This is a genomic window from Candidatus Nitrosocosmicus oleophilus, from assembly GCF_000802205.1.
Taxonomy (GTDB): Archaea; Thermoproteota; Nitrososphaeria; order Nitrososphaerales; family Nitrososphaeraceae; genus Nitrosocosmicus; species Nitrosocosmicus oleophilus.
Map to the genome: position 1 here is coordinate 2,883,572 of NZ_CP012850.1, position 57,671 is coordinate 2,941,242.

47 protein-coding genes, 1 tRNA gene and 1 pseudogene (2 of these 49 running past the window's edge) are annotated in these 57,671 nt (G+C 33.7%); 20 read left to right on the forward strand and 29 right to left on the reverse strand.

Going from position 1 to position 57,671, the window contains the following annotated elements:
- From NMY3_RS13955 to NMY3_RS13970, 4 genes and pseudogenes are all read left to right on the forward strand, one after another.
- Positions 1–757, forward strand: the 3' portion of a protein-coding gene (locus NMY3_RS13955; protein ID WP_196816427.1) for an ion transporter. The gene continues 143 nt to the left of window position 1, outside the view; the window shows 757 of its 900 coding nt (coding positions 144–900); its start codon lies beyond the left edge, outside the window; the stop codon is at positions 755–757.
- An 11-nt stretch (positions 758–768) separates the two neighbouring features.
- Positions 769–843 (forward strand) — tRNA-Ala (locus NMY3_RS13960).
- A 76-nt stretch (positions 844–919) separates the two neighbouring features.
- Positions 920–1,093, forward strand: a pseudogene (locus tag NMY3_RS13965) (SDR family NAD(P)-dependent oxidoreductase); the annotation flags it as partial.
- Positions 1,090–1,317: a hypothetical protein gene (locus NMY3_RS13970; RefSeq protein WP_231100102.1), complete on the forward strand. Its 228-nt coding sequence runs from the start codon at positions 1,090–1,092 to the stop codon at positions 1,315–1,317. The pseudogene NMY3_RS13965 and the gene NMY3_RS13970, both read left to right, overlap by 4 nt.
- A gap of 326 nt (positions 1,318–1,643) precedes the next feature.
- Here the strand turns inward: NMY3_RS13970 and NMY3_RS13975 are convergent, their stop codons facing one another.
- Positions 1,644–2,276 carry an isochorismatase family cysteine hydrolase gene (locus NMY3_RS13975; protein ID WP_196816430.1) on the reverse strand — a complete coding sequence of 211 codons (633 nt, stop codon included), beginning with the start codon at positions 2,274–2,276 and terminating at the stop codon, positions 1,644–1,646.
- A 343-nt stretch (positions 2,277–2,619) separates the two neighbouring features.
- Positions 2,620–4,113 carry a nicotinate phosphoribosyltransferase gene (gene pncB, locus NMY3_RS13980; protein ID WP_196816431.1) on the reverse strand — a complete coding sequence of 498 codons (1,494 nt, stop codon included), beginning with the start codon at positions 4,111–4,113 and terminating at the stop codon, positions 2,620–2,622.
- A gap of 901 nt (positions 4,114–5,014) precedes the next feature.
- Here pncB and NMY3_RS13985 point away from each other — a divergent pair.
- Both NMY3_RS13985 and NMY3_RS13990 read left to right on the forward strand, forming a co-directional pair.
- On the forward strand, positions 5,015–6,292 hold the full coding sequence (locus NMY3_RS13985; RefSeq protein ID WP_196816432.1) for a hypothetical protein: 1,278 nt from the start codon (positions 5,015–5,017) through the stop codon (positions 6,290–6,292).
- A gap of 257 nt (positions 6,293–6,549) precedes the next feature.
- A complete protein-coding gene (locus tag NMY3_RS13990) occupies positions 6,550–7,443 on the forward strand; it encodes an IS5-like element ISThar1 family transposase (protein ID WP_076612400.1) in 894 nt (297 codons plus the stop codon).
- A gap of 294 nt (positions 7,444–7,737) precedes the next feature.
- Here NMY3_RS13990 and NMY3_RS13995 read toward each other — a convergent pair whose 3' ends face one another.
- Positions 7,738–8,133 carry a hypothetical protein gene (locus NMY3_RS13995; RefSeq protein WP_196816433.1) on the reverse strand — a complete coding sequence of 132 codons (396 nt, stop codon included), beginning with the start codon at positions 8,131–8,133 and terminating at the stop codon, positions 7,738–7,740.
- Positions 8,134–9,246: 1,113 nt separating this feature from the next.
- Here NMY3_RS13995 and NMY3_RS14000 point away from each other — a divergent pair.
- Positions 9,247–10,917 carry an alpha-keto acid decarboxylase family protein gene (locus tag NMY3_RS14000; protein WP_196816434.1) on the forward strand — a complete coding sequence of 557 codons (1,671 nt, stop codon included), beginning with the start codon at positions 9,247–9,249 and terminating at the stop codon, positions 10,915–10,917.
- 452 nt (positions 10,918–11,369) lie between these two features.
- Here NMY3_RS14000 and NMY3_RS14005 read toward each other — a convergent pair whose 3' ends face one another.
- The 4 genes from NMY3_RS14005 to NMY3_RS14020 form a co-directional block, all read right to left on the reverse strand.
- Complete coding sequence (locus tag NMY3_RS14005; RefSeq protein WP_196816435.1) at positions 11,370–12,233, reverse strand: hypothetical protein; 864 nt, start codon at positions 12,231–12,233, stop codon at positions 11,370–11,372.
- Between the two features lie 238 nt (positions 12,234–12,471).
- Positions 12,472–13,248 (reverse strand): methyltransferase domain-containing protein, encoded by a 777-nt coding sequence (locus NMY3_RS14010; protein WP_196816436.1) that lies wholly within the window; start codon positions 13,246–13,248, stop codon positions 12,472–12,474.
- 744 nt (positions 13,249–13,992) lie between these two features.
- Positions 13,993–14,799, reverse strand: a complete 807-nt coding sequence (locus NMY3_RS14015) for a hypothetical protein (RefSeq protein WP_196816437.1) — start codon at positions 14,797–14,799, stop codon at positions 13,993–13,995.
- A 242-nt stretch (positions 14,800–15,041) separates the two neighbouring features.
- The gene (locus tag NMY3_RS14020; RefSeq protein WP_196816438.1) at positions 15,042–15,692 is read right to left on the reverse strand and encodes a hypothetical protein; all 651 of its coding nucleotides are present in this window, start codon (positions 15,690–15,692) and stop codon (positions 15,042–15,044) included.
- A 723-nt stretch (positions 15,693–16,415) separates the two neighbouring features.
- On the opposite strand from NMY3_RS14020, the gene NMY3_RS14025 reads away from it, so the two are divergent.
- Positions 16,416–17,405, forward strand: coding sequence for a hypothetical protein (locus tag NMY3_RS14025; protein ID WP_196816439.1), 990 nt, complete (start codon positions 16,416–16,418; stop codon positions 17,403–17,405).
- Between the two features lie 170 nt (positions 17,406–17,575).
- On the opposite strand, the gene NMY3_RS14030 is transcribed toward NMY3_RS14025, so the two are convergent.
- The 3 genes from NMY3_RS14030 to NMY3_RS14040 form a co-directional block, all read right to left on the reverse strand.
- Complete coding sequence (locus NMY3_RS14030) at positions 17,576–19,357, reverse strand: phospholipase D-like domain-containing protein (protein WP_196816440.1); 1,782 nt, start codon at positions 19,355–19,357, stop codon at positions 17,576–17,578.
- A 463-nt stretch (positions 19,358–19,820) separates the two neighbouring features.
- Positions 19,821–22,235 (reverse strand): hypothetical protein, encoded by a 2,415-nt coding sequence (locus tag NMY3_RS14035; RefSeq protein ID WP_231100103.1) that lies wholly within the window; start codon positions 22,233–22,235, stop codon positions 19,821–19,823.
- 321 nt (positions 22,236–22,556) lie between these two features.
- Entirely contained in the window at positions 22,557–24,032 is a 1,476-nt protein-coding gene (locus tag NMY3_RS14040; RefSeq protein WP_196816442.1) for a S8 family peptidase, read from the reverse strand.
- Positions 24,033–25,104: 1,072 nt separating this feature from the next.
- On the opposite strand from NMY3_RS14040, the gene NMY3_RS14045 reads away from it, so the two are divergent.
- A complete protein-coding gene (locus NMY3_RS14045; RefSeq protein WP_196816443.1) occupies positions 25,105–25,974 on the forward strand; it encodes a ParB/RepB/Spo0J family partition protein in 870 nt (289 codons plus the stop codon).
- A 353-nt stretch (positions 25,975–26,327) separates the two neighbouring features.
- Here NMY3_RS14045 and NMY3_RS14050 read toward each other — a convergent pair whose 3' ends face one another.
- Positions 26,328–26,708, reverse strand: a complete 381-nt coding sequence (locus tag NMY3_RS14050; protein ID WP_196816444.1) for a hypothetical protein — start codon at positions 26,706–26,708, stop codon at positions 26,328–26,330.
- Between the two features lie 432 nt (positions 26,709–27,140).
- On the opposite strand from NMY3_RS14050, the gene NMY3_RS14055 reads away from it, so the two are divergent.
- Entirely contained in the window at positions 27,141–27,578 is a 438-nt protein-coding gene (locus NMY3_RS14055) for an Lrp/AsnC family transcriptional regulator (RefSeq protein ID WP_196816445.1), read from the forward strand.
- Here the strand turns inward: NMY3_RS14055 and NMY3_RS14060 are convergent.
- The 10 genes from NMY3_RS14060 to NMY3_RS14105 form a co-directional block, all read right to left on the reverse strand.
- Entirely contained in the window at positions 27,570–28,493 is a 924-nt protein-coding gene (locus NMY3_RS14060; protein ID WP_196816446.1) for a hypothetical protein, read from the reverse strand. The genes NMY3_RS14055 and NMY3_RS14060 overlap by 9 nt on opposite strands.
- Positions 28,494–28,530: 37 nt before the next feature.
- A complete protein-coding gene (locus tag NMY3_RS14065) occupies positions 28,531–29,409 on the reverse strand; it encodes a class II glutamine amidotransferase (protein ID WP_196816447.1) in 879 nt (292 codons plus the stop codon).
- Positions 29,410–29,427: 18 nt separating this feature from the next.
- A complete protein-coding gene (locus tag NMY3_RS14070) occupies positions 29,428–30,594 on the reverse strand; it encodes a hypothetical protein (protein ID WP_196816448.1) in 1,167 nt (388 codons plus the stop codon).
- Positions 30,591–32,072, reverse strand: coding sequence for an FMN-binding glutamate synthase family protein (locus NMY3_RS14075; protein ID WP_196816449.1), 1,482 nt, complete (start codon positions 32,070–32,072; stop codon positions 30,591–30,593). The genes NMY3_RS14070 and NMY3_RS14075 overlap by 4 nt, the downstream gene beginning before the upstream one ends.
- A 7-nt stretch (positions 32,073–32,079) precedes the next feature.
- Positions 32,080–33,588 carry a type I glutamate--ammonia ligase gene (gene glnA / locus NMY3_RS14080; protein ID WP_196816450.1) on the reverse strand — a complete coding sequence of 503 codons (1,509 nt, stop codon included), beginning with the start codon at positions 33,586–33,588 and terminating at the stop codon, positions 32,080–32,082.
- Between the two features lie 402 nt (positions 33,589–33,990).
- A complete protein-coding gene (locus NMY3_RS14085) occupies positions 33,991–35,871 on the reverse strand; it encodes an electron transfer flavoprotein (RefSeq protein ID WP_196816451.1) in 1,881 nt (626 codons plus the stop codon).
- Positions 35,858–37,180, reverse strand: a complete 1,323-nt coding sequence (locus NMY3_RS14090) for an electron transfer flavoprotein subunit alpha/FixB family protein (RefSeq protein ID WP_231100104.1) — start codon at positions 37,178–37,180, stop codon at positions 35,858–35,860. Before NMY3_RS14090 ends, NMY3_RS14085 begins: the two co-directional genes overlap by 14 nt.
- A gap of 24 nt (positions 37,181–37,204) precedes the next feature.
- Complete coding sequence (locus NMY3_RS14095; RefSeq protein ID WP_231100105.1) at positions 37,205–38,068, reverse strand: electron transfer flavoprotein subunit beta/FixA family protein; 864 nt, start codon at positions 38,066–38,068, stop codon at positions 37,205–37,207.
- A 480-nt stretch (positions 38,069–38,548) separates the two neighbouring features.
- Positions 38,549–38,926 carry a hypothetical protein gene (locus NMY3_RS14100; RefSeq protein ID WP_196816452.1) on the reverse strand — a complete coding sequence of 126 codons (378 nt, stop codon included), beginning with the start codon at positions 38,924–38,926 and terminating at the stop codon, positions 38,549–38,551.
- 521 nt (positions 38,927–39,447) lie between these two features.
- Complete coding sequence (locus NMY3_RS14105) at positions 39,448–39,972, reverse strand: ferritin (protein ID WP_196816453.1); 525 nt, start codon at positions 39,970–39,972, stop codon at positions 39,448–39,450.
- A gap of 461 nt (positions 39,973–40,433) precedes the next feature.
- On the opposite strand from NMY3_RS14105, the gene NMY3_RS14110 reads away from it, so the two are divergent.
- Both NMY3_RS14110 and NMY3_RS14115 read left to right on the forward strand, forming a co-directional pair.
- Positions 40,434–41,252 carry a PPK2 family polyphosphate kinase gene (locus tag NMY3_RS14110; RefSeq protein ID WP_196816454.1) on the forward strand — a complete coding sequence of 273 codons (819 nt, stop codon included), beginning with the start codon at positions 40,434–40,436 and terminating at the stop codon, positions 41,250–41,252.
- 240 nt (positions 41,253–41,492) lie between these two features.
- Positions 41,493–41,801, forward strand: a complete 309-nt coding sequence (locus NMY3_RS14115; RefSeq protein ID WP_196816455.1) for a hypothetical protein — start codon at positions 41,493–41,495, stop codon at positions 41,799–41,801.
- A gap of 36 nt (positions 41,802–41,837) precedes the next feature.
- On the opposite strand, the gene NMY3_RS14120 is transcribed toward NMY3_RS14115, so the two are convergent.
- Positions 41,838–43,040, reverse strand: a complete 1,203-nt coding sequence (locus NMY3_RS14120; protein WP_196816456.1) for a hypothetical protein — start codon at positions 43,038–43,040, stop codon at positions 41,838–41,840.
- A gap of 584 nt (positions 43,041–43,624) precedes the next feature.
- On the opposite strand from NMY3_RS14120, the gene NMY3_RS14125 reads away from it, so the two are divergent.
- From NMY3_RS14125 to NMY3_RS14150, 6 genes are all read left to right on the forward strand, one after another.
- Positions 43,625–44,440, forward strand: coding sequence for a tyrosinase family protein (locus NMY3_RS14125; RefSeq protein ID WP_196816457.1), 816 nt, complete (start codon positions 43,625–43,627; stop codon positions 44,438–44,440).
- A gap of 5 nt (positions 44,441–44,445) precedes the next feature.
- Positions 44,446–44,982 carry a hypothetical protein gene (locus tag NMY3_RS14130; RefSeq protein ID WP_196816458.1) on the forward strand — a complete coding sequence of 179 codons (537 nt, stop codon included), beginning with the start codon at positions 44,446–44,448 and terminating at the stop codon, positions 44,980–44,982.
- A 24-nt stretch (positions 44,983–45,006) separates the two neighbouring features.
- The gene (locus NMY3_RS14135; protein ID WP_196816459.1) at positions 45,007–45,399 is read left to right on the forward strand and encodes a DUF6438 domain-containing protein; all 393 of its coding nucleotides are present in this window, start codon (positions 45,007–45,009) and stop codon (positions 45,397–45,399) included.
- A 201-nt stretch (positions 45,400–45,600) separates the two neighbouring features.
- Positions 45,601–46,815: a patatin-like phospholipase family protein gene (locus NMY3_RS14140; RefSeq protein WP_196816460.1), complete on the forward strand. Its 1,215-nt coding sequence runs from the start codon at positions 45,601–45,603 to the stop codon at positions 46,813–46,815.
- A 1,827-nt stretch (positions 46,816–48,642) separates the two neighbouring features.
- Positions 48,643–48,969, forward strand: coding sequence for a hypothetical protein (locus tag NMY3_RS14145; protein ID WP_196816461.1), 327 nt, complete (start codon positions 48,643–48,645; stop codon positions 48,967–48,969).
- 59 nt (positions 48,970–49,028) lie between these two features.
- Entirely contained in the window at positions 49,029–49,583 is a 555-nt protein-coding gene (locus NMY3_RS14150) for a hypothetical protein (protein WP_196816462.1), read from the forward strand.
- 301 nt (positions 49,584–49,884) lie between these two features.
- Here the strand turns inward: NMY3_RS14150 and NMY3_RS14155 are convergent, their stop codons facing one another.
- Positions 49,885–51,147: a clostripain-related cysteine peptidase gene (locus tag NMY3_RS14155; RefSeq protein WP_196816463.1), complete on the reverse strand. Its 1,263-nt coding sequence runs from the start codon at positions 51,145–51,147 to the stop codon at positions 49,885–49,887.
- A gap of 144 nt (positions 51,148–51,291) precedes the next feature.
- A complete protein-coding gene (locus tag NMY3_RS14160) occupies positions 51,292–52,008 on the reverse strand; it encodes a hypothetical protein (protein ID WP_196816464.1) in 717 nt (238 codons plus the stop codon).
- Positions 52,009–52,431: 423 nt separating this feature from the next.
- On the opposite strand from NMY3_RS14160, the gene NMY3_RS14165 reads away from it, so the two are divergent.
- Positions 52,432–53,472, forward strand: coding sequence for a hypothetical protein (locus NMY3_RS14165; RefSeq protein ID WP_196816465.1), 1,041 nt, complete (start codon positions 52,432–52,434; stop codon positions 53,470–53,472).
- Positions 53,473–53,802: 330 nt separating this feature from the next.
- Here NMY3_RS14165 and NMY3_RS14170 read toward each other — a convergent pair whose 3' ends face one another.
- The 4 genes from NMY3_RS14170 to NMY3_RS14185 all read right to left on the reverse strand — a co-directional run bounded on the left by NMY3_RS14170 (position 53,803) and on the right by NMY3_RS14185 (position 56,825).
- Complete coding sequence (locus NMY3_RS14170) at positions 53,803–54,777, reverse strand: M43 family zinc metalloprotease (protein WP_196816466.1); 975 nt, start codon at positions 54,775–54,777, stop codon at positions 53,803–53,805.
- A 37-nt stretch (positions 54,778–54,814) separates the two neighbouring features.
- On the reverse strand, positions 54,815–55,300 hold the full coding sequence (locus tag NMY3_RS14175) for a hypothetical protein (RefSeq protein WP_196816467.1): 486 nt from the start codon (positions 55,298–55,300) through the stop codon (positions 54,815–54,817).
- A gap of 360 nt (positions 55,301–55,660) precedes the next feature.
- Entirely contained in the window at positions 55,661–55,825 is a 165-nt protein-coding gene (locus NMY3_RS14180) for a hypothetical protein (protein WP_196816468.1), read from the reverse strand.
- Positions 55,826–56,135: 310 nt separating this feature from the next.
- Positions 56,136–56,825, reverse strand: a complete 690-nt coding sequence (locus NMY3_RS14185; protein WP_196816469.1) for a phosphoribosyltransferase — start codon at positions 56,823–56,825, stop codon at positions 56,136–56,138.
- Between the two features lie 294 nt (positions 56,826–57,119).
- Between NMY3_RS14185 and NMY3_RS14190 the strand changes: the two genes are divergently transcribed.
- Complete coding sequence (locus tag NMY3_RS14190; protein ID WP_196816470.1) at positions 57,120–57,446, forward strand: cupin domain-containing protein; 327 nt, start codon at positions 57,120–57,122, stop codon at positions 57,444–57,446.
- Between the two features lie 213 nt (positions 57,447–57,659).
- Here the strand turns inward: NMY3_RS14190 and NMY3_RS14195 are convergent, their stop codons facing one another.
- Positions 57,660–57,671 carry the 3' portion of a metallophosphoesterase family protein gene (locus NMY3_RS14195; protein WP_196816471.1) on the reverse strand. The gene runs 873 nt beyond the window's last position, so only the last 12 of its 885 coding nucleotides appear in the window; its start codon lies beyond the right edge, outside the window; it ends in the stop codon at positions 57,660–57,662.

Genomic DNA, 57,671 nt, shown 5'->3' on the forward strand with positions numbered 1-57,671 from the left:
TTTGTCAATTGACTTTGCCATGAGAGTAAAAAAGTCAAAACAAAGATACAAATATTTTTTATCTCATCTGTATGAAATTCCTGCCCTAATACCGTTGTACGCCCTAACCCTGCTGCAAGATAGCACTGTATACGGCGCCGGCTTAAAAAGTTTAAGGCTTATTCCGATTTTTAGGTTCTTGCACGTTTTATCCAGATCCTTAATAGTGATGGATGAAATCAAAAATAGACTACTTTATGTTGTTTTTCTATCTGTAATTACAGTTACTGCGGGTGCATTTACCATGTACGTTGTGGAACATAATGTTCCTGGTTCAAGGATAGCAAACCTTGGGGATGCTTTTTGGTGGGCAGTGGTTACAGTTACTACGGTTGGATATGGGGACATATACCCAGTTACACTTGAAGGAAGAGTAATTGCCTCAATAATAATGGTCGTGGGTATTGCAATTTTAGGTATATTAATTTCAACTATTGGGGCACAATTTTTAGAGTCAAAACTGAAATATCAACGTAAAAGAGAAGAAAATAATATCAAAGTAATGATTAAGGATAAGATTGATAGGCTTGAAGGCCTGCAAAGTGAGGAGATTGTGACACTTTTAAATCTCATCTCAAATCTTCATGTTGAACTCAAGAATGGCAATAGCAGCAGTCAATTGCAGGGATCCCCATGTTTAAAATGCAATAATATAAATCCTCAAGCGGCAATCTACTGTAATAGGTGCGGAAGTAGAATAACCACTGGCAACCTATAAAAGGTATTAAAGGGCTGGTGGTTCAGCTTGGTACGAACGTTCGATTCGCAATCGAGAGATCGCGGGTTCAAATCCCGCCCAGTCCACTTTTGTTGTAGTTATGCGCAAGTCTTCAATTTTTATTTTGATTTATTCCAATCTTAGGCATATTTTACTCTCTTTTATAGAAACTTTGGAACCATGATGCAACAAAGAAGTGGCATAATAATCAATATCAGTTCAATGCCGAGATTAGCAGGAATTCCCTCTCAATCAGTTTATTCTGCTACAGAATTTGTAGTACAGGGAAGGGTAAAGCCTCATCATACATATTGGAGCCTTTTGGAATCAAAGTGATATTGATTGAACCTGGAGTAACAAATACAAAATTCGTACAAGATATAGTCGTTTCTACTAATAAGTATGAAGAAGACAAAAATGGGGATCGAATTAACCAGATTGATGAAAACAATAAGGATGTCCAATTATCTTTTTACAATGATACAATGAAAAAATTCTTGGCGTTTTACTTTAAAGCAATGAGTATAGTGTTTCATCCACGGGTGTTGCAGATGAAATAATCCATAGCATTGAATTGGTCTATAATGAATTAAATGCTGCTAATTGTCGTGTCCTAAGACTCATAGTTGGAAATGATTCAAAAAATATTCATAGCTTAAAAAATATCTGATAAATAGTGAATTTTATACAATGTTAAAAATTGATTAATTAAAATAGATGAAAGCAGTCTTAGATTGGATAATGTATTTCAAAAATTTCATGATGTAAAATTAATACTTACATATTTTTTAATGGACGTCTTTATGTAGTAGCAGAGGTTTGAATAATTGTAACCTGATCGTAATTGAAAACTTGGTATAGGTATTCTCTTTTATACTGGTTTTAGTCATTGTGTATTAACAAGAAGAAAATCAATAATTTTGTCTATTTTCTGTATATCTGCACCATAAATTTTTCTAAGGTATTCAAGGCCAGACAGGTGTTCCTCTTCTGAAAATGCTTGCATCCCATCCTCTGCTATTACTATTTTCAATCCTCTTGTAAAAGCATCGTATGATGTATGTTTTGCGCAAATATGTGTATGTATTCCAGTAATAATTATTGTGTCGACGCCTTTTCCATCATACGCACTGGTTAAAGCTCTGTCTAAGTTAGTTCTATCAAACGCGCTATAGGTTCTTTTCGTGATAACGCTATCATTCTTAAGAGGTTTCAACTCCTCAATAATTTGCTGTCCAACGGTACCTTTCATTGCATGAGGTCCCCATAAGTCTAATTCATATCTATCAGTGGGAAGATGTTCATCTACACAATAAAAGATAGGAATTTGAGCATTCCTAGCGAAATCCAATAAAGTGCTGATATTTGGAATAATCTCTAACGCCCGCTCGCATTTTAAGCTACATTTAATAAAATCATTCAACATGTCCAATACTAAAATTGCATATCTTGCCAGGTTTTTCTCACACCAAGATAATACTTTAGTACTTGATATTTTCCTTTCTAATATTGATAACATATGGTATCTTGATGCTTATAATTAGGCTTGATTCCAAAAGATCTTATGATAACTTACCAATATGATTATTGCATGAATGAATTAGATAAATCTGAGATAGTAACATTCTATAGATTTATCTATTTAAAAAATTAACAGTAGAGGAAGGTATGATCTTTATTTTAACATCTAGAAGACTTTTTGTTAAACCCTTTTCAGATAGCGGCCCAAACTTTCCCTTATCTGACCAGCAGATGCAAAATATAGATTAAAGAATTATAAATGAATAAAGAACCAGATGGGAGATACAAAACATAGTTATAATAAGAACAATATGCAATTGTTGATGATTCTTATATTAACTTTATACTCCTAATTCATCGGTCAGCTTTAACAATTTTTTACTGTAACTTACAGGAAAACTTTGAACTTGATCCAAATTCGTTAGAAACGGAATCATTTGAACTTGTTGAATATGATATAGTTGTGTTGCATCTAGTGAAGGTAACGACTTTACTATAGAGCCATTTTCAATAATCTTTTCCAAAAGCGGCAGAGAGCCTTCAATGAGCTCGTCGGCAAGTGAAATTATATCCTGAATCAATATCCTTTTATCATCAAGTATTCGGTGAATTTGTTTGGGACCTGGATATGTATGTTTACCAGGACTTGTTTTTACTTTATAGATAATTGATTTTTGTGTACTTGCTTTTCCGACAGTTTTCTCACTATCATTGGAAAGTTTAGTTTCTTTATTACTCTGATTTAATTTGTCCTGCCTTTGTACGATTGTAGCTACCATTTTATATACACCATTAAGTACCGGATCGTCCCGTGATGTACTAAGCTCCGTACCAACAGCGAAACTATCTATCGGAGCCTTATTTTTGAGTAATTCTTTTATAATATTTTCATCTAGGTCACCACTTACCATTATTTTTGTACTATAATAATCACGATCACGGTCCCCAGCTTCATCAAACATTTCTCTTATCTTTTTACTTAAATACAACAAGTCTCCACTATCCAGCCTGACTCCTTTTGGTAATATTCCTTCTTGAATTATCATTTTTATAGCGTTTAATGTATCATAAGTATCCACTAGAAGATAACCATCAGGAAATAATTTTTGGAACTCTTTAAACGCAATTATTTCACTTTCAAAGCTCATAATAAATGAATGTGCCATAGTTCCATAAACAGGGATACCGAATTGCATGCCGGCCAAAGTATTTGATGTACCTGCACATCCCCCTACATATGAAGCCCTAGCCGCTAAAAGAGCAGCTTCTGGTCCATGTGCCCTTCTTGAACCAAATTCAATTATCGGTTTGTTATTAGCAATATTACAAATTCTAGAAGCTTTTGTAGCGATGAGAGTTTGAAAATTGATTATTGATAAAAGGTAAGTTTCTAATAATTGAGCTTCAATGATTGGAGCTTCGATTCTAAGTATTGGTTCAGTAGGAAATAAAACAGTCCCTTCTGGCACTGCCCATAGGTCGCCAGTAAACCTCATTTTAAGCAGATAATCATAGAAATCTTGTTTTATTCCTCTAAATGCATCTAGTGACCTTAAATAATCTATTTCATGTTTGTTAAACTTGAAATTCAAAATATATTCCACTGATTGTTGCAATCCTGCTGTTACTAAATATGACCTGTTTTTAGGTAGCCTCCTCACAAATAATTCGAATATACCCTTTGTTTCCCAATCTTTGTGATATTGACTGAAATAATACCCAGCAGCCATAGTTATCTCATAAAAGTCCGTCAAAAGTGCTGTATTTCCCTCAAAATTACTACCAGAAGTATATTTCAATTTAGTATATTTTAACAGGGTAGATAATAAGCCCATACGTCAAATTACCGCATTTTGTATTGATTATTTTGTGGGAGAATGTAAAAATAGTATTTTATATCTCTAACTTATACATCTTTGCGTTTCTTTCTGAAATGTGAACCAACAAATTTATTATTTTCAGATAAAAATTAGGAGATTTTGTTTGTTCAAGTAGCTCCTATAATTATTAACATTACTCATCGATTTCTCCTGACAAGAAATTTGTCGGCAGTCACTTATTTGACAGTATAATCTTTGATTCTTTCGTTATGTCCCTGGTTTATCCTACGTATATTCCTTGAAATAATGGGTCGATTAACATGGAGCTTTGAAGTAATCGAGATCTTTGGTAACTTTTAACCATAAAATGTTTAACTTTTCTTACCTAGCACCACATAGTTGTTGTTGGTATTTATCAAAAGTTGCACCTTTTCTTGCGATTTGTGTATACTTGGTTTTTAGAAACTAACAATAACTTTGGGCGATCTCCTGATTTGCTACATTAGATTCAATCCCTAAATATATCAGAAAAAGTTATCCTAAAGTTCAGATTCCATCAGGTCATTATCTTACTATTCAAGTCTACTCATTATATAAAATATAATTCCTCCCATTCCATTGCCTTGAGTTTGAGTAATCCCTCTTTCATACACTGTACATCTGCAAAATATATTTTAATAAAAATATTATTTGAAAATTTTTAAATAGGGACATATATTATCTATTAATAATTAGAATAATATACAGTAAAAGTTTAGTCTACAATATTTTTCTATATCAATAACATAAAAATATTAATAATAATTCCTTTAAACTAACAAACTCTACACTAATTCATATTGTCCAATATTCCGTTGAACTCGAATGTAAAACACTTTAATCCATATTCTATCTATTGAGCATTCGGAGGAAGAAAATGCAATCAAATACAATTTTTTGTAAGAATCCAACTGAGAAACTTGTATTAATAGTAACACTATCAGCATTGGGATTGCTCCTCCAATCCTTTGCAGGCAGTTGGGATGCAACATCACATTTAATAAAAACACCTGAAACTTTTTTTACACCTCCACACCTTATGCTATATACTGGTATCGGATTTACACTAATTGCGTTTTTAGGAGCAATAAATTTTGAAAAGAGCCGAGTTGTGGTTGCAAGACCTGGATTTAAAGATAAAGCAGTAGTTGAGGAAAATCCTAATAAGAAAATAGAGATTATGAAGATTCAAAACATTAAAGTATCATTGAGACTCTTAATTGCTGGTACAATTGTTCTATTAAGCGGAGCTCCTCTAGATTTTTTTTGGCACAGGCTATTTGGAAATGATGGGTTACTTAGTCCCCCTCATCTAGTTGTAATTACTGGTATGCTAATAATTAACATTGGAGCCATTATTGCTTGTTACTGGCTTTATCAAAATAATAGAAATTCAAGAGGTTTAAAAGGTATATTGATCTCTTTATTTGGCACATTATGGTATATATCAACATGGTATGTGTATTTCTTTGCGCTTCCATTTTCTAAAGGGCATTCATTAAATTTTAACCCAGATCCTATGGTAGCAGCAATAATTGGCACGATTTGTATACCACTTATCACCTCTATTATATTTGTTCAAGTATGCAAGGTCTTTAATAAAACAGGCACAGCAAGTACCGTTGCATTAATTGTCATTGGAATAACCGTTTTGGGCAGTATACTTCCTGCTAGTAGCTTTCCTGAATCCATGGTTCTCATCCCAGTTTATGTGTCGATAGCTATAATCCCTATTCTAATAGCGGATTATATAGCTAATTATTCTGTTGGTCATAGAAATTTAATAGAAGAAAAAAATAGTAACAAGAAAATTAACTTTAAAAACTTACATTTGTTTTTGCTTATAGGAGCAGGAATAATTGTAGGACTTACCTACTATACTTTTAATTTTCCTATGCTTACTATAGTTTTCATAAAACTTTTCGGATTGCCCGTAACGATTGATAATCTTGCAAATAATTTTATTGATAGTCTAACTTTTGTAGGTCAATATAATAGTAATATGAATTTAATTTTGATATTTACTATGGTTGGCGGGATCATGGGAGCATTGGGCACTGTTATTGTTTTGAAGGCCAATTCTATTTACAATAGTAGTAAAGACATCTCAAAGTTCATTAAAATAGCTAAACCTTCATGGCATTTACCAAAATGAGTGGACAATAACTACATGAAACGAGGTCACAATATTTTGATACTTCATAATTAGGAACAAATGCTATTCGAATCGATATCAATGCCAACTAATTTATAACTGGGTGAAACTCATCCGTTACCAAATATCTAAGATTTTCAATCAACCTTAATCATTTAAAATTGTTTTTGATATCTAACTAAGTTGATGATTGTAATTAACTTTTGCTTTGTCGCCTAACTCAACATATTTAGCTGGAATGAACAGATTGATTATTTGTGATAGACTGGCCCTCTTACAATCGCTCATTAGTTCAACGCGGTGAGATCCTCTTCTCGTATGATTTCCTTGATGGTTGGGGTTCAGAGATAGAGAATATGAATATAAACAAAAAGGGTAAACCATTTGTATTTCCAGATTCTTTCATCTTGGCCATTGGTTACATTCGCTATTTATTTCACCTACCATACAGACAAACCCAAGGTATAATTAAGGCCACAGGAAAAAGGTTACCTGCTAATCCACCAAGTTATGGTCACATCTGTAAACGAATCAACAAGCTAAACATCGATATTAAAAGAGACAAGATGGATGACGATGATGACCTAATAATATCAGTAGACAGTACAGGTATCAAGATTACTAACAGAGGTCAGTGGATGGATGAGAAATGGAATACACAAAATAGAAAAGGATATCTCAAGATCCACGTTGCTGTAGACATAAAGACCAGGAAAATCATTGCTTTGGAAGTGACAGATGAGAAGGTACATGATGGGAAAATGCTAAAGAAACTAGTCAATCATGTTTTGGATTCGAGAGAACCAAACACTGTAAAGATAAAATCGGTACTAGCTGATGGAGCCTATGATTCAAATCCAAACTTTGTGTATCTTGAGGACAAAAAGATCAATCCAGGTATAAAGGTAAGAAGGAACTCTATTGTTTCTCCTAAAAACAATAGGTTAAGGAACAACGAAGTAAAGTTACAAGCAAAGGATCTGTTGAAATGGAAGACAAAAAGAAAATACGGACAGAGATGGATATCTGAAACTGTGTTCTCAGCTATAAAGAGAATGTTTGGTGAATACACATCAGCAAACAGGTTTCAAAACATGGTAAAGGAGATCATGATAAAAGTATCATTGTATAACATTTTTAGAAGAATATAACATGATGATCATGATGATAACCGGAGAATAAGGAATTATGCAACAAAGCAATTAACTTTCATTAATGGAAGTAATACAAGATAGGTGATTTATTGAATCGTCATCCGATTTTTTTGGTTTTATGACCAAGTAGTCCTACAGTATAAGCAAATTATATTTTCGTTACATCTAGAGAGCTATCAGCAGATCGTTATACAGTGGTACTTAATATATTGATATCAAACATGATCTTTTAAAGTAGAAATGATTGGCATAAAATTATTGTTAGGTACGTAGTATCGCAAAAAGGAAAGACTATTGATCAGGTTTCATATTTTCGATGAAGGTGGCAAATTTAGGAAGACCCTCTGGAAGGGTTCCTGAAGCATCAGTCCATTTTACAGAATGTGACATGTTAGTTAGAATGATTAAGAGACCATAACTAAAAAAATCTGCACTTCCTTCCTTTGGAGGATAGTTTTGGTCAGAATCCAGTACTTCGTCAGCTAAAATTTCATTCGCTAACTCCTTTTCTTCATTAACGGTAAGTTTTGAAACTCTAAAGGTATTATTTATTTGATCGATAAATGTTAATTCTTTTGTAAAAGAATCATAAAATATCTTTTGTTTTATTCCCACTAAGCCACCTTCCTTGACATATACAACTGCAAAGCCAGATGAAAATTTATCATATGAATCATTTTCATTCATGAATTCTTGACCAAATCATGTTATAAAAGGATATTGTTAAGGTTATGCAATTTTTCCAAATTTCGAAATATTTTTGCAAATAATTTCCTTCGGTTTGGATGTCGCTTTTTGAGAATAAGAAGTATAGGCAATCTGTTATGTAGCTTTTTGCTACGTTTTTCTATTACCAATCGTGTTTATTAGATTATCAGTTTATCAGCTAAATGTTGCCTTCCTTGTCTTTTCATATTTTGGTTATTCTGATAGGAAAAATTCTAATGCAAATGTGTTCTTTTCTTTAGACAGGTGAAAATGGGAATTCGCTTACTTTCAAGTGATATTGAAACCTTCAATTATATCACATTCACAATATCTCTAAAAACTTGATCTCACCATATGACTGCTTTTGCAGTGTGTATTTCTGAACACATTACCAAATCGATGTATGTTTTCATTTGACAATGAAAACATGTCCTTCAAATGTTGTCCTAAAGAAAATCCCGAATAATAAAATACAAATATGGAACATAGAGTAATTACAAATTTGGAATATGCTCTTTTTCAGTTAATCACAAATGGGTGGGTTAAAGTGTCTTCAAATCGTAAAGTTATCTCTGAATGAGGTCTAAGCCTGTAAAAGTAATTCTTTAGTTATCCATAATATGTGTGTTCATATTAATCAGAAACAACCCAATAGAATGCCGATTAAACGTACTAGCTGTGTCTAATAAAGTAACAGTAAGGAATTGCCCTTGTATTTTGTTCATAGTCTATTAAATTTTTGATTTAAACGATATAAACATAATTTCATTTTTATGAACAAAAAGAACTATGAATTAGACGGATTTTTATGTCGAGTAAATGACAGATTTTGATTGGTGGGTTTTTAGCCTCATTGAATCTATGGAATTTAAGAATATCTGTACGGCTTATGATAAAAGGAAATATGTTATTCTCAAATCATACCATATTTTTTTATTGAAATTGTGAAATGAGAGACTTATGGAGAGTGGATTTATTAGCCTCATTGAATCTATGGAATTTAAGAATATCTGTACGGCTTATGATAAAAGGAAATATGTTATTCTCAAATCATACCATATTTTTTTATTGAAATTGTGAAATGAGAGACTTATGGAGAGTGGATTTATTAGCATAGGGCAATACCTCATTGAAAGACTCTATGAACTTGGAATAAGACATATTTTTGGAGTTCCAGGGGATTTTGTACTTGGATTCTATGATCTACTAGTCAATAGCAAAATCAAAGTAATCAACATGTGTGATGAACAGCGAGCGGGGTTTGCTGCTGATGCTTATGCCCGAGTTAATGGAGTGGGAGCTGTTTGCGTTACTTACTGCGTCGGAGGATTGAAGATTGCCAATCCAACTGCGGGAGCCTTTGCAGAAAAATCTCCCCTGATAGTAATAAGTGGATCACCGGGGATAAGAGAAAGGAGAAAAGATCCATTGCTCCATCACAAGGTAAGGGACTTTGACACTCAACTTAGAGTATTTAATCATGTAACTATTTCTTCTACCGTACTGGACGACCCACAAACGGCTGCCAAGGAAATTGATAGAGTTCTAGATTCTTCTCTGCAACATAAACGTCCTGTATATATTGAAATACCTAGAGACATGGTTTCTCAACCACTATACTTAGATAAAAGTCGTATCAATGGTAAGGAGTCTTTTTCTGACCCTGAAAAGGAGAAAGACAATTCAACAGTATTAAATGAAGCGCTTATGGAAGTAATCTCTATCATAAAATCATCTAAAAAGCTAGCTATACTGGCAGGAGTTGAATTACATCGGTATGGATTGCAGGATAAATTGGTGTCCATTGTTGAAAAATTCCAAATACCTGTAGCATCAACTCTTTCAAGCAAGTCTGTAATAAGCGAAATCCATCCATTATATTTGGGATTATATGAGGGCGCTATGGGCCATGATAACGTTAGAGATTATGTGGAATCAAGTGATTGCTTGATCCTTTTGGGTGCCTTTGTGACTGATCTGGATCTTGGTGGACTTCCTTCAAAAATAGATCCGGCAAATAGTATATCTATTACAAGTGAAAAAGTTTCAATAAAATACCATAATTTTGAAGGGATTAGACTTGAGGATTTTATTAGAGGAATGGCTGATTCTAATGAGATTGGTGGGCCTAGAAGAGTCACTAATCTACCATATACTCAAAAATCAATTCAGTTTTCTGCAATTAAAGGAAAAAAAATAACGATCAACAGATTATTTCAATGCCTTGATTCTTTTTTAAAAAATAATATGATAGTCTTAGCAGACGTAGGGGATGCCTTATTTGGAAGTACAGATCTAGTGATTCATAACAAAACAGAGTTTTTATCTTCAGCATATTATGCTTCTATGGGCTTTGCTGTACCTGCAAGCATTGGAGCTCAGTTTGCCAATCCAAAATTACGACCACTGGTAATAGTAGGTGATGGTGCATTTCAAATGACGGGCATGGAAATATCAACATCTTATAGGTTTAATCTAAACCCTATAGTACTTGTACTAGATAATCAAGGCTATGGTACAGAACGTTCTATTTTAGATGGTCATTTTAATGATATTCCAATGTGGGATTATAGCAAAATTCTTAAGTTGATCGGAGGTGGTATAGGATACCTTATAGAAACTGAAGAGCAATTTGAGGATTCGTTACTTCAGGCTGAAAGAAATAAAGAAAGCTTTTCCATATTAGATATTCGACTGGATCGATATGACAAATCTACTGCCTTACAAAGACTTACAGACAGTTTAAGGAAGAGTGCCATATGAGTATTGAGAAAAGAGTGGAATAATCTTATTATAAAAATCAAATTCAGTTAACATATTGCACTCTAATCATATATTCATATCATATTATAGTAGATCAAAGTGCAAGTCAAATAGAATCAATGATAATTTTTTCATCAAACGTGAATTTGCGAATGTCATATCCAATCCAAATACCTGCGATTACGAATGAATATTTGAAACAATAAAATTTGTCGGAAATTCCAGGAGGTACATCTCGAGTGGTTATAGAGGAATTGTTTAATAACATGTTCAAAAAAGATACTTGTTGTTAACAAATATCACATTCTTATTTCTTTTATATCTGTGGTTTATATTCCCATAAAGAATATGATATGTTAAATAAGCACCGTGAATAATAAATATATACAACCAAAAATTATGATTCACATATAAAATCACAGTTAGCTTTATACAAAAAATAATATAGATCTCTATTCTATTACCACACCAACCAAAGGAATATCTCTAAATTCGTTGAATAGACTGCTTTGTTTATCAAAGTTGATCACCAAAATCCTACCATCCAAAATAGATACAGATGCATTGGTGTCCTCAAATGTATTAGTTGTGGATGTACTATCGATACCTGCAGAGAGATTTTTCTCAATTACATCCATAGTTCCCCTAAATGTTATGTCGGAGTTTTGTTCTGTAACAGTAGTAACTCTAAAATTAGAAAGAGTGTACTCTGTTTTATTGTTTCCGACTGAGGGCTGATTAGTGGACAAAGCTGATTCTGATTTATTAGAGGATAAACTCAAAGGTTGTTTTGTGAAAGTGGTCTTAAAGTCAATTTGGCTGTCATTGTTAGTTTTTAGTGACCAATTTCCGAATAGACTATTAATGATTTTTCCGGTTTGTAGGTCATATTCTGTACTTACTATTGCACCTGACAAGTTCTTATTGACAAGAGGATTATTGGATGTTATAGAGAAAATAGAATTGTTATTACATGTATTTTTAGTAGTACTGCTAGTCTGGCCATTATCATTTGTTTGAGTCTGGATTGAAATACTATTACTGCAACTATTACCATTGGTTACATTACCATATAATTGGATCTCCTTAGCAATTGATGATTGTAAGTTTTTTTGGAACTGCTCAATCGCTTGATCTAAGGAAGTCGTAGTTGCATCTGCGGTGTTAGTTTGTTGCAGAAAGCCAAAGAAAAAAACTGAAAATATAAATAAAATAGTAGGGACCAGAGTCTTTGTTTTATTTTTATCAGGCGTTGTTGATATAATTCTACGAAGTCTTTTAGAGTTTGTATGAAACAAATCTTTGTCTTTATTCATATAATATACAAAGGGTTATTGAACACTAGCATTATTTAGGTTTGATAGGAACAAAATTAACAGATATAACAACAATATTCCATTAATGTGTCAACCAACGAGAGCAATGAAGTAAAAAGCAATGGATAAGATACATAAAATAATTATTTGAGCACCATTAATTTTGACCATGACGTCAACTCCTTGTTTAATTTTACCAATATTTGGGTATGCATAAAATTCTATACTATCTGCAAAGTCAATCTACTCTATTTATCACTAACATTTTGTTAACTCCATTGCGAAATTCATACTTTACTTTCTCAATTCTGAATGAAACTTTTCTTCTCATACGTTCATTTATACTTTCCATCAATGTATCAAGATATTCAGGAATTTTCGCATCTGGTTTTTGAACTGGAAAAATCCTAACTTCCTTTGAAGTAACTCGCAACATCTCTAAGATAGAATCATGATGAAAATCATAATCAAACATGTTATGATAGTAAAAAAGGAAATTAGAGCTTAGCACAAGATCAAAACTTTTGTCACTAAACGGTAATTTTGGAAGGACAGCTTTTACGTATCTTTTATGTTTTTTAGAAGGACTATTTACTTGTTCTTTTGTTGTGTAATCTGAAATGAATTGCTTTAACGAAGATGCTCTTGACTTTCGAAGATCTTCGATATTCGAATACATCTCCCAGTTATAAAACTCTGGAACTCTAGAGAGGCTATCAATCATATAATCCAGGTCATCTTTCCCTCTTTTTTCTAAGATAGGAAGATTGCCATCTTCATACATTAAATCGCATCCAACAGCTGTTTTTACCTTGTATTTGGCTGAAATCTCAGCAACAAATGATGATGCACCGGAAGGACAATCCAGTATTTCAAGATCTTTTAAACTGGATTCATCAAGATTAAACATCCACATGTATTCAGAAAAAGTTCTTCCTATGAACACAACTCTATCTAGGTTAAGAACACTACGCTCATTGGCAATATTATTGTTATTTGATGGTGGATATGACATGCTCTAAGAGTACAGTAGTGGTATTCGAAATAAATTAATTGTGATTTTTTTGACTGGAGCAGATCCGTTTAAGCCATACAAGCAAAATTTGATGGTCAAAAATTATTAGTATAGCGGAAAGCCCTCTACTGCAAAGGTATTCACATTATAATTAGTCTCTCCTTGATCATCAAAATCTGAATAAAAAATTTTTCAGATAGTATGATCCCTTCCAGTTCAGAATTGAAAGGGGGTCACATATCTCCCTAAGTATGATTAAATGTTCAATGGAGAATGATATGTAAGATAAGTAAAACTGCCTGCAAATACACAATATTAGAAACTGAAATAAATATTGTGACTATTGTAAATTACCTCTATTCTCTCTAAGAACACTGAAAATAATATAATATTCATTATATACAAAACATTACATTTCAAAGTTGGCTAGACATGAATCAAGACGATTGGTTTGGAATGTATTGGCAATTATCAGTATGAATGATTTGCAGAGTATTCCCTATCACTTAATTTATGTCCTCTTAATAGGATTATTGCAACTAATCCTTAGCATACCAATTTAATCTAGACTAATTAACTGGCATTGCATATTATATATAGCAACATAAAAACTAAACTAATCAAATTCATTAATATTATATATGTAGGAACACAACTCTTTAGAAACTAAACTAAAATTGAAATTTTTAGAGTATTTAGTTATCTCTGATACCAAAAAAAGTTAGATGTTATGATTCAATCCTTCTAACTATTATCACCTGCTAATACTTCATTATTTTGGGATGAGCCATCTGTGATTGTACCATTACTTTGGGATGAAACCTGATTGTCTGGAATAGAAGAATCTATCAAAGTATTGTTTTGAGGTGCATCCTGTGTTACGTTACCATTATTGATGTTGGTCAAATTACTATTATTAGCCGATGTAAGATTTGATGCTTGTTCTAATGCTCTAGGTATAGTAATGTTTTCTGCAGAGGAAATATTTTGAATTCTTTCAGTGATATTACTAGAGGACATACTTGCCATGGTGGATATTTTACCATTAAATACCATGTAGTGTAATGCAGCTCCAGGCGAAGGAGGTTCATCACAGTGAATTTCAAAGAATCCCTTAGCAAGATAATCTACCGAACATGTCACTTTATTGAACTGTATTGTATTTATCAAGACAAGGGACTTGTCTGGATCTACAGCGCTATCAAATACTATGAAGGTGTCAGCAGATCCATTAGGATCCCAACCCATTGACTTGCTCTCATTATTACTGACCAAAGTTTTGGCATCGATATCAGCTAAACCTGTATTCAGACTTTCCATATTCTGTGAGGGAACAAATCTTGGCGGAAAATCGTTACCCAATTGAGAAGATGTTTCATCTGCGTTAGATAGGTAGTCAACCTTAAGATACTCATCATTAGAATTACCTGAACCTGTACTCCCTCCCGTTGTTGCCGCACCAGCAACAACTACATAATTACTGGTCATGGATGCTATTATTAAGGTCGTAACAAAAAGAAATGCTATAGTCATAAAATTCTGTGATTTCATTAAAGTAGACTTTTAATAATAATATAAAAAGCTTTTCAGATCAGCGAATTTTATCAATAATATTATGACCTTAAGCATTATTTCACCGACATTCTTTTTAAAGTTAACATAGGCATTACTCCCAATGGATACGATATTTAGTATCTAAAACTGGGCTTTAGAAATGAGATTGATGCATAAAATTGCTATTCCTTGATTAAGATTAAAAAAAAGGTAAAGTGTTTGAACAGTCCTTTATACAATTAATAATTGCATTTGGACGGTTGCTGGGATTTCCAATTCCATGAATTGTGATCAGCGTATGGGTTGTTGTAGCTTGTACCATAATTCCACCAGCCATCATCATAGCTCTGTGCACAGCTGTCAAAGTATTTGTAATATCCTTCAGGTACATAGAAGGAAGCCGTTCCATGTGCCCCATTGGAACCAACGCTCCAATCCTTAAAGCCAAAACATTCCTGTCCCCAAGATGAAGAAGACCCTTTCCATTTCATTCCACACAAGTCAGTCCAACCATAATCATTATTTTTCGAATAGATCCATATCGTATATGTTCCTGGGTACACATAGAAATATGATGCTGCTGCTGTTGCAGTCTGATTGGGTGCACCCGATTGTTGAGATTGATCCATTGCCATTTGTCCTTGTCCAAGCATTCCTAAAGATGATGGTCTTTGTTGAGATTGATCCATTGCCATTTGTCCTTGTCCAAGCATTCCTAAAGATGGTCTTTGTTGAGATTGATCCATTGCCATTTGTCCTTGTCCAAGCATTCCTAAAGATGATGGTCTTTGTTGAGATTGATCCATTGTCATGCCCTGCATTAATTGATTGGCCTCCCTATCTGATTGTGCGAATATGCTAATACTATTTAATGATGCTGTTAGTGCCATCGATAGCACCAAAAAACATACAAAAAATAATTTACTAAAGATTTTCATTACCTCGAAATGGAAATTAATAGTATAAAAATATATTTGAAAATGGAATTATTTTGTCTAGATTGTAAGTCATTCTCAAGATCAGATTTATGAACTATTTTTAGCTTTGATTTGTTTTCAATCGACTTTTTAGGTAGTTATTCGCAAAGTTTTTTTGAATACATTATCAATCGTTTGTTTTGTTTTTAAATCCAAATTATTGTTTTTACTCCAGTAGGAATAATGGCTAACTTTTCGACATCGAAAAACTCTCTCTATTGTAGTATTTAATATCTTTAATCTCCAAACCCATAAATGTTAATCTTACTCTTGTAAGAATTAGGGTTTGTAATAAGATTTGATATTACTCCCCTAGCAAACCATTAATATTCAGAGAGAAATCAGAATATAGGAAAAATATTCATTTCAGATTTGGCAAAGGTACAAGTTAACATTCTGGTCTCTCCTAGAGACAATACAAGATATTCACAAGTCTGCAGATTTATAAATCTAAGCTGCGACTTTTAATCCCCTTTTGAGAAAAACATTAATGAGAGAACAACGTAGCTTACAAAGGCGGAATTGATAATTTGGATGATTAGATTCCTTATACTATAAACTACTAATACATGGGATTTTATGCTTTTGGTAATTATTGGCAAAACTTATTATATTGGGAACCCCTGTATTATATCATTGAAATTAGATCTATTTATTAACAAAGAGACTTATCAACCCGATGAGAAGGTAAGTGGTCATATAGAATATACTGATCCCCTGATAGGAGGGGTAAAAGGCATGAAGATCAAAATCAACGGATACCAGACAACAACCATAACCGAGACCCGTAGGGTGCAAGTTCCGGTAATACGTCCTACGCCAGGTGTAGATAGAGATGGTGATGGAAGGCCTGATAGTATTCCAGGTGTAGATAGAGATGGTGATGGAAGGCCTGATAGTATTCCAGGTGTAGATAGAGATGGTGATGGAAGGCCTGATAGTATTCCAGGTGTAGATAGAGATGGTGATGGAAGGCCTGATCGACCAACTGCAGAACAGACTGAAACCATAAACCATAGTGATTCAGAAACGCTATATTCGCGTGAAATTCCATTAGATTCTAAATCGCCGAGCTATTTCGAATTTAAGCTTCCTACCAACCTGATGGAAAGTTATACCGGACAACATGCAAAAATAAGTTATTCAATTCTAGCAGAAGCTGAGACCTTCGGATTAAACAAAACAGATAGCAAAAATTTCAATATTGTAGTGAAGGAACAAAATATCGGAGATCCTGTTAGGACTTTCATCAATGGAAAAAAAGGAGTGGTTGAATCAGTAGTGGAGATTCCCAAGAGTCGTTATTCTCGAGGCGAAACAATTGCAGGCACTATCAAAATCAGAAATCTAGATAGAGGCAGTATCCAAAAAGGAGAAATTGTGATTAGAGGTCTAGAGTATGCTGCAGCAGATAATATTTCTAGGACATCTGTTATAGAGGAATATAAAACTAATATAATTTGGGATTCTGACAATACGGGTTCATTTAACTTTAGCATACCAAGTACTGCCCATAGGAGTTATGAAGGAAAATATTCCAAATACTATTGGGAAATAGAACAATCTCTTGAAACAGGATTTTCATCATCTGACATAAAAGCAAAGAATTTTTTTGTTATTACCTAAAACAATCTTTTATTATTTTATGGTTTTGCTGGTATGTATATTAGATAATTTACTTTATTCTGCCAGATGTAATCCCAATTTTCTCATCATATTTGGATTAAAATAAGGTAGAGAATAGCTGATTACTAATATAAATGAAGAATACATAGATGCCAGCAATTCTATTTAACTTAAACCCACGATAGTTGAGCTAATTTCATGGATGCCCGTTGTAATGGTGAAATGTAAATCTTTGAACTTCCCCATGGGAAAGGCTGGGAGTAATCAGAAACTACTACTTTCATCACCTTTTCTAGATAGTTTTTTATATCATTATCCTCTAGAGCATCCAAATCATCACTATCCTTCCAAGGTCCTTTATACATAACTGCGTTTAGCTCCCACATATTATGTGCTCTTCCTGCTGGATTATAACTTCCGCCAAACTTTACATATTTGGTCCAGTTTTTTTTCCTGTTTTTTAATACTATTAGCAATTGCTTAGCATGTAACATCTCATGAATTTTTCCTCCTGATTCAGCATAGAATTGCAACGTTTCTACTAAAGGATTATTTCTTAAATAATATGCATAGTATTTGGAAACTTCTTCGATGATTCTATTCTCTTGCTTTTTTGGAAATATAATATGTATCTTTTTCTCCTTCGCAATTTCCTTGTCAATCAATTCCTTGAATTCTTTTTTTGAGTATTTGTCCATGTCTTTTTTAAATTCTATCTTTTTTTCTTTATATCGTCGAGAATACAAGAAAGTAGCAGATCTTACCAATGCTCGAGCTATTTTATCATCTGAAAAATAGGGCGCCATTATGAAGATTTCATCCATGTCTTTGCGTAACAATAAGTCTACATAATCACTTTGAGCATCTTGAACATAGCCAGGAACATTCATAGAAAGTCTTATAGTTATATTTCCCTCTTTTGGCAATTGTTTTATGAATAACTTTTTTATTTCCTTCTTTTCCATTTCATGGAATTGTTTAATATTATCAAATTCATTAGAACGGCTTTTTTGGTTTGACATTATCAACAAAGTCATCATGGTCAGTACTCTTACAAATGGTCCTTGCACTAGGTCCATCTCATCAAACAGTATATCTCTAAACTGTGATTCTATTCCGATACCTCCAAAAAAGGCGACTGATCCATCAAAAATCCATAATTTAATATGATTTGCGGCTAAAAAATCTGATGATAGTGGATTCCAGCTGTCGTTTACATATACGCTAATTCCGGCCTTTCTCATATCATCTATCATTTTCAAAGTGTTTACTTCAAAGTCCTTCAAACTTGTAGGTGGCTTTTGCATCAAAACAGAAACTAAGCCATCAATAAGTAAACTAATATGCATACTAGGATTTGATCTCTTTTTTTCTATGAGTTTTTTACATACTTCCATTCCATAATTATCGGCCTTAAATCCCAGTTCTATACTGAGTATGCTCTCTTTGCTCTTATTGTCTATCCAATCGTAAAAACCATTGGGTGCTCTATTCCAATTTTCTCCCAAAGGGCCACCATTCATAAATTCCTTTACATTATTATAATTTACAGTAGAGACCTTTGTCATTTGAGAGATATCAAATCGTGTGATTCGTTTACTCAAAGTAATCTTCCTGATAGTTTGTTCAATAAATGTACTGGACGGAACGGGTTTTGGATAACGAATAAACCTTAATAACACTTTAGTCGCTCTCATAATATCACCAATAAATGGAAAAACAGTTACGCGGTCATAAAAAAGATCATTTATTGTTTGAATAACATCATCATCATAAGTTTTTTTAATTTCAGTAGATCGATTAGCCAATTGCAAATTGATTTTGGTTAAATTACTACTTCTTCTTGATATTTCAGATTCAATTTTGGAGAAATCTCTTAGATTTTTTGACTTTTTTAATTCTAAAGTCTCAGGATTATTAGGGGGTCTAATTACTGATTTATTATACTCCATATTTCCACCTTATGAACAAACCGCCTTATCCAAATTAATCATGTAATCAACGTTTAAATTTTTATGAGATTCTAATTGAGCAAGCACTTTAGCTGTTCTAATTAATTCATGATTTATGATGTGATTATATGGAAAAAAAGATAGATATCCACATTGTGGTATCAAGCAATTTGGGTACAGTTTGATCCCTTTGACCTGCATGTTGTTATCTACCCAATAATATATATAAATTTTTGTGTTCTTTTGGCATGAATTAGCAATATCCGACCTAAAAACGTAAGTTGAATTTGCGGTCTTTTTTTTTGTGCAATTTAAGAGATCATTTAATCAAGACTTTTTGCAAAATTCAGTATTATCTAAATTTTGCATATATGCACAATCAGATACGACTCCTCTTACTCAATTGTAGATGCGTAATCTCCTATTATCCACGAAATTACATCAATCTTCTGCGAGGTTTGATTTAGCCCAATTGTTTTTCTAAAACTGATTTGAGATTATTCACTTGTGGATTAAATTTATTCTGAAATGCAAGATCACGAATTAAATCCCCTGATGAATCAGAACTTTTTTCTAAAAAGTCCAAAATGTTTATTACTTTATCAATTTCGCCAGCCTCAAGTGAGTCTTTTAGATTCGATGAGTCGGCTATAGCTTGAGATAAAATATTCTCAGGGATAGAAATGTTGGTGGAGTTACTGACTACAAAGCTGCCTGTATCGTTAGTTAATACAATTCCTGCAGCAGCACTACGTGGGATGAAATAGTTAGTGGTGGAGTTTTTTATCTGAAGTACATTTGAAGCGTCACTGGAGTTACTTGAGACAGCAATGTTAATGGAGTTACTTACTACAAAGCTGCCTGTATCGTTAGTTAATACAATTCCTGCTGCAGCAGCAGCACTACTTGGGATAGAAATGTTAGTGGTGGAGTTTTTTATGTGAAGTACATTTGAAGCATTACTTGGGATAGAAATGTTGGTGGAGTTACTGACTACAAAGCTGCCTGTATCGTTAGAGATAACCCTTCCTGCAGCAGTATTACTAGAGATGGCAATATTAGTGGAGTTACTTACTACAAAGCTGCCTGTATCGTTAGTTAATACAATTCCTGCAGCAGCACTACGTGGGATGAAATAGTTAGTGGTGGAGTTTTTTATCTGAAGTACATTTGAAGCGTCACCGGATTTACTAAAGACAGCAATGTTAATGGAGTTACTGACAACAAAGCTGCCTGTATCGTTAGTTAATGATATTGCTGCAGCAGCACTACGTGGGATGAAATAGTTAGTGGTGGAGTTTTTTATCTGAAGTACATTTGAAGCATTACTTGGGATAGAAATGTTAGTGGAGTTACTGACAACAAAGCTGCCTGTATCGTTAGTTAATGATATTGCTGCAGCAGCACTACGTGGGATGGAATAGGTTGTGGTGGATTTACTCTCGCCCAATTTGGTCAGAAGAAGGTTCTTTCCTTCACTCTCTGACAAGTTATTTACGGTTTGTACAATGTTATTACTTAAGACTACATGATCCAACAATAGATCCGGAATACTTTTTTCATTATAGATATTCAGATCTGCAGGTGAATTGACAATATCTATGGTCGAATCGGTTGATGATGCAAATATTCTGTTTATTTCCGTAGGTAAAATCCGATCGAAATTACTTTTAGTTAGAATGTATTTAATATTCTTCCAATCATCATATCCAGTTAATACCTCCGTTGGTACCTTATCACAATCGATATTAATCGGGATTAGCTTTGTTGAGGTTATGTTGTCTTTACCATCCCAATCTAAGGATTTATTTAGAACGTATGGCATATCAGGAGGACATATTTTTTTATGATCTAAATTGTGATAACCAATCCATGTGCTCATATTAGCCTCGCTTGGTAAACAAGTTGTCACTATTCCTCTAGATTCATTAATGCTTTTTTCATTTAATGGCAGACTAGCGCACCTGGAGTAATCCAAGGGTCTGTTGCCAACAGGTGAAGGAAATTGAAAATTATAATTCATGATACTCAAATAATTTGGTTTATAGCTGTTGTCATCAGTGAGGTTTCCACCGTGTCCTAATCCTAGCGTATGTCCCAACTCATGCATTAATGTTCCTGATTCATAGTAAATATTGGATTTCACATCTCCTGTGGTAGCATCAGTTTTTAGTATCGTAGAATTTGTATTAAGAAGCTTTGCTTTATCAAATTCACCCAAAGATACAACGAAATCCAAAGTACTTGGATTTGCACATCCGGATCTAGTTTCGAAAGGTTTTAGATTCTTCAACGGGGTAAATTGATGAATAAATATTCCGTAATGATATACCATTAATTTTGCTGAATTAATATTTATTTTGTTTGAATCGTTAGCGTCATTTGATAACCCGAAGTATTTATCTTTAAGTGAATTGAAACCATCCCATTTTCCGCCAGCTTGACAAACAAGATGAATATATGATTGATGGGGGATTTCATCGTCTACAATTACATGCAAATTAATCCCAGTGGTATTATCGGGATTACAGGGTGGAGAGTTCTTGAAAGCATCCTTGATCATTTGAATTGAAGTATCATTTGGTCTGTGATTTTTCATATAATCAATTTCCAAGAATAAATCTTTGTGATCAACTTTTGCTCCAAGAGATTTTAGATTAAGATCCATCTGAGAATCATTGTTAAGATCCAAGCCGTATAATTCCCATGCATCTGGGATGTCATCTGCATCCTTATCAATTGGTGTACCAGTATCATTACATCCAGTTTTGGCCTCAGCTTTATCTGTAAATAGTCCAGAATAAGTCAATGAAAACAAAAATAATAGAATGCTAATGTCAAGAAAAAGATATCTAAAAATCAATGTATTAAATTTCACGATGACTAATAACATTAACTGGTATTTAAATATCCACCCAATATTCCTCAATCCTTTGCATAAAATGCAATAACATAAGATCAGAGAGAAATGTTTTTGGATTTATTCAGTCGTTTACATGGATCCCATATTCTTCATGTCTAGCCAATCAGCCCACTGAGTACACTGATAGAAGACACACGATGTAGGCTAGCTAGTTAATTAAATCATAAATCAATTTCAAAATATCAAATAACCATTTCAATCAATCAATTAATTGGTGCGAAAAAATAAGAGAAACTATGCTGGCATAATTAGAATTCACAAAAAGAATAATAGATTCTAGTTTGGATTTGAAACCGTTGTGACGTTTTTACCATATAATAATGGTTCATTTACACCATCTACATCTCCGGTGAAGTATCCGTGACCATTGCCATCACATTGCATGTTTCCCTTGGTTGCTGATGTTAGTAGGGCGTTGTACACTTCAGATGGTGATGCGTCAGGGTGATTAGCCTTGTATAGAGCTGCTTCTCCGGCTACATGAGGAGTTGCCATGCTTGTGCCTGAGATTGACTTAAAAGTTCCATCATTCCAAGTTGATAGAATATCAGAACCAGGGGCTGCTATATCTACTATGGGACCATAATTACTATAAGAAGAAAAAGAATCGTCAAGATCGCCAAAAGAAGATGGAGTCCCCATTCCCCCACATTTACCATCTGTATCACTTATAGAAGATACTGTTATTACATTTTGGAACCTAGCTGGAACGTACCAGTCAGCAGGGTTTGCCTCATTACCCGCCGCGACTGCTACAACTACACCTGCATTAATTAGATCATTAATGCTACTTTCATAGACTGAAGAGTCACATTCCGATCTCCATGCGGGACAGTAGCCACCTAAGCTCAGGTTTACAACGTCTATCGTATCAGCGTTTTCTAATACATAATTAAGTCCTGAAAGAATTCCTGATAGGGATCCACTACAACCATCTGCAGTCTTCTCTAATACTTTAACATTCCAGATTCGGGCATCAGGTGCTGCACCTACTACACCAAAAGAGTTATTTCTCGCGGCAGCAGTGCCGGCGACATGTGTACCGTGACCACAATTATCTTGTGTAGAGATCCCAACAAAAGAAATGTTCTTGAAGAGATTAAGATCTTTATGGTTGTTAACCCCTGTATCTAATATTGCAATATCAGCATTGGCTGATTGTAGGGACTTGTTGGTAGCCTCAGCATCAATTCTATCTATGCCCCTTGGAATAGTCTGCGTTGATGTCTTAAAATCACTTGCATTTGATATAGGTTCTGGGATAGTCATTAACATATCTGCTTGAGCGGACTCAACGAGCGGATTTTCCTCTAATATATTTTCAACAACTGAAGACACGACAGAAGAATTGTCTAGTAAACTAGCTCCACTAAATGAGCCATTTTCTGAGGGTGCTATATCAAGTACATACGTATTCAGACCTAATAGCGAACGATTTACACTGGCATCAAATCCTTGATCCTCAATATCAGTGGTCACGGCCGAGATAGGATCACTAATTGAAAGTGCTGCTCCTCCTAATGCAGAGGGATCTTTTAACTTGACTATGTATTTGCCAGGAATAACTGCAGTTTCGGTGGGAGGGGTACTTACCGAAGTAGTATTTGAAGTATTACTATTATTTGATATAGTATTGTTCTGTCCTAAAGAAAATTGCATTGGCATCAAGGTAATTGGAGAACCAATTATTGACAATACAAGGATAACAGTGACAATAACTTGAGTTCTTTTCAATGTTTTGAGATTATCCATATTGAAGATTCTGAATCAAGTAGTATTTAAGATTATAGATGTATCTTTACAATGTTCATAAGCCTTTTAAAGATGACAAACTGGAGAATGTCAAAGTGTGTGGCGAAAATCCTGATTTATTTAATGCAAATAAAATTAGATATATTAATTAGAAAATAGGAATTGGGGTTAACTGCACATAACGATACTTTACTATTATCATCAGGATCATAAAAGTAGGTAAATAGAGGATAACCAACAACCAAAAATAGATATGATAATTTTCACAGGCGTATAAACTTCAAATCTAAAAATAATCTGAAAAAGCGAATTTGTAAATACAAAATTAACAAGATGAGATTTAGATCGATAGAATGGCATAATTTAAGGAATTTGAAATAAAGTGTATTAAATGTTTAAGGTTTGTTCTACAAGGTGGGCCCATTTTGACCTTATCAACGAATAATAGGATAACAAATTACCTTGAATAGCCAGATCAATGATGCACTCTCACTTTGTATAACTGTGCAACAGGTGTATTGGGTCAACTAATACATTTTCCTAATCGGCACAAGATAATATTCAAATAAAGCACTTTCGATGTCAAAAAATTCGTTATTATCCAAGCTAAAGGATTTCTACTATATTGTTAATCTTTTCTTGACATCAAGGTACTATTCAAATCCTCAAGAAAGATATTTCCAAATATTCTATAAAAGGGAATTCAATTCTTAACATAAATTTGGTTAATATAGTTAAAATAGTGAAATAATGTAAAACCTATAGGAGCCAAACATCATCAGTGAGTTTTCACGTTGTAGATGATTGGAATGAAACATAATGAGAAATTACAACATACAAGAGAGCTGTAAATAACCCATTAGTAACAGTGAGAATGATATTTGAAACAATGAATTTTACTGTAATATTCAATAATTACTAATATATCTTAATTGGATTTGAAATCTGATTGACATTTACAAAACTTTAATTATATTTGTACTATTCAATTATTGTTGGAATATTACAAAATTTAAAAGGACATCTGCTTAATTATTGATAATGTTAAATAGTTGAATTCAATGGATATATTATGCAAATACACTTTTCAGCCTCACCCCTGTTGAAGGGTATAATAGAAGAAATAGATATTTCAAAGATTTCGGCACCTAAATTTATCTTCCGTAATTTAGATACGAATATGTTAAATGAACTGGCTATCTCAATTAGACAACACGGCCTACTAAATCCCATAGTTATAAGAACAAAAAAAGATGGCTTTGAAATTGTATCAGGAGTCTCGAGATTTCTTGCATGCAAGAAATTAGGCTACAGGAAAATAATGTCTCATATCATAGAAGTAAATGATATTGAAGCGTTTGAAATCTCTCTGATAGAAAATATCCAGAGAAAAAACCTAAGTCCACTAGAGGAAGCAAATGCCTTTAAAGCATATATTATTGATTTCGGGTGGGGAGGAATCTCAAGTCTGTCCGACAAGATTTCAAAGAGTGTATCATATATTTATAAAAGATTGTCAATATTAGACCTTCCACAGGAGTTAATTGAAAATTACAAGAATTCCTTATTGAACAAAAGTACATTGGAAGAATTAGTCTTTTTAAAGGATCATGATGAGCAATTAAAGATTGCTAGACAGGCGATTAATAACAACATGACTGTCTTAGAAATCCGAAGAATGATCAAGAGAGCAGTATCAAAACAAAGTGATCAAAATTCCTTTTATGATATACCTACAACGAACTCGGAAGATTTGGATATTAAAACTTTACGTTCTTTTGATAAAAGCATTACGACACTCAAAATCGCTCTGAATAAGCTCGGAACGATAATAGACGCTATTGAAGCAAATTGGGTTGTTTACGAAATATTAATGCAACACAAAAGTATGCTCAATAACCAAATTGATATCTTAATTAAGGAAAAAAAGAAGATTGTCTAAAGACTAATGATACTCTTTTTAAATATAAGATAAGGGCAAGAATATGAATGAAAAATAACAGGGCAAGAATACGCAATAATCCTTGTGGAAATAATCTCGCGATTTTAGATATAGTTCAGTAGATTTCCAAATTCTTTTCTTAGCCGTCATATTTGAAAGGTAATAATTTAATATTGAGCCTTTTATTCTCCTATTTGTTACCTTTCACTAGATCCAGAAAGATTCGTTCAGTTACAAATCAATTTATTACAAAGAATGAAATTATGGGATATGAATACAAGTGTGCCTCATCAGACTTTAATACTGGGAATTAACACAGTAGCCCGTACATAACGAGAGATTAACAGCTATAGTCAGACGAGTTCGTTAACTGTAATTGTCCTGATCGCAGTTGCTGAAACATGTGTCTCGTCACCAGCAAAGAATGCTTCAACAGAATATTCTCCTGGGGCTAGTAGGACTCCTAAACTGTATTTACCATATTCATTAGTTATAACGTTCTCAGTGTTCTCATCTATACCTGAAATTATTACAGTAACGCTCCCTATACCTGAATCCCCGCATTTAAGTTCACCCAATAAGTATACAGGAAGGGTACTACCTGATGCAACAGTTCCTCCACTGGGATTTGAATTTAAACTTAATGATGTTTGGCAGTCAGTCATTTGAGCTGAAGCTTGACTAAATGACGTTGATGTCATTGCAAGTACAGTGAATGCAAAAATACCTGTCATAATTACAAGGATGAATGTGTTGCTATAATTATTGTTATTCATAATTTACATCACATTAAGCCGTTAAATATTTAAGCATTTTACTCGGGGAATTTTTGTTCAACCACATACTATAACATGAACTTATTCACCATAATGAAAATAAAAAATAATCTCAAGTAAATAGATGTCTAATGGGCTAACATCATATCTTTCTCCTATCCAATAGAGAAAAATATAGACATGTACATATTTGAAAGATTATCCCCTGGTGATCAGCTGGTGATAGGAAAATAAGTAAGATTGAGTTAGACCTAAGATCTCGTATTTTTAGAATTTGAAACACTAAAAAAATCTTTTACGACATTCATATAATGCTGATACCATTTTAAATTTGTCAAAAAAAGATAAATTCATTTTATATTTATAAAGTCATTTGTAGAAAAATTATCAATGGATGATATAGATTCAAAAATACTAAGAAGACTTTTAACAGATGCTAGGAGTTCGTATAGAAAAATAGCATTTGAATTGGGAATTTCTCCACCCACAGTACTTAATCGAATTTCCAAACTTGAAAGAGATGAGGTAATAAAGTCCTATTCTGCAATGGTAGATTATGCAAAAATAGGATTTGATTTGACAGCGGTAATTGAAGTGACAGCTATTAAGAATAAAATAATTGAGGTACAAAGGCATATATCAAAATTTTCTAATGTTTGTGCAGTTTATGATATTACAGGCTTGACTGATTTAATAATCATTGCAAAGTTTAAGAATCGTTCAGAATTAAGTGATTTTGTCAAGCATGATTTATCACTGCCGTATATCGATAGAACTAATACCCACATAGTCTTAATTACCGCTAAAGAGGATTTCAGATTATTGTGATACTATATCAGGTACTATTTTGATAAAGTCGCGCATATCGTATTTTTGAACATCTTCCATTGACTTATTCGTTAGGGATATTACAGGGTTTTCCATAGAAAAATCATTTAATTGTTCTATGTATAGTTCTTTTTCAAATACCCGCAGTGTTTCCCTTATTATGGAGTAATCTTCTATAGACAAGTTATCAATTTTTGCTCCCTCGGCTGCGATGGTTCCCTGGGGAGAATAAATTACTCCTCCAACCATCCCCGGACCAAATAATTCACCTGGCAACCCCAAATTAAGTAATATACCACCTGACATGTATAGACCTGAATTATATCCTGCACCAAAAGTTACCAGCCTACCACCTCTTGCTTGTCCCATTGCTCTTTCCATACATCCTTTTTTGATCAGGACATCCACACCGGTGCTAAATTCAGTTGCTTGATTATTTTGACAAGCCAATTCCGTGGCAAATCCCTCTACAATTATTTTACCTTTATATCCTTTATCAGCCAACCCATTCTCGCTGTTACCCTTTACTGTCCATGTGCCATCAAAATTGCAAAATGCTCCAAAAAAATTTCCGACGTTACCTTCTACCACTAGATCGAGTTTTATTGTCTTGTCAAAACTGAGTATCCCTATTCTGTATAAGGACCTTGGGTTTTTTATTATGAGCTTAGTTTCACCTTCAATCACCTTTTTACTTATGATTGAATTTATTGCTCTTTCCATTATCAGCGGGGAACTTACAACATCTCCAAATTTTTCAATCGATGCACGTTTTGTCCCTTCTGGGAGTTTTATGCCATATTGTTGCTCAAATAAAGTGTTAATCCTTTCAAATTGCATATCAGGATTAGATATTTTTGAACCTATTTCTTTTAGTATTATTCCAAGTTCATCAATATCTAATATGTAACACATTAGTCTTTGGTCGTTGATCAAAGCCTTATTAATTTATTTATTCGATGGTAAAAACCAATGACTTACCTGGCGAGGCTGCCTTCACTTCCCTGTTGGCTCCGATGATATCCAAAGCAGATAGGTCCGTCGCCATAGCCCAAAATGCAGGATAAGCATCTGACCCAGGATTATAACCCACAATACCCTTTCTTGTTCCAAATTTATCCCGTACTAATGACAAAGTACGATTGGTGGATGCAATATACGTAAAAGGCCCATCAGCTTTTTGAATGAATTCACTATGTGCCTTCTCTAGGTCGCCATGCTGTAATAGCTGGTCGACAAGAAATATTGCTATCACTTCTGAATCACAGCTAGAATAGAAAGGGTATCCTTTGATTTCTAGCATATTTCTTAGTTTGGAATAATTTGCTATTTCTCCGTTATGCACCACTGCAATATCGGGCATAACAGTAGTACTAAAGGGATGAGCATTGCTTGGATCAACGTTACTGCTTGTCGCAATTCTCAAATGTCCTATTCCGTGAGTCCCGTTCATTGATCTTATATTGTATTTTTTATCAAGGTCTCTCACTAGACCCACATTCTTAATCAACTTCATTTCTTTAGTATAACCCATAATTGAGACGTTTTCGTCTTCTCTTAACCTGGAAACAAGTTGATCAGAACCTTTTGAATATTTAATTTCCGTAGTAGTTTTTTCTTCCCTCATCTCGTATTCATTCTCACACTTTATGAGGTAAGCAAGGCTAGCAAACGAATTACTTTGACAAGTGTCGTCATTATTGTATATGGCTACTCCAGCGCTATCTTGTGCTCTTACTTGCTGGCTTTCCATCATCTTGTAAAGTAGTTCACCTACTAAGAAGTTTGAATCGGTATGTTCTTCTAATATAATCCCACATATTCCACACACGTTACTTTCATCCCCTCTTTATCTACTTACCAACAGGTACTCAACTAGCTCCTGTTTTTGAGATTTATTTAGATCCAGTTGTTCTTCTGCGGCGTATTTATATACAAAATCTTCAATTATTTGACGATAAGTCTGGTTTGTTCCTTCTATTGCGATATCTGCTTGTATACTTGCTTCAATATTTGATGTACGCAAATCTGCGGAGGAAATATTATAAAAATTACTATATCCTAAGGCGGCAGGAACTCCTTTTAGTTCTCCTTTAGTAGCCATCACATGTTTGCATATCCTATCGGATACTGCATTGAAATCTGACTGAACCTCATGATGATGAGCAGCATTAGCAATCAACAAGCTCGTAGAATATCCAATGATATCTGCACCTAATGCGGCCGCTCTTACAATCCTGCCAGTATTGTTAACATCTCCGGCAACTATTAGTACTGTCCCATCATTTTCCATTCCAGCATAGTAACGATTTATTGCACATTTTATATCATGTATGACTTTAATTGCATGCATTTCTCTGTTTTTTGAATTATTTATTATTTTGATAGTATTTGCGATAATCCCATCAGCACCTGCATCTAACAAAGGTCCAAGATATTTTTCAAAAGTATTGTCCACCTCAATAAGGATTGGCCCATCAAATTCTTTTCTTATTTCGGTTAGAAACTGTAGGGACCTTTCATTGCTACATTGAAATACAAGGCCTTCCGTATCGTACCTAACTTCTTCTCCTAATACTTTCGTTCTTTCACTTATTCTTTTAAAATGTGGATACTCTCTATTTTCTATTCTATTTTCTGAAATAAGTCCTAACGTCGTGTTCTCAAAAGTCTCGAGCCTATTTAATGCACTGTGGAGAGATTCTAATGTCGTATTATCTATTTGTGCGTCATTATCATAAATTATCAAAGGCATTGACAAAGTAACTTTGTTGGGACACTGTCTTCGACCTATGGATATATCAAGATCAATTATTTCTCGATATGGATCGTATGGGGGACGCGATAGTTGTGCACCTAATGCAGTTATGCAATTCCATAGGTCTTGAGTTTTAGCACTATCACCATTCTTTTGTTCAAGTTTTATTTTTTCATCTATAGATATATTGCGAGGAAGACCTGTTTCAGCTAATTCCAAGATAGAAGATCGTATTATGTATTTTTCTTTGATATTCATTTTTTAGTTATCTCCGGAATATCTCTGAGTATATTATCTATGTCCTTGTTCTTTATCTTGTTGTAGTAACTCGATGCATTGGTAGATAATCCTGATACCAAATTTGATATCTCATCAGTAGCATGAAGGTCCTCTTTGTTGAGATCTTGTATTCTTTTCTTTCCTAAAGAGCCTACAATATTTTGCAGTTCGACCCTTGTACCCTTAATATAATTGACTATTCTATTTACACTGGATTGAATGTCTAATTTTTCATACGATCCAGTTAATCCTGCAGGGCAAGTGTTGGTATAACAATCTTGAACTAATGTGCATCCCATAGATATGAGAAATCCCGTACCTATGCCTACTCCATTTGACCCGAGAGAAATGCATTTTGCAATCCGTTTTGAATCCCAGATACCACCGTGAGCGATCAGCTTGAACTCATCCATATCCCTCTTTGAATAGTAATTATCTATTGCATCTTTAGCCAACCTTATTGCAGGTATGGTATTTACACCAATACTATCTCGAATTTCCCAAGGTGCAGCCCCAGTCCCCCCTACATAACCGTCAATAGCAGCAGCATCTGCAAAAGATTTGAGTATTATAGAGATATCATCTTGAACTCTTGATGCACCCACCTTTACAATAATTGGAACATTCCAGTCAGTAAGCTCTCTTAATTCAAGAATTTTTGCAACTAGATCCTCTGGACCTAGGATATCAAGGTGTCTTGAAGGTGAATGAGCCGACTTATAAGGTGGTATACCGCGGTTTTCTGCCACTAATTCAGTTACTTTTGAACCGGGTAACAATCCACCATGTCCTATTTTTGCTCCTTGTCCTATCTTGATTTCTATTGCATCTGCATTGAGCAAGTAGTCAGGATCCTTCCAAAATCTCCCTGATGCATATTGAACCACCAATGGATATTTTCTACGAAAAAGCTGTTCTCTGTCTATACTATCTAAATTATGTTCCTTAAGCAGCCTGGATACTTGATCCATTACATTGGGATTACCATTGTTAAAATCATGAACTTCCCAAGGTAGTGCTCCTCCTTCTCCAGTATTCATTATCACTCTTATGCCATCGTCCGCAAGTTGATTTAATGCCAGATGCAATGCTATTTTTGCAGGAAGCTTTAGTGAACCATAGCTCATACCAGATACAAAAAACGGAATGTCCGAGGTTATTTTTCTGTTTGAATAGCGACCTCCTATAGATAAAGATAGATCGACATTACTACAATCAATATCTGTTTTTAGGGTTCCACCAATGAGATCGATGGAAGAAAAATAATCATTTGTGGAATTCGCACCTAGCCCTGAATAAGGGATTAGACCATCAAATGCTTTTCTTGCATCTAGAATAATTTTTGATTGATCGTAATATAATGAGTTGAAATTATCACTCTTAGTAACAAGTGCGGCAGAAGAAACTTCTTTTAGAAGATTTCTTTTGATATCTAATAAATCTTTAGGATACGACATGTGTTACCTAAACATTCCCATACATGTAGAATTCTCTTGGCGAAGGTATTGCGGCCACAGTGGCATATTCATCCTTTTTAATCTGACAATACATTTTAATAAAATCGTCTTCAAATACAGGATTCAAAAAGTCAGCATCAGATTCTAGAGACTCTATAGCATCTAACAAAGAGGTAGGCAATTTCTTAATTCCATATTCTCTCTTTTCTTGCTCTGTCAGTTTGTATATATCTTTGTCTACGTGGTCTGGAGGAGATATTTTTTTGTTGACTCCATCAAGCCCAGCTAGTAGCAATGCCGACTCCACAAGATATATGTTTGAACTTGGATCAGGTGTCCTATACTCTATTCTTTTTTGCTTCTCCATATTTTTATAATGAGCTGGAATCCTGATGCTAGCTGACCTATTCATTTTACTCCATGCTACATTAATTGGGGCCTCATAGCCAGGAACTAATCTTCGATATGAATTAGTAGTTGGATTTGTTAAAGCACAAAGCGCTCTAGCGTGATCTATTATACCGCCAATATAGTAATGAGCTGTTTGACTTAATTCTGCGTAATCGTCAGAAGGATCAAAGAACATATTTGCATCATGTCCGTATTTCTTTTTAGTCCATAAACTCTGACTTACGTGCATACCTGAACCATTGTCAAGTGCTACTGGTTTAGGCATAAAGTTTGCAATCATTTCTCGCTTGGCAGCAACCTCTTTTACAGTTTTCTTATAGGTAATTACGTTATCGGCCATTCTGATAAGATCATCATACACCATTTGAATTTCGCATTGTCCAGCTGTTGCAACCTCATGGTGGTGTGCATCAACTCTTATTCCGAAATATTCTTGTAATGTTTCTGATACTTCGTCCCTTAAATCAGTTAAACTGTCGGCTGGAGGTGCAGGGAAATATCCTCCTTTAAACGGAATAGTATATTCGTTACCACTAGAAGAGTTCCATGGAGCTTCCCCAGATTCTATTGAGTATCCTGATCCACCAGAACAATCTACTGAAGACATGGGACTTGGAAGAAGTGATATCTTATTGAATATAAAAAATTCTAGTTCAGGTCCCCAATAACTTTTCTCAAAACCTTTATTCTTTAAGAATTCTTCTGCTTTTTGTGCTATATATCTGCAATCTCTGGAATACCTTTTACCACCGTATCCGTCATAAATATTAACAAACATGCGTGCAGCCATGGAAGGATAGGCATAATTTTTTTTGTTATGATTATTCTTGTCAAAATATTCTGGCAAGATTGCAAAAGTGGAGGGGTCTGGCTTGAGTAGCATGTCGGATTCATAGATCTCTTTAAATCCTTTTATGGAACTACCATCTAGTCTAGGTAATCCCTCCTTAAACGCGTCTTCTGTAATTTCTGTACTGTTTACAGATATTTGGTGAAGAAATCCAAAAGGGTCGCAGAAATTAAGTCTTACCCATTTTATTCCAGATCTTTTTAATTCATTTATCACACCCATTTCAGAATTTTTAAAGGTTTTTTCTACTTGCATTTATGATTGACAACAGTAATAAAGATAAACTTGTCTGACTTTTTTATTAACAATTGATACATAGTTAGCATTCTTATTTTTCATTTGTTAAATAATAAGTCAATAGATGTCTCAATATATTACACTTGAAAAATCTCATTTCTGTGGCAAAAAAAGCTTTACTTTCTGTAAGCCATGTCCTCGACAAAAAAAGTTGACTTAACTTTTACGGGTAAATTATTTAGAATTTGCTATAATGATCTTATATGAAAATCTCACAATACATTTTTAAGTTGAAAATAGAGAATTGAAAATGTGTGATTCATTTACAATAAGTAACTAATACCTTAAAATAGTAAAATAAAATATTCTTGATTAAAAGACGAAATCTAGTAAAAGAAATAATAGAACCAACGGATTAATTCATCCATACTTGTATTGGATCCCTTTTTCGCCTCTGGGATGCCTCCATTCTGTTTCTGGGGAACACGTTCCACATTCTATGCAACCTTCGTGTTGCAAAACCACTTCTTCTCCTTCAAGACTATAGCATTTAGTTGGACAAAGAGTAACCATTTTTTTCATAAATTCGCTCCTTGAGTTTGTTATTTTGATATGGCTTTGTGGGTCATCATTATAACTCAGACTTGATATACGTTGAGATAATTCCGGAATAGATAGTGAATATTCAGATATTGTTTTGGTTCCGAGTTTTTCTGCAATATTTATTGGAGTATTAATGTATGTTTCTTTTGATTCTATAAGCGATAACATATTATTGTATCCTATCTTATTAACAATGTCGATAGACACATTTCTCAATTTATCATTTAGAAACAATTTGAATAGAAATTTATGCTTACCTATTTTTTCTGATGGAATTTGTTTGCCTGCAGCATCGATTATTGTTTTGATATAATGTTTGTCTATTCTTTCCATATCCATAGTATATGGGCTTTGTTGGACAGATTGTGAATAAAGCTCACCCAGGTAGTTTGACGCAACATCAAGATTATTTTTCTCCAAGGCTTGTTTTATTGCATTAGATGCTCTTGCTGCATCATCAATACCTACATTTAGACCCTCGATTCGTGGTCCAATAAATAGACCTCTTCCTGCGGCGTCACCTATGAATAAAATGTTTTTGATGTAAGGCTTTTTCATTCTACAGCGTTTCCCATCTGGAATCAATTTCGTACTATACTCTAATTCTACATAATCTGTTTCAAATCGTGTGTTATACTTTTCAAGCAACTCCTTGTGAATAGAATCTATTTTTGATTTAGCATCTTCAATAGAATTGAATTCCTTATCTTCAAGAAATCTCTTTTTCCCCTCATGAGAATAATACTCAAATCTTAAATTCTCCCATTTTTTTATAAGTTTATTGACTGCAAATTTAATGCGCAATTGTTCCATCTTAGTCAAGGTTTTATCTGGATAGGGTTCTAAGGCTACTTCATCTTTGATATATTCTTTGACAAAGGGATTATTTAGTAACGCGTTTATGAGGTTGTTTGGCCCGGTTGGATTTGAAAGCAAAGAGTCATAATGATACACAACTCCTGCGGATAGAGAATCAAGATTGGTATATAAAAAACCTCCCCCTATGTGATCGAGAGTTATGTCACCAGCAAAAATATGGGCTGTTCCTTCTCCCGGATTTAATTGAAATCTTTCTTCTATTATTTCTTCTGGTAGTTTGATGACAACCTTTACTCCTTGATACAATTCTGGTGGCAAGAATTTTTTTCGAGCTCCTGTAATTTCTGCAACCTCTGAATTTACTCCGTCAGAAGCAATAACAGCTTTAGCTTCAAAATCATCTAGCTCGTCTGTTTGGATAATTGTTTTGCCCCTTTCATTATCCCAGGTAATATTTCTAACATGAACTCCACTTATGATACCTCCACCATTTTTTTCGGCAGTCTCCAAAGATTGTTTGGCAAACCAAGAGTTTAATTTATTTAGCAAAACAGAACATCCAAAATTAGATTGATAATCATGGGAATCGGTCAAATCGATGGACAGGACTTTGTCCTTAGATACACAATTTAGAATATATTTTGTAATTTGTCTTTCCCATGGTTTTTCTTCTAAGAAATTTTCAAATATTTCATCAACATTATGAACCTTACCAGTTTGAGGATTTTTTGAATACAGTATCCCTCCAGAAACGTTCTTTGTTCCAATAGTAGACCCAGCTTCTAACAATACTGTCTGAATTCCCACAGAGGATAGTTGTTTTAATGCTGCTAGACCTGCAGAACCTCCACCAATTATGACAACATCAAACTGTTCCAACTACTGCACTACCTCCTTCTTCTTTTGTTTGTGTCATATTTTCACGTTCAAGCTCTTCAATCATGATTGGTAAAACGTCCTCTATTCTTCCCTTAATGAAAACATCGCATTCATCTCTTATTGGAGCGTTCTCGTCAGGGTTTACTGCTATTATGAATCCAGAATTTTTCATGCCTGCTAAATGTTGAGTGGCCCCACTAATCCCTAATGCAATGTAAATTGTGGGTTCGACTTTCTGACCGCTTGTACCTATCACTCTTTCTGGAGTAATATACAGCGAGTTCATTTTGTCACTTAATTTAAAAGGTTTTTTTGATATGGGAAGTGAAATACCGATTTCTGCGTTTAACAATTTTGCAAGTTTTTCTATTAACTTTATATTCTCTTCTGGCGATTCTTTTATGCCCCTTCCAAAACTTATTATTGTTTTATGGCTGCCAAAATCGATGGTCTCTTTAAGGACATTTCTACTTAGAACTCTGATTTCAAGATCTTTTGTGTCAAACTCTGGAATGTGTTCTTCAATTATACCAGTCCTAAACTCGTCTTTTTCTAATGGTTCAAATACACCGGGAATAATACTACATGCTTGAGGATGATAATCCCTTTTTATTTCAGGATTTTTGTTATCTAGACAAAGAATAGTGGTCCAAAGAAATCCGGAGAAATCTGGTCTATACATCATTAGTGTTTTTTCAAATTTTAGCATTTGTCCCTTTGTTTTATGTTCATGTCTAAAGTCGATGTCTTCTATTACAAGTTTGTTGATATCAGATGCCAATCCAGATTCTAGCTCTGCTAGGACTGTGGATGACAAGTGTCGCCCAGTACTATCAGCTGCAAAGAACATGTATCTAGGTCGTTTAAACTCTTTAGAATATTCCGGTGAGATCTTTTCAATATATTTTGTATTGGTTGCTATTTGAACAATTATTTTCGTATATACCTTATTTATATGATATTGCAGTTTTGGGTCGTCTGCAAAAATGACGGCGTCTGCACCACTATAAATTAATTCCTTGCATAAATCTTTAATACCATTACCTAGAATTACTGCAATCACTTTTTCATTTAATGAATATTTTTTATTAAAATCATCTATAAGTCTTCTTGCTTCAGATAACATTTCTAGACCAACAGGAATAATTTTACCATCCACCTGTTCGACTATAACATACAAGTTTCTGTACTTACTGATTTGATTCATTTTATTGATACCATCTATCTCCGCAATATCTTTCTCTTTCTTCTTCGTCAAAGCAGCAGTTTGATCTACGGTCTTGTTCATATTTTCATTTATTTGGTTCAAGCTCATTCACCTCCACACATATGCTCATGTAATTGTCTCGTGGATTTTCTCAAGTATATTAGAGATTTCACCAGGATCAATATTCTCAACGGTCTGAGCACTCCTGTTTGATTTTATCTTGGGAATTTTTTCCACTTTGTATACGATTGTGGGTGAACCAGGCAACCCCACTAATTTTGGATCAACTTCCAATTCTTTGGCGTTAAATACTTTTAAAATAGATTTATAATTACTAGATCTCATCTTGGCTTCCTTATGATATTTTGAGGCGCTTAGTCTTTGGGAAACCGTTACAAATGGAGATTTGTAAGAAGGGTCTATAGCAACAAAAACGGGTAGAGGTGCCTGCACCTTTTCTATCATGTTATAATTTCCGTATGAAACTAGGCGTACAGCAGTCATTAATCGTTTTTCAATATCAATTTCATAGCTAATGACATTCCCCAAAAAAGTAAAACCTAATTTCCAGGCAGTTTGAGGACCTGTCTGTCCTGTTTCACCGTCTGAAGCTCTAAAACCTGAAAATACAATATCCATAGATTTTCCATCATTCATCTTTGATATCCCAGTTTTTAGAACCTCTGCTGTAGATAGGGTATCTGCACCTGCAAACGACCTGTCGCTGTATAGATGTAATTCTTCAGCGTCAGATAATAAAAGTGATTGATCAAGTGCCAACTCGGCCATTGGCGGACCCATAGTTCCAATAGATATACGAGCACCATATTTTACTTTAGCATAAAAGGCAGCTTGTGAAGCAATTGCACTATGATGTCCCAAAATAGTTTTAGTTTCTGCTCTGTTTAATGTCCCATCCGGATTGTAACTTACATTTCCGTCTGAAAAATCCGGTTCTAATTTAATAATAACCGCAATGTTGAGACTCATAATAAATTCACGGATGCATCTCGTTTAAGGGCTTCTAGTGTATGTTATATACTTTTCACTATTGAACTTTAAATTTTTATCCAGGTATTGACAAATAATAAAGGTCCTTCCAAATTAGTTGCAACATCAATCATTAGCTTGTATTGAAAACCTCAAAATCTGGTCCAACTAAGGTCCAGGCTAAAATAAACAACCATGTCGAAGTAATAGCATGGGAGGAGTATAACGAACCTAGTATACTTGATGAATTTCCTCCTTCTAGTTGTCATAGATGTATGAATAAAAGATCATAATGAATCAAACAAAAAACCCTTTAACTAAGTATCTCACTTCTTTATCCAAAATTTACTGGTGATTATTATTATCGGGAAAAGATAGGAGGTTAATTAGGTATGGATACCAGTCCTTCCCTAGAAATCTTTTAGTGAAAAGACATATAATCATACATTTGATTATCCTCCAGTCGATATTGAATTTTGTCTATATTTGGTTTCTTCTTTTAATCCAGGGGTTGTTTTTTATTAAATTTTGTAACGAAGACTCAGCCATAATTGGAGGAATTTTCATGCCTTTTGAAACATAATTTACAAACTTAAATTTGGCTTTCATTGAGCGTTCAACAGAAATGGTGTCATTCAGAGATTTGACTGGATTCGGTGTTACGAGTATCGCAAAGAGCAAATCAGACAATAATCTATATTTATCGTCCTCAGTTTTATGTGATAATAAATTTTCAAGTTCTTCGAAATTTTGTAACATTTTACCAAAAAGTTCCATAACAATTTGCTCATCTTGATAATCCTGATCAACCTCATCTGTCTCATAACCTGAATTAAGTTTCTTATTTTCTAGTATCATTCCAGTTTCACTATTGAATACATTGGACATTCCAAAATGGATTATATTATTATGACGATGGGCATTCCATTTTCTACTAAATGTTTTCCTGCAGCTAGCACAAATGTAATTTCGAGTCAATAAAATACTCAAGAATAGTTATGTATAAATGAGTAACTCGGAGTCACCCACCTCATATGGATGTCATGTTTGGTTCATATTCATTATCCATGGGTTAAATGTGGCTGATTGAACTAGACTCGTATGGAGGTTACTGGAGCAGATGATTTCCTAAGTTTCAAAAGTATACAAATTACTCAATGGTAATTGCAGCGCACCCATTAGTCATTGTTTTGGATGATTTGTTGTATCCTTGAAATCTATCTGTTTTATCGAAGTTTGAATAGTAATCAATTACTCGCATTAAGAATTGCGAAAGTTAGAAAACGGATCTTGAGTTTCAAAATAAAGTGTTAATGAAATACAGCCAGCGGGAAATTGCTAAAAAAGATGAAAAATAAGAATTTTTATATCTCTAACGATTATGCCTGCTTTGCTTGCTTACTCATGATCTGCGATCTGATAGAGGAAAGAGATTGATCAATTTGATAAATGGCCAATTTGTCACCTCCAAGCAAATCAAATTTTTGGAGAATTGTTTGAAATAATGTCTCCTCCTCTATTTGTTCCGTTACAAACCATTGAAGAAAAGAGTAGGTTGAATAATCCTTTTCCTTCCCAGCCATATCGACCAGCTCATAAATTGATTTGGATACTGTTTGTTCGCCCTGCAGACCAAATTGAAATGCAGATTGAAGTGATTCAAAGCTATTCTGAGGTTTATCGATTGCGGGAACTATGGCTTCTGCCCCAGCTCCATTGAGATAATGAATAAATCTTAACATATGTTGATTTTCTTCGCTGGCTTGTTCAAAGAAAAAGGCTGCACTACCATCGTAGCCGGTCCGCTCACACCATGATCCGATTGCAATATATGCATTCGCTGATGAGGCTTCATAAGATATTTGTTCATTAATGGCCCTTGTCATTTCTGGTGAAATTCGCATATATAACAACCAGTGTTTCAATAATATCTAAATTTTTGCTTTCTAGGGCAGATTTGACCTATGTCTATAGTATAATCAGTTTAATAAAAATAATCGATTGATCACTCCTCTGCATAGTAATAACTGCCTCAACACTCTTTAGTTCGCACTCTTCTTTTAATTGATGAATTCCTGATAGAAAATAAGTTGGCTAATATCAATCAATATAGAAGTCGACTGATGAAATTCTAGTCGATTCTGATGTCGAGTATTGTTACTTTCCTAAATGCATAATTGAAAGTCACCATAGACGAATGCCCAGGCCCGTATTGACTGATTTCAGGCTTAGTAAATGAGGACATCTTTATCATTTTCCGTAATTTTTAGCAACATACCATTTGAATATCTAAAACAGACGAATATTTTTTGAGATATGTAGCAGATACAGATTTAAATCTACCATCTTTTTATTTCGATCATTCATGGATCCTCTAAGAAAATTTTTAGTTAATCCAACAAAAGCATCTGCAAATCAAGTAAAGTTAAAAAATTGGGATCCGCAATATACCTGGAACAAAAACAAAATTGATGCAGTAACAGAAATGGATCAGTTTTCTAAAAATATATCTGAATTGCAATACAAGCTTTTCGCCGCCAATAATAAATCGTTATTAGTTATATTACAAGGAGCTGATGCCTCAGGAAAGGATGGAACAATTCGTCAAGTGATGGGCGCTTTAAATCCCCAGAATTGTTATGTAAAGTCCTTTAAGGTTCCTAATGACGCTGAATTGGCCCACGATTATCTTTGGCGAATTCATACCGAAGTTCCTTCAAAGGGTCAAATTGCAATATTCAATCGTTCTCATTATGAGGACATTATAGAACCTTTTGTCAACAACTTAATTTCTAAGGATCAGGTAATTCTCAGATGCAAACAAATTAATGATTTTGAAAAATACTTGTCAGAAAACGGTATTACCATAATAAAGTTTTTTTTGCACATCAGTAAAGAAGAACAAAGGAGAAGACTTCAAGAAAGAATTCAAGACCCTACAAAGCAGTGGAAAATTAATGAAAATGATATAGTAAGTCATAGAAATTGGGACAAATACGTGGGGATATACGAGAAGATATTGAGTTTATGCAGTAAGAAATGGGCACCCTGGTATATCATACCTGCAAATGTAAAGCACTTTCGAAATTGGGCAATATCATATATCATTCTTAAAAAATTAGAAGCAATGAAACCTGAATTTCCAAGAGTAGTTATAGATCCTTCAGAATTCATTCTAGATTGACCTATTGTTGTCTTCGCGTTTGATATTTTTCTTCCAATAGACAGTCAACCATCAAATGGATGTAAACAAATTAATTCATACCTAATCTGCGGCAAAAAGTTAGTTACAGAATCAACGATATTTCTGGACCGTCTGATAACTTTTTGATCTGTTAAAATATTGATATCTAAAAAAGTTTCAACAATGATAATTAAGGAAATAATAAAGTATGTTTAAATATATTGGTTCAAAATATGAACTATGAACTCAGTAATATTCTACCTTGTGGTCTTATCATTAGGATTATCTATCGTACCGCAGGTGTTCGCTCAGGGAAATATTATACCTTTTGAAAAGAGATTGAGCGAACAGATTTCTAATAATTCAAATACTTCAAATTTTGCAAATGATGCATCCTTACTCGATAAGCCTAGGAATTCAACAATGCAGCAGATTAAATCTCACAATCAAACTATCAATCAGCTTTTTAATAGTTCAATTCAAACCATGGAAGATGGATCGGAAAAGACCCGACAGAATATAAGCGATATACTTTCATTGTTAAAATAATCCGTTTTTTTATATAGTGTTAATCCAGGTGAAATTCTAAACAACTTCTTTTTGAACCCTGAATATATTAACAATTAGAATCACCCCGGAAACTGTATAAAGGATTGCAAAAACCCAAAAGTAGGCATCAAATATGAAAAATGGATCAAATCGAGCCCATAAAGACAACATTAAGGCACTATAAACTATAAAAACAAAAAATGGGGAAATCAAAAGTATCAATCGTAGGAATTTTGATTGAGAGGAAAAGAATAGTAAGGGGTTAATTGTATCTACAATATCACCAGGAGGAATATGCTCCTTTTTCAGTCTTATTGTATCTTTCAACACCGATAGAAAAATAAGATAAAAAAAGGCAAGAATAATCGGTGAGAAGACCAGTATTTCTTCAAATCCTAATGCGATACTGCCGATTGGAGTCCCTACATCACCAATTCTTTTAATTATGGATGCTATCAAACCTTCTGTATTTGTAATGTCTCCTTCAATTTTTGTTATGTTAGATTTAAAAGAGAGCAATAAATCCTTAAGGGATGCTTGATTAGACTCCAAAGAATCAATTGATTGATTACCAGGGTTTCCCAAAAAAATAGAAATGGTTTCTCGAGGTACATCCTTTTCGAAAAATGTTTTGGTAACACCATTTAATTGCTGCGAAATAAGAAGTGTGGATTGAATTGTATTAGAATTATTTATTATCGAGTTATAATTATCAAGTAAATTCTGCCTAATTAGGGTTATCTTTGGTGCGTAATTGATATCCCAATTGCTCAGGACAGATTTAAAAGTTGAAGATAAAATCGATTTGCTCTGATTGTTTATCAAATAATCATACTCATTCTCTGCCATAAGTCGAATATTGCATTTGAAAAAATCCCCTGTAATGATTATTTTGTCACATTCCGGATATATGCTTAGGCCGCTCAATACTAATTCATTTATTCTAGAAGAAATATTTTTGAAATCGTTGTCTATTAATGGTTCTGCAATTTTTTCATAATTTTGATAGTAATTTACAAGGCTGTTATTAAAACTGCTAAAGCGTGTAAAATCATTTTGGAACTGATCCTTTTCATCTTTTAATATATTCAAATGTTCCAATGAAAGATAATAAGGCAAAATAATAAACAAAAGTAAGAGTATAGATAGTCCAAGCATTAGCATAAAAATTCTATTTGTTAAAACTGATTTTTTTATGTATTCTTCTCTAAGCTTAGATAAATCTTCGGACTTGGCCAAGTACAATATTTTATTAATTCGTTAATTAATTAAGATATCTAAAGACTCATGATATTTCCCTTGGGATTGATATCTGAATCTTACAGAGACTTGCATTTTAATGACATTTTTCCTCTTCGTATAGAATATCATGATGTCATAACTTTATTATTTATTATTTTATAGTATTACAACTAGAAACGTTAAAAGCAAGTGGCCCTAAATAAAGTTCAAAGATTGATATGATTTTTAGCTAATTTATTCTATTATCAAATTTAGAATTTGTTCTAATTTAGATAAAATTCACTGCAACAAGAATTCTATGTTTTAAATCAGCAAAAGGTGAAGATAAATCAATATACATGTCTTCCTATATGGGTACAGGCTCGATAAGTTTAAGGTCATTAGTAATAAATGAAATTTTAATAAACAAAATGTGTTTTCATTTTCAAAGAATCTTGAAAACGTTGAATGTAATTATGGGAGTTTATGATCTTGAGATCCGACGCTTATAAGACAAGATGTTGATGGATTAATACAATAATATCCATACATTGTCATTAGTATTGCAAAATCTTTTATATTATTTAATAAATAACAGTTCATTGTCAAGCAACAATAGCGTAGTAATTATAAGAAAGAATATCAGCAATTATCTTCCTAATGAATTACTAGAATTTAGAAATGCTATGGAAAAATTTATGGCAATAAGAGACAACAGAGGTTACAACCATATCGCAGGATTTCATGGAGCTCCTGATTTCTATTGCTGGCACCATCAACGAAATGATAGAACGGTCTTAAGGGCCAGGCTTTTTTTACCATGGCATCGAGCTTATTTAAAATATTTAGAGGACCATCTACGAGATTCCAATACACAAGTTTCTCAACCTTGGTGGGATCCTAGTTCCCCGCTCTCTCACAGAGAAGGCATTCCAAAGTCATATAGTGCACTGACAATAAACCGCAAAAAGAATCCGTTATCTAGTTTTCGCATATTTGTACCTAGGTCTTCTGTTCCAGGTTTACCGAACATTACTTTAGATGAAGATTCTTTCCGAGATCCGAGTCCTCCTTCTGAATTACCGGAACCTTCAATTGTAGACTCACTATATGAAGAGGAAGATTTTGGAATATTCAGTGACAAGCTGGAGGATTATCATGACAGAATTCATGTTTGGTGTGGAGGGTCAATGGCGGACGTCATAACCGCGGGGTTTGACCCTATTTTTCATGCTCATCACTGCAACATAGATAGAATATGGTGGATTTGGCAATTACGGCATGGAAACTCAACAATGCCAAGTAACATATTAGATCTTCCTCTTCCGCCTTTTAATTATACGGTAAAAGATGTTCTTAATATTTATGATTTAGGATATGACTACGCCACCGCAAGTGCCGAGGTGGTAACAGGGTGAACAAGATGAGTAAAAGCAACAAGAAGAGGAATAATAAAAAAATGGATAGCTTGAGTGGTAGAAAGGTCGGCAATATTTTTTCTAGCCCACGCATCAAACTGAATTGGATCAAAGAAGAGACTGAATTTTATAGAGCAGATATTGAATTTTTTGGTATTGACATCTCCGGACCATCATATGAGGGAAGGGTATTCCTCAATAATCCAAAAGCAGATGAGAAAACCGAATTAAACCTTGATAATGGTTATGCTGGATCCTATTATATTTTCGGACATGGCGGATGCTATGGTGATGCAGGGCATTGTGACATAAAGCCGCGAAGAACTTTTGACTCAAGAACAGAACATGACCTGACCCCCGCTTACAAATCAATGATTGCAACCGAACCAATAAAAAAAATATTGAAAACTACAAAGGAGATTGTGATTAGCGTCGTTCCGATCTCGGCAAGAAGCGCCAGGATGAGTAACGCCAAAGATATGGTGTATATAGATAAAATAAGGATTAGTTGCTATGAAAATTACTCAAAGTTAAATAAGTAGCAAAGCAAAGACTAGTCTAACAGATTGGACAATGTTGAAATAGCAATAGAGAAAGAATCACACGATAACATTGATCCTAGTTATTCTCTAAAAATAACCACCAACGGTACAGTCGAATTTAAGGGAACAGCGAACGTAAAAAATGGGGGTAAACATACCCTTAAGATCTCCCAGGATTTGGTAGCAGAAATAGTCGATAAATTTAACATGATTTATTTTTTTTCTTTAAAGGACAAGTATTTATCACCGGCTGGTCCAGAATCCCAAGAAACTAAGACTGTAATTTCTGTACGGGTAGGCGACAAATTTAAAAAAATAGAATATTCCAATAAAGGTAAAGCCCCTCATAGCCTTGATTCTTTGGTATCTCAGGTAGGAAAAATTACAAAAATTGATCAATTCATACAAAGTCAATGAAATAAAAAAGGATATAATGATGGTCTTTTCTTGATATATCTGCAAAAATAGAACCAATAAGAAATATTTGAATTTTCAACAATATACAAAAGATGGAAACTAAAATAGAGCGGCGAAAGAGTGCTCCGCTCATTTTTTCTAGTATATTCAAAGCTTTTATGACTTACCTAAATAAGCTATCTTGCAAATTAAGATATACTGATGAGTTATACTATAAAAGAGGCCAGTACTACAAGACACAAAGAATCTAGAAATATAGAAAATGTTCTTGTCATGCAAGGGGGTGGCTCTCTAGGGGCTTTCGCTTGCGGCGTGTTTAAGGCATTGGTAAAACATAAGGTTCAGATTGACATAGTTGCAGGTACTTCTATAGGTGCAGTCAACGCAGCCCTAATAGTTGGAAGTAAATCCGGGCATCCAGAAAAAGACCTTGAAGATTTTTGGCTTGAAATTGGTGAAAGCAGCATTGAAATCATTCCAGATTTATGGGTATATGGGTGGAACAGTAGAGCCAGAACTTATGTGCCTAAGACCATTTCATCCGCTTCTGCAAATGCGGCCTTTTTTGGAGTTCCCAAAATGTTTATCCCAAGATGGCAGTGGTGGAATACTAGTAAAAACTTTCATGGCATGATGGGTGGGCTGGAAGAACAGTATTTTGATCCTAGAAACTGGACATTTATTTATGACCACTCCCCTTTAGTAGGGACTCTAGAGAAATACATTGATTATGGAAAATTAAATCTTGCAGCAACAAAAGAAGAGTTGCGTTCTGTATTGAGATTAATTATCACAGCAGTGGATGTTATGACTGCCAAGCCACTTATTTTTGATAATACATTGATGAAAATAAAACCAGAACACATTCTAGCAAGTTCAGGATATCCAATATATGGATTTCCTTGGGTTGATTTAGGAAATGATATTAAAGCATGGGATGGAAGCTTACTTAGCAATACTCCAATAAGAGAGGTACTCTATGTGTCTCCACGAAATGACAAGAATATTTTTATTGTTGAAAACTATCCACAAAGAATTGACAGTCTTCCTTCCAATTTCATAGAAGTGGTAAATAGATACAAGGACATTTTATTTTGTGATAAAGATATTGAAAGCATAAAAAATGCAAGATTAGTTACTAGACATATTAAACTAATTGAGAAACTATATGATATATTTGACAAGCAAGTTGATCATTCCACACTAAGCAAGGAGGAAAGAAATGATATCCGAAGTGAGTATAAAGACTTGATTGAAAATTATGGTGCAGAAATTAAATCTGTTACCAGAATAATTAGAAGTGAAATCGAATCGCCTTCGATCCTAAAGAATAGTGATTTTTCTAGTACCACAATTAGGGAGTTGATAGAGCAAGGTGAAAGGAAAACTGAAGAAAAGTTAGAAAAAATACGATGACATTAAAAATCTTTAATTGCAAATCCTATTTCAATAAATCAACTAGATTCATAAGGGTGAGGACCAAAGATTTTCCTATCATTTTGATCTCCTGGTTAATGTTACCAAGACAATCTTCGATGGATTTGTTTAAGAATATCGATTAGAATTATGTGATGATAGCATATTATCTATCCAGTTATTTATATTTTGATTACATCCTGCTTTATTTCTTATATCCCTTATATTTCAAAGAAATGTAGAAAATCTCATCCTATTTCTTTTTCAATATCATCAAATTCTATCATAGCTATTATAGATCGTACTTTAATACTTTCAAGAAAAAAAACGCTTTTTCTACAATACGTGACAAGTCAATTGAACCATGGGTATATACTATCAAACTGGCCAATTGGATCTCAATCCAAAAGCAGATTTTCTTCAAACATGCGACGAATTATCTAGACATTATCTAATGTGAATGAAAAGATTGAGGCAGATGGATAGTGTTTTAGCCGCGTATAAACATCTCAATCAGCTCCAATTAGTAACCTCGATTCTCCGCTTGAAGCAGCTATTTTATATCATGAGAACGCTGGAATTTACCAAGAATAATTATCCAATAGAACGGAACCAGTCTTTGGCATATTTGGCACCCTGGTCCAATAAATTCCTCCATAAGAAGTGCAATAATTTGAAGATGCCTCAAATCCAAATAACATTACCAATGAAATTTACGGTTACCAAGGAATTGGTCATGCTTTGGCAAATTCAACAGGAGCAAGATTCGTACTGAATGGAAGGTTGGATGACAAAAAAACATCCTAATTTCTTAACAAGAACTAAAAACAAATAATTCTTATAAACATAGCTATCCTAGCATCTACCTTTTTTCATTTTTGATAATACGAGTCACTATACAGGCAAATTATCTGTTATCAAACTCGGAATAGTAATTTTCTTTAAATAAATAAGTGAAGTCAAAAAAGTATTGCACTAAAATACGGCAATCAATAGGTATTGAAAAAACAAACTATGTGTATAAGTTAGTTATCATTTTTTTACTGTTCCTAACCATGTATGTTTCAAATCTTAATCACAGTAAAACACTAGCCGATCACCACTCACCAAATTTGCCTTTATTAGAAAAATCACTAAAATATACATTAACTATATAATACATATCGATAACTCGCCGGATGTTAAAGCAGCATTCTACGACCCCTCAAATCAAAGACATACAAATATTAGCCAATGAGAATCATTTCATTTCAGAAGTTCATTCCATACATTCTCATGTCTTAGTTATATTGATTTGAATGCACTATTTCCAAATAACTGGCCTTTTTCGAAGGTAATACCAGTGCCTTGTTTATTGCCAAAATTGTCATGACCATATTAGCAAACAATTGATTAGTCTAAACAAAGATTCAGTTAAAGCAAATCTGACCATCTTGGATATGGACGCATATTCAATGTCCAAGCTACCCCTCATAGGATGAGGTTTAGTCGAAATTTGTTTTTTACTTACTTCTGTGGCTGCTAGCAATTTTTATGTTATAAAATTCGTAACGGACAACACAATTAATTGGAGCGATTAAATTGAATAGTTATTTAGATTAGGAAACAAGATCTCAACCAAAGTCGAATGTGACATAGTCTTCATCCCCAGGTGTCGAGCGACTGGAACAATGCTAATATTTGTATTATAAAATGGGATTAAATAATTGCCTCCTAATCTTATCATTATTTCCAGGAGAGAAGCATCAGATGAATGTTTGTTGAAAAACCCTATGAAAATTTATGAAAATAAGAAAAAGATATAAGTAAATAAGTATTCTTGGTATTGTGGGAATAGCGACTTCATATCCAATACCGACTCCCGACTTTGAAGATAGTGCGAATAAAAGCACCACCGGACACAAGATCTCATTCAATCTCCAGAAACATAAACTATCTCCAATAACCTATACGAGCGACGATGAAGGCTTGTATGACAATGAAGTGTCCGAAGAAATATCAAATATTAAGAGTAATTCAGAAAAGTTAGAATCCAAACTAGATCTTAAAATAAAGGAACTAGATCTTAAAATAAAGGAACTAGATCTTAAAATAAAGGAACTAGATCTTAAAATAAAGGAACTAGATCTTAAAATAAAGGAACTAGAACATTAGATTTAGCATGATTCAACCTAATGATGATTTACCATACACAAATGAGGTAAAGTATTAAATTGGTGGACTTGCCATCTTTTTTAAATAGATCCGATTTTATAGGAAAATATTTGCCTGGATATGTTCTTGTAGTTTTATATATTTTATTATTTGAATTTGACAAAATATCAAGCTTAGATAAGGACATAATTACAGCTTTAGTTTTTGTTGTCGCAGGTCCTACATTAGGGTACACTATAACCCAGTTTCATAGAAGCTTACCATATATCAGAAGTGCAATAATTGGTGATAAGGATGACAGTGCTAAGGAAGAATTGAAAAAAACAGTTCGCAGATACGCTAGACTTAAAACATTACTCAGTGTAGAGGAAAAATCCGAACTAGAGCTCGCCGAAGCAGAGTATGATTTTAGTATTTCTACCGGAATTGTTTTTTTGTTGTTAGAAGCAATTATTTTTTATCATATTGTCATTAATGATTTGAAATTAGATCCTCTTATTCAAATACCGTTTTTGGTTCTAGCAGGATGTCTATTTGTGAATGCACATTATCAGAAGACAAGGGCTTACTATCCTCTATTTTCTGAATTCGTAAAAAAGTATAAAATTACCTAATATCCAAATTTCGGACCTCGGCCTATATGATTTTAACTATTATGATAATCAATATAGGTAATGAAGCTCAATAATTTCACACACTAAATGAATATTTTAGAATATCAGGTGTAATTAACTTCATAACGATTCGTTTAGTATTATTTGTAAATCATAAGTATTTGTGCTGGGACTATCATGTTTAAAGCTAATACATAGTCATTATGAAGCAAAATCATGCATATAAAAGATCTTCATTTTGTCCAATGAATCCCAAATTAAAAAAAATTGATTATTGTCTAATGAAAAAATAATTTTAGAATTATTCAATTCTTTCACTCGAATAAAATAATTTCAATAATTTATTCCATTCACTATATTTTTTTGTAAATGAAAGTTTTTTGTATGGGGTTAAGTGAGTCTCATATTTATGGGTATTCTCAGGAAACCAAATCGTAATTCCATTAGAATTTTTGATGGCTTCTCCTAAGTGTACATTTGAAATGACTACTCTTTTTAAACTAGTGATGGTCATTTTAGTTGTATTTTCGTCTATATCTAAAAACTTTTTACATAGTAACAGAAAGTGACCTGCATCTACGTAATCGTCAAAATCATTCTTGGGTGCATATACTTGGACATTTTGTCTGATTCTTCTAAGTTTCGCTACGGTATCATCTTTATTGGTTTCAAGTAGTTTTCTTAATTTGTTGGCAAAATTATCATAGTTTGAAGCTAGTTCTTCAATATGTTCCATATCTAAGGCTGACTGAGTTATGGGCCAATATTCATCAGTATTATAAGGTGGTGAATTGTAGAAGTCATAATAGTTTTTTACTAAATCCTTGGCCAAATCTTTTGGATTGTCAGATGAATTGTTCAAAGATTTTAAATCAATTGCATATGGCCAACCCGTAGTTGGCTCCAATTCTTCCGAACCCACAATAACCCTAGTATACGGCTTAACCTCATATGCCACTTCTAACATATTCATGAGGCATGCATCAAATCCAAGAATACCTATCTTATTATGTTCGGAAAAACCAGATTGTTTGATTGCATAAGACAATTCTAACATGTCCAAAAAATTCCCAGAAGATTCATCAATAGCTATATAACGCATTTTTGGTGAACTTTCAATGACGGTCTCATGTTTAAACACAGTTTTACTTCTACCGCTTATCCTCCTCTTTAGGGTTGAAATAGGCAATCGACTTCTATCATCCCTCCATCCACTTCCGTGATTCCATATTGTTACTAAGTAATTGGAAGAAGGATATTCAGTAGTTGCCCATTTGAGAGCATCAGTCAATGTTTGCGGATCTCCAGAATCTTTCTCTTTTAGTCTTTCCAAAACAACTCTGTTTGCCTTATTTGTTACGTTGTTTTTTTCAGGTATCAAATATCGAATTGTTCCCTCATACCCATCATATTGGGGCCCCGATGAGTCAAATTCTATCAAACATCTCGTATTTTTCACAGTACCAGTAATTTCCATTTCTTCAAGATCTCCCACTCCGTCATCACTTAATCCTCCGTCTCCAGCCATATATGCAAACAAGGTCCAATTTATCGAATTCGTCATAAATAGCAATGATCATAATACTATTTAATATTATTGGTAAAGAAACCCAATAATTACAAATAACCTACTAAAATTTAAAAGATCAATAGTAGGTAAATAGACATTTGCTAAACTTTCAAATATGGCCTGTTTAGCAGGTATAATTTACTTAACAGTTACATCATAAACTACGTTTGAAAGTCGATTTTCAGGAGATGGTTGTCCTTCAGATCCTGGTTTGAAATAGGCCTCGTTAAATTCAATCATATGATTACCAATATCTAGCGGTTTCAAGAATAGAAAATATCCATTAGCCATAGCTCTGTATGTTCCGGGTGATACATCATAAATATTGTCATCCGTATACGTTATGTTATATAAAAAGGGATTATGAAGGAAATCAGCCCTATTTTCTGAACTCATAACTTCAACACCGTCTACTTTAGCAGTAAACTTTACTGTATCTAAACCTATATTGACACAATCCCTCAATTCCTCGTCTGTTTTCAGTCCTTCGCTAAAGTCGCATCCACCGCCATAAATTTGAACTAAAAGTGCTTTGTCCTGAGGTACAGTACATTTCCTTATTTCTGCATCTGCAAAATCAGACAGCCCTAGACTTCTTCCATCTGAAAGGAACCAGACGTCTTTGTTAGTTTGATTCCAAGCGCACTTCTCAGGCGAATAAGATTCTCGTGGATGAATTTGGCTCAGATTAGATGGATCTTGCTCATTGACTTTATTTGGAAGGGAAACATGCCATTGCCACCATTTACTCATCCATTCAGAGTATGAAGTTCCATATGGATGAGAATCTTTAGAATAAATCAAGTTGGAACTATTAGTCGGGGCAGCATGACTAGTTTGACTGTTAATTGACATAATAAGCATGATTAAAACGAAAGTTGTTTTTACTAGATACGTTTCATACATAATCCAATACTATGGTCACTTTTGTTATATCCTTTTCTATTACAATTGAAATTCTAAAGTCAATCAAAGGTTTATCTTTTTGATATCCTTAACCACATATAGTTGACAATTCCAAAATCAACCCATTTTATTGTTATTTGTGGGATAATACTGCTGGTTTTGTCATTTATTGACAACATAATTATGAGCAATTTCCTCAATTCTATTTTGGAACGCCATTCTTTGTCAAATCTCTTGACGTTTACTTTGCTATTAGTTTTCGCTATCGCGATTCAACTTGTAATATTTTATTCTATAAGAAAAAGATACTCCTTATTCGAAAAGACGATAACCAGATCTTTATTCACTTTTCAGGTTTTGTTAATCTTTTTTATGCTAATCAGTATTATTCTATTTGCATACTTGGTAGTTCAAATTATGCTGCAAGGTGCATATGATACTATTATCTACAAATCCATAATATTTTCAAATTATTTCTTTGCCCTGGCTAATATGGGTATACTGATCTATTACCTTTTTTCATGGTTCAAAAGAAATCACAGCATAGTAATGCTGGTATATTTCATCGCTTTCTCCGTATTTATGATCAATGAAATTGGCAGCATTCTTATATTATATTTTCAACTCGATGATAGACCACAGAAAATCACCTTTATCACCAATCCTTGGGATTCAATTAGTCTTAAAATATTATCTTTTACTGACTTTTATAAATTAACATCAATTATTTCATTTAGCATTACTTGGGTTGGGACTTGTCTACTAATGTACCATTATTCTCGAAAAATAGGAAGATGGAAGTTCTGGTTATTAGCTGTATTGCCATTGATTTATTATATAGGAAATATAGACATCATAAGATCAGCTATATTTAATCATGTTTTAGTTTTCAGCCCTCATTTGTTATTGATTGTACAAATTGTTCTAGGGGGTGCTAAACAAATTGGAGGATTTTTCTTCGCACTGGCTTTTATAATAATATCATTGAAAATCGATGGTCAAAAACTGAAATATTTTCTACTGATCTGTGCTACAGGAGTAATGTTACTTTTTAGCAGTAATCAAATATCACTTGTTCAGGTTATTCCATATCCTCCCTTTGGACTTATCACAATTTCACTCTTATCCATTTCATCATTTTTAGTCTTAGTAGGACTGCTCAGTATTGCCTCTTCAATGGCATATGATAAGACCTTGCTTGAAAATGCACGAAAAATTGTCAGGGAAAAAGCATCTACATTCTTATATGATATCGGCTCTGCTCAATGGCAAAAAGAAATGGACAGTACAATACCAGCAATAATGGACGTTGGAGCAAAACAGATGGATGATACTTCCGTCCCGCCCTCCTTATCTGAGGAGGAGGTAAGGGATTATATTAATGAATTAGTAGAAGAGCTAAAAAAAGCATAGATATATTATTTTTTACCAATAACAAAGATCGAGAGTTTTATAGTTTAAACTTTTTTACTCCAAAGTAGATCTAAATAGTTCTGAACCTGTATTATATAGACTATTGATAATCACAGTAAAGTACGCTCATTTTAAAACCTTTATTATTACTATATTTGAGATACTAGATAAAAAAGTCACTAGCCAAACTAAATAGTACTATTTTACAGTTTGAAAGAACAAATTAATAAATTGAAAAAATGGTTAGAATAATGATGGTAAATACAGAGCAAAAAAGCTAGACTATTTTTAAACATTCTCATACGCTAGGTCGCATCATCATCAAAACATTTAGCTTATTATGGTCGGCCTTAATTTTTCTAAATACCCGCGCATTCTTGCAACTTGGTCCCTGGTGAACATTAATGCATATTCATCATCCCAACCATCCATAAAGTTCAATGCTATTGGATCTGGGCAGCCAGGACATTTTTGTTCACTTGAGTAACCTATTGGAGATCCGCATTGGGCTCCGATTTGTGGAGGAGTATCACAAATCTCATCCCCAGTATAATCGCAGAGTTCATCTGCTTCACATTCTGGGCTATCAGATGGACCCCACAAATGATATAACCCGAGCCAATGACCCACCTCGTGAGTCAAAGTTTTGCCCTTATCTCTACCAGGCTGCGTTGTTTTTCCCATGCCAAAATATCTATAATCAATTACGACCCCATCTGTCGATACCAGATCCCCATATCTGTTTTTACGTGGGTATTGAGCATAACCACCAGGCGAGGATAACTTACAAACCCATACGTTTAGATATTTTGCAGTATTCCAGGCATCATGACCACCCGATTCAGTAGATTTTACAGGTTGTTCCTCTAGTGAGTAGGAACCTGATTCGGTAAAAGATTCAAAGAACTCATTACTTGTATGAGTAAAGGTAATCCCATCAGTTGGATTGCCGCTTGGATCATTTTTGGGAAAGATAAAATTCAACTTTGAATCGGTAGCAAGAGCTTTTTCTTTTGGGAATTTAGAAAATAGAACATTGTCAATGTTTTTATTTCTAAAATCTTTGTTCAGTGAATCAAATTGCTTTAAAATTTGTGATTTCTTAATTTTTTCAATATCCTCATGATAAATTATATGAAAAACGATTGGTATATCATATAATGGCAGGTTACGGATAAATCTATATTTTGTTAGGGATTTTTTTTTTGATTCTTCTAATTTGATTTGCCTTATTAATGATTTATCACTTTTAGAAGGAGGTTTATTGTAATAATCGGTATTACAGTAAAAACCATGATTTGGCATGTCACATCAATTAATAGTGTGGAGATATTGCTACAATCTAATGATGTCCGCCATCTAATCCGCAGTCAGTACTATAGAGAACATACACTCTGCTATAATTACAAGGAGGAGAAATCATATCTAAAGAATGAACCTTTGGAGTATTTTTCAATACATCTTCTTGACAAGTAGCCCATTCGCCAGAAACAGTCAAGACCTTTAACAAGACTTTGGAATCTGCAGGATCGTCTTTTAGCACATACGAAACTGCTAACGAAAGTGGGGTTCCTAATGCATCCCACATAGTTAACTTGGTAGGAGATTTATATTCAATTATAGGGTTGAGATTTGCATTACCATATTCATGAAGGTAATTAGACAATTTGCCCTCAGGTTCTAATTCATGAAAATCAACGTCAATATAATACAATCCACTTGATTGGTGATCTTCTTTTGCTGTTCTATGTATAATGATATAATTTTTGTTTAGTGCCTGAACATACTTTGTCTTTAGTATTTCATATTCTGCCCAACATCTTACCATATTTTAAAACAATGTCATATAGTTAAAAAACTTTTCCCTTAAACGAAATATCATTTAGATTTCAACATTTTTTAGCAATAACAGAATCAGGTTTTACATTAGAAATTTATTCAATAATTGACATGATACACATTTAACTATGACAGGTATTAAAGAATGGGTGATCAAAAGTCATATGTCATAATTCTCTTCATGATTGACAACGTTATACCAGAAACCGGAAATTTTGTTAATTGGAGATATTATACAATTTAGGTTCATAAACGAAGAATGGGATAGGAATTCTTACCTTGTAGAATCAAATTATAAGATTATAAAATTGATTCATTATTTGAAAATAGTTACAGAATATCATATTAATTAATACCATTTAGTAACAGCTTGAGAGTTTTCAGCACCTAGTGGTGAATTTGAATCCTTCGATACTAATTTGCCTAGTAAAAATGCAACCTGAAAATTAGTATCTATCGAATCGAGTAAAGCATAGAATTCAACCTCTCTTTTGTAAGAAACTAATCTGGTCACCCGATATCTATCGCAGAAAGGTTGAAGAAAAGATTTGTTTAGAAATTTCTTGGACCTCCTCAGAATATTTTTAAAGTATTAGGCTGAAGAGGATGGGTAAGGTGTTAATCTTTTGGTACCAATTCTCTAATATCCTTCAAGATTGAGAATGATTTAGCAAGAACTAGGAAGAATATGACTACAATAGATCCTAATTTTCCTGCCCTCTTAATATTCAAAATTTGATATTTCAGTCCTCTTGAAAATATAGATAACATGTTTTTGGCACTTTTAGAGGTATTTTTGACCTCCTTTAGGATCAAAATATGGCTCAATCGTAAGAGTGCTGCTTAATCATGATTTTCTTTACAGTCTCGTCACTCACCTGATCAAAATGTCTGTAAAATTGACCCACGGCAGAAAAAGCCTCTTCCATATGCAAAATTAAAACATTGTCAGCTATGTTAGCAAGCCTATTCACAGTTTCATCTCTGGCAGGAGCTACAGGTACTGCAACAACAAGCTGCTTGCAATTACAATTGTTCTTTACCCATTCTGCGGAAGCGATTATGGTGGATCCTGTAGCTATTCCGTCATCAACAAGCACAACAACTCTTTTCTCAAATTTATCATGATAAGAAATATCGCCTCTAAATTCTATAAGGCGTCTCCTTATTTCCTTTTTTTGAAAATCTATTTCCTTTTTTAAATAAGCTTGGGAAATGTTAAAAAGTCGTATAATGCCTTCATTTAAAAAATAGCTGCAGTCTGGCATCATCGCTCCGACTGCGAATTCCTCATTGAATTCTGCCCTTATCTTTCTAGTAACGACCACATCCAAATTGCATCGGAAATGATTTGCTATTATGTTACCTAATATGATACCTCCTCGTGGGATAGCTAAAATAATTACCTCATTTGCAGTATTAGACAAATCTATTTGACTTTTTTTCAGTATCTCTTCTAATTCTTTAGCTATCTCGTGTCCAGCCTGCTCGCGATCCTGAAACAACACGCACATAATAGTAAATATATAATTCCAGTATTAAACTGAAACAAAAACACGGGAACCCCTCACAGCGATCGTCTTAACACGTAATATTACTATTTCAGTTGATACATATCATAATCTAGATCCTACAATGCAGTTAAAATTACTACTATTTTTCAAATAAATTTCAAGTAGGGGTTGAACTAAATCGCACATGCTCCAGGTTTTATCCAAAAATTAAACGGTACATTCATCAAACCTGCATCATTAGGTCCAACATAACCGCAAGGGAACAAACTAATTTAGGAATTACTGTAGGAGGACATGGATAATATTTTTGATCTTGATTCAATGCTATTAGAGCTTAACAAAAAAGGCAATTCATCATGTTCCTTGGATGTTTTACACAATAACAGTTTTGAAGTGGGAGTGCTTAGACTCAATCCAGGTCAGAAGGACACACAGGGACCTCATTCAGAAGACGAACTCTATTTCGTTATGGAAGGTAAAGGATTAATCAATATATTAGAGAAGAATCATGAAATAAGAAAAGGTTCTTGTATTTTTGTTCCCTCAAAAACAAAGCATTACTTTCATGGGAATAAAGAAAGACTAGTAGTCTTATACGTATTTAATGTTTCAAAGAGCTGATTCAAGCAGTTCATACAAAAAAGATACTTAATTCTCAACCCTCAAACAAAGATCGGGATAAAACACTTTTAGACTCACAAGTCAACCAAAAGTAGTTTCAAAAAAAATGCAAAACCGATTGTATGCGTACTCTATTTTGGCTTCATAATTTAAAATAACCCGATTCTAAACCTATCTGGTATTGATAATTCTAGATGATAATTTAACTATCATTTAATCTGGTGA

Bases quoted from the DNA above. Each gene is read 5' to 3' on its own strand.
- NMY3_RS13975 (WP_196816430.1), bottom strand. From the start codon at position 2,276: ATGTTATCAATATTAGAAAGGAAAATATCAAGTACTAAAGTATTATCT.
- pncB (WP_196816431.1), bottom strand. From the start codon at position 4,113: ATGGGCTTATTATCTACCCTGTTAAAATATACTAAATTGAAATATACT.
- NMY3_RS13985 (WP_196816432.1), top strand. From the start codon at position 5,015: ATGCAATCAAATACAATTTTTTGTAAGAATCCAACTGAGAAACTTGTA.
- NMY3_RS13995 (WP_196816433.1), bottom strand. From the start codon at position 8,133: ATGAATGAAAATGATTCATATGATAAATTTTCATCTGGCTTTGCAGTT.
- NMY3_RS14000 (WP_196816434.1), top strand. From the start codon at position 9,247: ATGGAGAGTGGATTTATTAGCATAGGGCAATACCTCATTGAAAGACTC.
- NMY3_RS14005 (WP_196816435.1), bottom strand. From the start codon at position 12,233: ATGAATAAAGACAAAGATTTGTTTCATACAAACTCTAAAAGACTTCGT.
- NMY3_RS14010 (WP_196816436.1), bottom strand. From the start codon at position 13,248: ATGTCATATCCACCATCAAATAACAATAATATTGCCAATGAGCGTAGT.
- NMY3_RS14015 (WP_196816437.1), bottom strand. From the start codon at position 14,799: ATGAAATCACAGAATTTTATGACTATAGCATTTCTTTTTGTTACGACC.
- NMY3_RS14020 (WP_196816438.1), bottom strand. From the start codon at position 15,692: ATGGCACTAACAGCATCATTAAATAGTATTAGCATATTCGCACAATCA.
- NMY3_RS14030 (WP_196816440.1), bottom strand. From the start codon at position 19,357: ATGGAGTATAATAAATCAGTAATTAGACCCCCTAATAATCCTGAGACT.
- NMY3_RS14040 (WP_196816442.1), bottom strand. From the start codon at position 24,032: ATGGATAATCTCAAAACATTGAAAAGAACTCAAGTTATTGTCACTGTT.
- NMY3_RS14045 (WP_196816443.1), top strand. From the start codon at position 25,105: ATGCAAATACACTTTTCAGCCTCACCCCTGTTGAAGGGTATAATAGAA.
- NMY3_RS14050 (WP_196816444.1), bottom strand. From the start codon at position 26,708: ATGACAGGTATTTTTGCATTCACTGTACTTGCAATGACATCAACGTCA.
- NMY3_RS14055 (WP_196816445.1), top strand. From the start codon at position 27,141: ATGGATGATATAGATTCAAAAATACTAAGAAGACTTTTAACAGATGCT.
- NMY3_RS14060 (WP_196816446.1), bottom strand. From the start codon at position 28,493: ATGTGTTACATATTAGATATTGATGAACTTGGAATAATACTAAAAGAA.
- NMY3_RS14070 (WP_196816448.1), bottom strand. From the start codon at position 30,594: ATGAATATCAAAGAAAAATACATAATACGATCTTCTATCTTGGAATTA.
- NMY3_RS14075 (WP_196816449.1), bottom strand. From the start codon at position 32,072: ATGTCGTATCCTAAAGATTTATTAGATATCAAAAGAAATCTTCTAAAA.
- glnA (WP_196816450.1), bottom strand. From the start codon at position 33,588: ATGCAAGTAGAAAAAACCTTTAAAAATTCTGAAATGGGTGTGATAAAT.
- NMY3_RS14095 (WP_231100105.1), bottom strand. From the start codon at position 38,068: ATGAGTCTCAACATTGCGGTTATTATTAAATTAGAACCGGATTTTTCA.
- NMY3_RS14100 (WP_196816452.1), bottom strand. From the start codon at position 38,926: ATGATACTAGAAAATAAGAAACTTAATTCAGGTTATGAGACAGATGAG.
- NMY3_RS14105 (WP_196816453.1), bottom strand. From the start codon at position 39,972: ATGCGAATTTCACCAGAAATGACAAGGGCCATTAATGAACAAATATCT.
- NMY3_RS14110 (WP_196816454.1), top strand. From the start codon at position 40,434: ATGGATCCTCTAAGAAAATTTTTAGTTAATCCAACAAAAGCATCTGCA.
- NMY3_RS14115 (WP_196816455.1), top strand. From the start codon at position 41,493: ATGAACTCAGTAATATTCTACCTTGTGGTCTTATCATTAGGATTATCT.
- NMY3_RS14130 (WP_196816458.1), top strand. From the start codon at position 44,446: ATGAGTAAAAGCAACAAGAAGAGGAATAATAAAAAAATGGATAGCTTG.
- NMY3_RS14140 (WP_196816460.1), top strand. From the start codon at position 45,601: ATGAGTTATACTATAAAAGAGGCCAGTACTACAAGACACAAAGAATCT.
- NMY3_RS14155 (WP_196816463.1), bottom strand. From the start codon at position 51,147: ATGACGAATTCGATAAATTGGACCTTGTTTGCATATATGGCTGGAGAC.
- NMY3_RS14160 (WP_196816464.1), bottom strand. From the start codon at position 52,008: ATGTCAATTAACAGTCAAACTAGTCATGCTGCCCCGACTAATAGTTCC.
- NMY3_RS14165 (WP_196816465.1), top strand. From the start codon at position 52,432: ATGCTAATCAGTATTATTCTATTTGCATACTTGGTAGTTCAAATTATG.
- NMY3_RS14170 (WP_196816466.1), bottom strand. From the start codon at position 54,777: ATGCCAAATCATGGTTTTTACTGTAATACCGATTATTACAATAAACCT.
- NMY3_RS14175 (WP_196816467.1), bottom strand. From the start codon at position 55,300: ATGGTAAGATGTTGGGCAGAATATGAAATACTAAAGACAAAGTATGTT.
- NMY3_RS14185 (WP_196816469.1), bottom strand. From the start codon at position 56,825: ATGTGCGTGTTGTTTCAGGATCGCGAGCAGGCTGGACACGAGATAGCT.
- NMY3_RS14190 (WP_196816470.1), top strand. From the start codon at position 57,120: ATGGATAATATTTTTGATCTTGATTCAATGCTATTAGAGCTTAACAAA.